This is a genomic window from Bacillus sp. CZDM1 (assembly GCF_055502545.1).
On the sequence record NZ_JBUESO010000023.1, the window covers coordinates 1 to 51,335 of the forward strand.

Sequence of the window (51,335 nt, forward strand, 5' to 3'; positions counted from 1 at the left end):
GTGGAGCTGACTGATACTAATCGTTCGAGGACTTAACCAATTTTTAAAAGCGAACTCGTTTTACACACTTCTTCTGATTATCTAGTTTTGAGGGAGCAAAACCTCAACTCTATTTGAGTCTGGTAATAATGGCGAGAAGGTCACACCCGTTCCCATACCGAACACGGAAGTTAAGCTTCTCAGCGCCGATGGTAGTTGGGACTTTGTCCCTGTGAGAGTAGGACATTGCCAGGCAAACGAAGCACAACCTGATTAGGGTTGTGCTTTTTTGTGTTGTCCGAAAGGACAATAGGTTGTAAATAAAATGTGTGGATCGAGAATCGTGCCCGCGCGGCGACACTTTTAGAGAAAACGGTAACGATACTCGAAGAATCGTGCCCGTGCGGCAGCACTTCTAGAGAAAACGGTAACGAATAGAAGCTAAAGCCCAGATCCCCCCACACTCCCCAACCCTAATAGCCAACCATCCAAATCACACCCTACAAAAAAGTACGAAGTGTTTTACAATAAATCGTTACTAGACATACACCCAAATGCGATTACCAACATAAGATATACCGAGGGATGCCCTGATGAGGATAATTCTAAATTTTGTATACAATTCCAAAATATCGGGAAGAATAGGTGTATGGAGGTGGTGTGGTTGAGTTCATTAGCACATAGTCATTACCAGGAGACGTGCGTAATTTGCGAAAATCAAAAACAAAAAGGGATACATCTATATACTTCATTTATATGTACAGACTGCGAAGAAGACCTGATTCAAACAGAAACACATGATCCAAAATATAAATACTATCTAAAACAACTAAAAAAAATAACAACACCTGAAATTTTTTCATAAGGCTGTTTTCGTAAAGAGTGTTGTTAAAATCTTAAAGCCGATTTTAACGTGGAATAAACTGTTTTGAGCTTTAGAACTAAGTTTGTAGGCTCTTTTCTCTTTAATTTAGGCTATACTTAATGTAAATAATGCACAATCAATGGTGTTTACTTTCAAAAGGAAATACTATTTGAGAAAAAAGCCTTTCATAAAAAGTCCATCTGGGCTTTATTTTTTTGCCTAAAAGGGGGTAGCTGATGTCGTTTTTTGTTAAAATGAATGAGACTTATAAGGAGTATGACGATGAATAAACAAAATCGAATTCCATTATACGAAGCACTTCATAAACACAAAAGCAATAATCCCATTTCATTTCATGTTCCTGGGCATAAATCGGGGACTATTCTTCACCAGCACTCAGAAAATTTATTTCAGGAAATATTAAAAATCGATGCCACGGAATTATCTGGCTTGGATGATTTGCACTCCCCTGAAGGTGCAATAAAAGATGCGCAAGAGCTCTTAGCAGCACTTTATCAGGTCAAGGAAAGCTTTTTCTTAGTCAATGGATCAACCGTGGGCAATCTAGCCATGATTTTATCACTTTGTAAGAAGGATGATGTTATCCTGGTACAAAGAAATTGTCATAAGTCAGTCCTAAATGCCCTAAAACTAGCAAAGGCACGCCCGGTATTTTTAGAACCAGAATATAATCAGGACTGGAAGACGGCAGCAGGTGTCTCCACAGCAGTAGTTGAAAGAGCTATTTCCCTCTATCCAAAAGCAAAAGGGATTGTTTTAACATATCCGAACTACTATGGAATGGTGTATGATTTAAAAAATGTTATTGACCTTGCACATCTTCATAACATCCCTGTATTAGTAGATGAGGCACATGGGCCTCATTTTATTATTGGAGAGCCATTTCCGGCATCTGCCATTCAATTAGGAGCTGATATGGTCGTCCAATCAGCACATAAAACTCTTCCAGCCATGACAATGGGTTCATATTTACATATAAACAGCAATCTCGTTAACAGCGACACAGTCAAAGAGTACCTGCAATTGCTGCAGTCAAGCAGTCCATCTTACGTTATCATGGCTTCACTTGATCTAGCGAGGAATTATTTAGCAACCTACCAACGCAGCGATGTGGAATACTTACAAAAAGAAATAGCACGTTTTAAAAATGAGCTGTCTACTATTCCTAGTATTAAGGTATTGGACTATCCTGACTCACAAGGGGACATATTAAAGGTAACCATACAGTCAAGATCAAGGTTAAGCGGATTTGAACTTCAAAAGAAGTTCGAAGAGACAGGTATTTATACAGAGTTGGCAGATCCTTATAATGTGTTATTGATTCTTCCATTATTGAAGGAAAATCAAGTCTACCCACTAGTAGAAGCGGGCAGGAATATTAAGAAGCTGCTAGCGGAGTTGCCCTGTTTTTCCATAAAAGAAGAATTTCAAAGTAGCTGTGCTAAAATTTCTGAGTTAGCGATACCCTATGAAAAATGGTCGTTTTATGAAAAGATGGTAGTGGATATAGGGGGAGCAGCAGGAAAGGTAAGTGCGGAAACCATCATTCCTTATCCGCCAGGCAGCCCTCTTTTGCTGACGGGTGAGCTAATTACAGAGGGAAAAGTAAACCTTCTTACCCAGTTAATGAATGCAGGTGCCAGATTTCAAGGGGGCGCCTTCCTAGATAAAAAGCAAATTGACATATATAGGACAAGTTAAGATTTTGGAGGTTTATTCTTGATGAAGAACGGTTATTTTATTACATTTGAGGGCCCTGAAGGTGCAGGGAAGACAACAATCATCAGTATGGTAGCAAAGGAACTAAAAGAAGCATTATTAACGAGAGAACCCGGCGGTATTGATATTGCAGAACAAATAAGAATGGTAATATTAGATAAAGACAATACAGCAATGGACCCTCGGACGGAGGCACTGCTTTATGCTGCAGCCAGAAGGCAGCACCTTGTGGAGAAGGTTAAGCCAGCCATAGAGGATGGCAAGGTGGTCCTATGTGACCGTTTTGTCGATAGTTCATTAGCGTATCAAGGTCATGCCCGCGGATTAGGGATTGATGAAGTATTTTCTATTAATCAGTTTGCGATTGAAAAAATGATGCCTGACCTCACCATCTATTTTGATATTGAACCTGAGCTTGGATTAGAGCGGATTAACAAAAATAAAGGGCGGGAAGTGAACCGTCTTGATCTAGAAAAACTAGATTTCCATCATAAGGTCAGAGAAGGATATCATCTAGTAATGGAAAGATTTCCGGATAGAATCGTGAAAATCGATGCTTCTGGCGACGTAAATGACGTCTTTATAAAAACGATGGAAATACTAACAAGCAAATTATTAGAACGAGGAGCCTTCTGAATAAGGCTTTTTTATTTTTGGAGACAATTTTCAATTGGAGCCTCTTTCGAATATCAATGTGAGAAGGACAAATACCTGTTATAATATAGGAAAGACAAATGAAATGTGGATGAAGGGGTTGGTTTGAGATGAAACTTATCATTGCTGTTGTTCAGGATCAGGATAGCAACCGGTTATCAAAAGCACTGGTTGATAACAATTTTAGAGCAACTAAACTGGCAACGACAGGTGGCTTTTTGAAATCTGGCAATACCACCTTTATGATTGGAACAGAGGATATACGTGTAGATCGTGCCTTGCAAATCATTAAAGATAACTGTAAATCACGCGATCAATTAGTGGCACCTGTTTCTCCTATGGGTGGAAATGCAGACTCCTTTGTACCGTATCCTGTCGAAGTTGAGGTTGGCGGCGCTACAGTTTTCGTACTGCCAATTGAACAATATATGCATTTTTAATACGATACTATTTTGTAAGTGAGTGATAAACTTGGTAAAAACATGGGATCAATTAGAAGAGCTGCAGCCGGCCGTGCTAAAAATGGTAAAGAACAGTTTGTTGAAGAATCGTGTAGCCCATGCCTATTTACTTGAGGGAATCAGAGGGACTGGGAAAAAAGAAATCGCTTTATTAATCACAAAATCATTATTTTGTGATTCCTTAATGGAGGGCTATAAACCATGTGAGACTTGTCATAATTGCCGGCGAATTAACAGCGGTAATCATCCTGATGTCCATAAGGTCGAGCCTGATGGGTTATCGATAAAAAAACAGCAAATCCAAACTCTTCAGGAGGAGTTCTCCAAAAAAGGGGTAGAATCGTCTAGAAAAGTTTATATGATTAGCGATGCTGACAAAATGAGTGTGAGTGCAGCAAATAGTCTGCTTAAGTTTTTGGAAGAACCAAACTCACAAACAACTGCCTTTTTATTAACAGAGCAGCTGCAGCAGCTGTTACCAACCATTCTTTCACGGTGCCAAATTTTATCATTTAAACCATTATCTCCACAATCAATGATTAATCAGTTGACTGAGAATGGCGTAAATCCAATGAAGGCGCCATTATTAGCACAGTTGACGAATAGTCTTGATGAAGCATATGAATTAAATGTCGATGATTGGTTTGCACAAGCTCAAAAAATAGTGTTAAAATTATATGAGGTGTTGAAAAAAAATCCTTTAGAAGCAATGGTAACCCTTCAAGGAGATTGGTTCTCACACTTTAAAGAGAAAGAACAGATTAATCGTGGTTTAGATCTTTTACTTCTTATTTTTAAGGATTTATTATATATACAATTAGATAAACAGGAGCAAATCGTCTTTAAAGCTGAAAGTGAAGTGTTAAGGCAGTATGCTCTTGAAACATCCGGACGGCGGTTATCGGATCAAATGTCGGCTATTCTCGAGGCAAAAAGGAAGCTGCAGGCCAATATGAACCCACAGCTAATGATGGAAGAGCTTGTGTTAAATTTGCAGGAGGGATCTTCATTTGTATGATGTTGTAGGAGTACGCTTTAAAAAGGCGGGTAAAATCTATTATTTTGATCCAGGAGATCTCTCAATTCAAAAGGACGACTTTGTGATAGTCGAAACCGTTCGCGGGGTTGAATACGGTAAGGCTGTTGTTCCACGTAAACAGGTTGAGGAGCATGATGTCGTTCTGCCTTTAAAAAAGGTAGTTAGAATTGCAGATCATAAGGATCGAATGATTGTAGAAGAAAATAAACAAGCTGCCCAGGAAGCATATGATGTTTGTAATGAAAAAGTAAATGGACATCAACTAGATATGAAACTAGTCGATGTTGAATATACATTTGACCGAAATAAAGTGATTTTCTATTTTACAGCTGACGGGAGAGTTGATTTTCGTGAGTTGGTAAAAGATTTAGCAGCTATTTTTCGGACAAGAATTGAATTGCGCCAAATCGGTGTCCGAGATGAAGCAAAAATGCTTGGAGGAATTGGCCCTTGTGGAAGAATGTTATGCTGTTCCACATTTTTAGGCGATTTTGACCCTGTCTCCATTAAAATGGCAAAGGATCAAAATCTTTCATTGAATCCTACTAAAATATCCGGTTTATGCGGCAGGCTTATGTGCTGTTTGAAATATGAAAATGATGAATATGAAGCAGCAAAAGCACAGCTGCCTGATTTAGGGGAAATGATTGAAACTCCTCAAGGCCGAGGAAAAGTGGTAGGATTAAATATATTAGAGCGGGTACTTCAGGTGGAACTTAAGGAACAGGATCGAGTTCTGGAGTATACATTGGAGGAAATCATTAAAGAGGGTGCCTTTTCTATACAATCCACAGATTAAGAGGTGTGAGACGTGGATAAAAAAGAGATATTTGAATCAGTAAGCAATATGGAAACACAAATTGGCCATCTTTACCAACAGCTCGGGGAATTAAAGCAGCATTTAGCCGAAATACTAGAAGAGAATCATTACTTAAAGCTTGAAAATGAACATCTAAGACGCCGTTTAGATGTAACCACGGAAAAAGACAAGAAGAATGAGCAAGTTAAAAAAGGGACAACTTCCCGCGTGTCTGCTGGCGATCAGACATTGGACATCGGTGAAGGCTATGATAACCTTGCTCGTCTGTACCAAGAAGGATTCCACATTTGTAATCTGCATTTTGGGAGTTTGCGTAAGGAAGGCGATTGCTTATTTTGTCTCTCCTTTCTTAATAAGAAATAACTTAGAAGAGGGTGACCCAGGTCAGCCTCATTTTTTTACATATAATTTCGAGGTGGATAGCAGTGGTTAATTTAAAAGATGATGAGCGGCTTGATTATTTGCTTGCAGAAAATTTAAGGATCATTCAAAGTCCATCCGTTTTTGCCTTCTCTCTTGATGCCGTCTTATTGGCTCGATTTGTCTATGTTCCCATTCAAAAGGGAAATATAATTGATTTATGCAGTGGGAATGGAGTGATCCCATTGTTTCTAAGTGCGCGTACAAAAGGGAAGATTACTGGTGTGGAGATACAAGAGCGCTTATATGATATGGCCGTAAGAAGTATTGAATATAACAGTCTCGGGGACCGCCTTCAGATGATTCATGGTGATATAAAAGAGGTGCCCAGGCAGCTGGGACATGGGAAGTTTGAAGTTGTTACCTGTAATCCGCCTTATTTTCCAACTCCTTCAAAAGAAGAAATGAATCCGAATGAGCACCTAGCTATTGCTCGTCATGAGATACTATGTACATTAGAGGATGCTGTAAAGGCTTCTAGTCAATTAGTGAGGCAGGGCGGCAAGGTGGCGTTTGTCCATCGTCCAGGACGGTTAATGGATATTATTTCGGTCATGCGTCAGTATCGCCTTGAACCAAAGCGTATTCAGTTTGTATACCCAAAGCCAGGGAAAGAGGCCAATACCCTGCTAGTTGAAGCAATAAAGGATGGCAGTCCTGATTTAAAAATACTTCCTCCCTTATTTGTCTATAATGAAGAAGGGGAGTACACAGCAGATATCAGGAGAATTTTATATGGAGAATAAAAGAAACGGGTGGTTATAGTGTGGCAGCAAAAGAGTTTTGAGAACGAAACGCAAAAGGGAATACTTTATCTTGTCCCAACACCAATCGGCAATCTTGAAGATATGAGCTTTCGTGCTGTAAGGATATTGAAAGAGGCAGACCTGATTGCAGCTGAGGATACAAGAAACACAAAAAAACTATGTAACTACTTTGAAATTCAAACGCCTGTTGTCAGCTATCATGAACATAATAAAGAATCGAGTGGTGAGAAGCTCATTCACAAGATTAAGGATGGTATGAAGATTGCTTTAGTCAGTGACGCGGGTATGCCGGCTATATCAGACCCAGGATATGAGCTTGTAGAGGCTGCAATAAGTGAGAAGGTAACTGTAGTACCATTACCAGGAGCTAATGCAGCATTGCCAGCATTAATTGCCTCAGGGCTTACATGTCAGCCCTTCTATTTCTATGGTTTCTTAAACCGAAGTAAAAAGGAAAAGAAAACGGAGTTAGAGAACTTAAAAAAACAAACAGGAACTCTTGTTTTCTATGAATCGCCGCATCGACTCAAAGAAACCTTAACGAGTATGTATGATGTCCTTGGTAATCGAAAAGTAGCTATTTGCCGGGAGTTAACAAAAAAGTTTGAGGAATTTATCAGGGGAACCTTAGAGGAAATAATAAAGTGGGCTAATCAGGATGAAATTCGTGGTGAATTTTGTTTAATTGTTGAAGGTGCGGATGAGAGTAAATTAAAGGAAGAGGAAATGAACTGGTGGGAAACCTTGTCGATAGAAGAACATGTAAATCACTACATTAGTGTAAAAGGGATCCACTCAAAAGAAGCTATCAAACAAACCGCAATGGACCGAGGAATAAGCAAACGTGAAGTGTATCAGGCCTACCATATCGACTAATATCCAAAAAAAAGCTTCTCCCTCTTGGGAGAAGCTTGCTGTTTATTATTTTACTAATTCAAATTGGCTTTTGATTTCATTTACTAATTGCTCAGCGCCTTCACGGCTAAGGATTAGTTTTCCGCCAGCAAGTGCTAAGTTATCATCGGAAACTTCACCAGTTACTTGGCAAGTCATATTTGGCTTGTACTTCTTTAAGATGATGCGCTCATCATCAACATAAATTTCAAGTGCATCTTTTTCAGCAATACCAAGTGTTCTTCTTAATTCGATTGGAATAACCACACGGCCTAATTCATCAACTTTACGGACAATACCTGTAGATTTCATTTTTACTAGCTCCTCTCAATATAAACCTATTAATTTATTTTTCTATCTATTCGTCATTATTCGACATTATTTTTATAAATTAATAATACCAGCCATTCCCATTTCCGTCAATTATTTTATAGTAAAAAGTAATGGCAAATTTTATCAGTTTATTAGAATGTTGATATATCAATGAATAATGAATAATCATTCATCTGAAATAGATTTTTAATACTATTGTTGGATTATTATAGTGTTTTTAGTGTAGTTGTAACATTCGACAAAAAACTACAATATTCATTTGTTCTATTAGTATAATTTTCGACAGGAATATATATTTTTATGGGGGGAGCAAAGAAAAAAATAAAATAAATCTTTTGATTTTAGTTGGGTTTGTTGCACATTTATTGATTTTTAGTATATTTTGATGATATAAGAGGGTGAAAAAAGGCTATAATGATTTAGTAGAAAAGTCAATGTACCTATATTAGGAGGGTCCCATATGCAAGGAAAATTAAAAACGTTTTATCTTACTACTCCGATTTATTATCCAAGTGGAAATTTACATATTGGCCATGCGTATACAACAGTAGCCGGAGACGCGATGGCACGCTATAAAAGGATGCGCGGCTTTGATGTTATGTATTTAACGGGAACAGATGAGCATGGACAAAAAATTCAGCGTAAAGCTGAGGAAAAGGGAATTTCCCCGCAGCAGTATGTTGATGAAATTGTGGACGGGATTAAGGATTTATGGAAAAAGCTCGATATCTCCTATAATGACTTTATTCGGACAACGGATGAGAGACATAAACAAATTGTCGAAAAGATTTTCGCTAGACTGCTTGAACAGGGAGATATTTACCTGGACAAGTATGAAGGATGGTATTGTACACCGTGTGAATCCTTTTATACTGACCGCCAGTTAGTTGATGGAAATTGTCCTGATTGCGGCAGGGGAGTAGAAATTGTTAAAGAGGAATCTTACTTTTTCAAAATGAGTAAGTATGTTGATCGACTATTGCAATACTATGAGGAAAATCCAGAGTTTATCCAGCCGGAGTCACGTAAAAATGAAATGATTAATAATTTTATTAAGCCAGGTTTAGAGGATTTAGCTGTTTCCAGAACAACCTTTGATTGGGGAGTAAAGGTACCAGGCGATCCAAAACACGTTATTTATGTGTGGATTGATGCTTTATCGAACTATATAACTGCCCTCGGCTATGGTACAGATAATGATAGTAAATACTTGAATTATTGGCCAGCTGATGTTCATCTTGTAGGTAAAGAAATTGTACGTTTCCATACCATCTATTGGCCAATCATGTTGATGGCGCTTGATCTTCCACTTCCTAAAAAGGTTTTTGCTCATGGCTGGCTTTTAATGAAGGATGGGAAAATGTCCAAATCAAAAGGAAATGTAGTAGATCCTGTTACATTAATTGATCGCTACGGCCTTGACGCTCTTCGGTATTACTTATTAAGAGAAGTGCCATTTGGGGCTGACGGTGTCTTTACACCAGAAGGGTTTGTTGAAAGAATTAATTTCGATTTAGCAAATGACCTTGGCAACCTATTAAACCGTACAGTGGCGATGATTGAGAAATATTTTGATGGAGTCATTCCTGCTTATTCGGATTCAACAGGTGAATTTGATGAAGCACTGCTTCAAGTCAATCGTGAAACAGTTGCTAAATATGAGGAAGCCATGGAGAAAATGGAGTTTTCAGTTGCGCTAACATCCATTTGGCAATTAGTAAGCAGAAGTAATAAATATATAGATGAAACAAAGCCATGGACATTGGCAAAGTCAGAAGAAAATAAAGATGAACTGGCAAGTGTAATGGTCCATTTAGCTGAATCCTTAAGAAGAACAGCGATTCTTCTCCAGCCTTTCTTAACCGTGACACCTAATGGTATTTTTCAACAGCTTGGTGTTAACGATGAGGAACTTAAATCTTGGGAAAGCTTAGACACCTTTGGGGCTATTCCGAATGGAACAAAGGTTTCGAAAGGAAATCCGTTGTTCCCGCGCCTTGAAATTGCAGAAGAAGTTGAATTTATCCGTGCTAAAATGGGAGGTTCAGCTCCAATTGTTGAGGAGAAGCAAGAAGTAAAACAAGAAGAAAAGCCTGAGGAAATCGATGAAATTGCTATAGACGACTTTATGAAAATCGATTTGAGAGTGGCGGAAGTCATTCAGGCTGAACCAATTAAAAAAGCAGATAAGCTTCTAAAGCTTCAGTTGGATTTAGGCTATGAAAAACGTCAAGTAGTCTCAGGTATTGCCCAATATTATAAGCCTGAGGATTTAGTGGGCAGAAAAGTCATTTGCATAACGAACTTGAAACCAGTAAAGCTGCGTGGAGAACTGTCACAAGGAATGATTCTAGCAGGTTCAAAGGACGGAGAACTCTCACTGGCAACAGTTGATCAGTCTCTTCCAAATGGTTCAAAGGTAAAATAATCTAACGATAGAAATGTCCCTTAATGTTTCACGTGAAACAATTTTCGAGACATTTCTATTTTTTTCTCATAATCATTCGACACCACCATAGTTTATAAACAAAGGAGAAGTAGTCATGTTATTTGATACACATGTCCATTTAAACGCAGAACAATTTGATGAGGATTTGCAGGAAGTTATCGAGAGGGCAAAAGCTGCAGGTGTTTCCTATATGACAGTGGTTGGGTTCGACCGGCCAACGATTGAGAGGGCAATGGAACTGGCAGAAGAGTATGAATTTATCTATGCCTGTGTTGGCTGGCATCCTGTAGATGCCATTGATATGACAGATGAAGATCTGCTTTGGATAGAAGAGTTAGCAGCCCATCCAAAAGTAGTGGCAATAGGGGAAATGGGACTGGATTATCATTGGGACAAGTCTCCAAAAGACATCCAAAAGGAAGTATTTCGAAAGCAAATCAGATTGGCTAAGAAAGTAAAACTTCCGATTGTGATTCATAACCGAGAAGCAACAGCGGATATTGTTGAAATTTTACAAGAGGAGGGTGCTGCTGAAGTTGGAGGAATCATGCATTGCTTCAGTGGGAGCCCTGAAGTTGCCTTAGAATGTCTAAAAATGAATTTTCTTATCTCACTAGGAGGTCCGGTTACGTTCAAAAATGCCAAAAAACCCAAAGAAGTGGCAGCGGTCGTTCCGTTAGAAAAACTGTTGATTGAAACAGACTGCCCATATTTAGCGCCGCATCCTTACCGTGGAAAACGCAATGAACCGGGTTATGTAAAGCTAGTAGCAGAGCAAATTGCTGAAATTAAAGGCATATCATTGGAAGAAGTTGCTGAAGTGACGACTGCTAATGCAAAAAAATTATTCGACATAAACTGATAGACAAGCTTGTCGAAGTTCCTAGAAGCTTGTCCGAATTTTTTAATATAACTTAAAGTTCTACACGTCTCCTTTTCCTCATAGGATAACCGTGTCGATAAGTTTCCCTTTGCAAATTTCCCAATTATATGCATAATAGGAAATACGTTCACAACAAATGCAAGGGTTGACAGCCGACAACATGTTTCTCAATAATCTCTCCGAGAGAAGGAGGCGTTTTTCATCGTATTCAAAAACATGAAAAACCTGTTTTCCAAGTCTTTGAGTAAAAAGAGGTTGGCAATCACTTTTGCTAGTTTTGTAGTTTTAGCAGCACTTCTTGGTTTTTCATACTATGAAGGATCTAAGTATACCGTTGCATTGACTCTTAACGGACAGCAAAAAGTTATAAAAACACATGCCGATAAGGTTAAGGATATATTCGCTCAACAGGGTATATCATTAAACTCAAAAGACTACTTGTCACCTTCAGCTGATGCAAAGGTGAAAGACAATCAAAAAATTGTCTGGAAGCAAGCCAAACAGGTTCAAATGGTCCAAGACAACGAGAAAAAAACGATATGGACAACAGCAGGTACAGTCGCTGAGCTCCTAAAAGAGCAGAAAATTGTATTGAACGACCAGGATGAAATTTCACCTAGACCGCAGGAATCGATTAAAAATAAGATGGAAATCAGTATTAAATTAGCTCTTCATCTTACACTAGTTGACGGCGGAAAAGAGAAGCAAGTATGGTCCACTTCGGCTACGGTCGCTGACTTTTTAACACAACAGGGAATTAAACTTAATGAATTTGACCGAGTTGAACCGTCATTATCAGAGACAGTGAAAAAGGATGACGTCATTAACGTCATACGCGTAGAAAAAGTCACCGATGTAGTGGAAGAACCAGTTCACTTTGCCGTGATCACCAAGAAAGATGTGAGTTTAGAAAAAGGAAAAGAAGTAACTGTTAAAGATGGCAGACAGGGGCTAATTTCCAGAGAATATGAAGTCATCTTGGAAAACGGTAAAGAAGTTTCAAGAAAATTAATTAGTGAGCAGAGTCTTAGAGAGAAACTCGATAAAGTTGTGGCTGTTGGAACGAAGGAATTAGATATTCAAGTTTCCCGTGGAGCAGAAACTGGAACTGAGTTTTATGTTAATACTACTGCCTATACAGCCTATTGTAATGGCTGTTCAGGGGTAACTGCAACAGGATTTGATTTACGTGCCAATCCAAATGCAAAGATAATTGCTGTCGATCCTCGTGTGATTCCACTGGGGACAAAGGTTTATGTAGAAGGCTATGGCTATGCTGTAGCAGCTGATACAGGCGGCGCAATAAAAGGACACAAAATTGATGTTTTCTTTCCAACAAAAGCGGAGGCTTTCCGCTGGGGAGTTAGAAAGGTAAAAATCAAAATATTACAATAAGCTTAGCATTGCAGAGGTTTAATCAGCCTCTGCATTTTGCTTTTTCTCTAATATTCATTATACTTACAACGAGTAGATTAAGGTATTTACTTCATAATATGAAGGCATTTGTTAATATAGACGAAGGACATTACAAAAATGTTTCATTTATTTTTCAAATTTTTAATTTTTTATTAATCATGTACGGAGGAAATAATGAAGATTAAGGAATTCATTGTGGTGGAGGGAAAAGACGATACCACCACGATTAAACGAGCCGTTGATGCAGATACGATTGAAACCAATGGTTCTGCCATTAATGAAGAAACCATCGAAAAAATCAAAAGAGCACAAGAAACGAGAGGGGTAATCATCTTTACAGACCCCGACTACCCAGGTGAAAAAATCAGGAAAACGATTGCTGAAAAAGTACCTGGCGCGAAACATGCATTTTTACCAAAAGAAGTCGCAATCGCTAAAAATGGAAAAGGCCTGGGTGTTGAACATGCCTCTTTAGAAGCAATAAGAAACGCATTACGAGACGCACAAATCATGTCAGATACGATCAAAGAGGAAATCACACAAGAGGACTTACTTACAGCAGGACTCATTGGGGGAACAGGCTCAAAAGAGCGAAGGATCCTATTGGGAAAACTTTTGAAAATCGGTTATACCAATGGGAAGCAGCTTTATAAAAGATTGATGATGTTTCAAATTAGCAGGCAGGAATTTGCAGAGGCACTCGCAGTTGTGATACAGGAGGAAAAAAATGAATAAAGACATCGCTACACCGATTCGAACACGAGCCATCCTTGAGAAATATGGATTTTCTTTCAAGAAAAGTTTGGGCCAAAACTTTTTAATTGATACAAATATCTTACATAGAATTGTTGACTTTGCAGAGATAGGTGAAAATTCAGGGGCGATTGAAATTGGCCCTGGTATTGGTGCGCTGACAGAACAGCTTGCCCGCAGGAGTAAAAAGGTGGTTGCTTTTGAAATCGACCAAAGACTACTGCCGATATTATCGGACACTCTTTCACCGTATGAAAATGTAAAGGTTATCCATAAGGATATACTAGAAGCAGACGTTCAGGAGGTCATAGATACAGAATTTAAAGATTTTGTTGATCTTATGGTTGTTGCCAATCTCCCATACTACGTGACGACTCCGATTATTATGAAGCTGCTAGAGGAACAGATTCCAATACGAGGTATCGTGTGTATGCTTCAAAAAGAGGTCGCAGACCGCATTTCAGCCAAGCCAGGGACAAAGGAATACGGATCGCTTTCCATCGCTGTACAGTACTACACAAAGGCGGAGACGGTTATGATTGTCCCTAAAACAGTTTTCGTCCCTCAGCCAAATGTAGATTCGGCTGTAATCCGCTTAACAAGAAGAGAAAAGCCAGCAGTAATCGTAAAAGATGAGAAATTCTTTTTCCAAGTAACACGAGCGAGCTTTGCACAAAGAAGAAAAACACTACTAAATAATTTAACTAGTCAACTTCAGGATGGTAAACAAAAGAAGGAAGAAATCATAAGTGCATTAAATGCAGCTGGAATTGACCCAACGAGAAGAGGGGAAACTCTTTCCGTTGAGGAATTTGGAAAATTGAGTGATGAATTATATACCTATTTTCAATAGACCTTTTTAGGTCTATTTTTTTTCGATTAACAACTCGTCATTCACATTAACTTGTGTAGTTGCATAGCCTATCAAATAGAAACTTTATTTGGAAGGCCTATATGCTGGTCTAATTGGAGTGACAGCAGTGAATATAAAGATGATGGATATTGTCGGCAGACGGTCCTATAACTGTGATATTCTATTCCGGGTTATTGATATTCAAATACTAAATGGCCAGAAATTTGCAGTCCTATACGGTGAAGATATTCGCTTAGTGGCAGATGCTCCTTACGAGGATTTAGTGATCATTAACAAAAATGTAAGGTATAAAATGATACAGGAATACAAAACCCTAGAAGAGCAGTCCTTTCGCCTCTTTGCACAGGATGTTGATTTAATCAAGCAAAGGCAGGATTATGAAGCGACAGGCGGCTATGTACAGCCTGCCAATTATTTTCAAATCCCCGGAAAAGTTCTTCACTTAGATGGAGACCAAGATTACTTACAAAAGTGTATGACTTTATATGAGAAAATTGGTATTCCTGTCTATGGGGTACATTGTAACGAAAAGGAGATGCCGAAGAAAATTGGCGGCTTAATTGATCAATTTCGTCCAGATATTTTAGTCATTACTGGTCATGATGCCTATTCTAAGTCAAAAGGGAAAATATCTGACATTAATGCATACCGCCACTCAAAGCATTTTGTCCAAACCGTCAAGGAAGCACGAAGAAAGATTCCTCATTTAGATCAACTCGTTATCTTTGCTGGTGCCTGCCAATCTCACTTTGAATCTTTGATACATGCAGGTGCAAATTTTGCCAGTTCACCATCACGAATTAATATACATGCATTAGATCCCGTTTATATTGTTGCGAAAATCGGTTTCACGCCATTTATGGAGAGTATCAATGTTTGGGATGTTTTACGAAATACGCTAACTGGAGAAAAGGGACTGGGAGGCATTGAAACAAAAGGAGTCTTACGAACAGGAATGCCTTACAATCCTGTCCAGGAAGAAGAATCATAAGTCCTTCGGAGAAAAAGTGAGGGCTTATTTTTTTTAGTGCACATAATCCTCCCATTTTAAGGTAAACATAATGATTGTTGAAAATTGGGAGAAAAAGTAGAAGAAAAGATATTGACAATCTTTTTGTCGGACTGATATAATTTTATGTTTTTATTTGACAAGGACTATGTCAGTGTGATATACTTTACACAGTGAGGTGGACCGAATGCCAAAAACCTTAGCCGATATTAAAAAGGCTCTTGATTCAAATTTAGGGAAAAGATTGTTGCTGAAGGCAAACGGAGGACGTAGAAAGACAATCGAACGATCCGGTGTATTAGCCGAAACGTACCCTTCGGTTTTTGTAATCGAGTTAGATCAAGAAGAGAATTCATTTGAACGAGTTTCGTACAGCTACGCTGATGTACTTACCGAAACAGTTCAAATAACCTTCTATGAAGACGCAGCAGGAAACATAGCTTTAAGTTAGAATATAGGGCAATTTTTTAGGCAGAAAATCATCTGATTTTCTGCCTTTTGCTATTTATAAAATATAAATTAATGAAATACTTTCTAAATAACATACTAATAATGCCGTGAGTGGATAAAAGGGGTTGTTTAGATGGCAAGAAGAAGAAGAGGTGTTATGTCTACTCAGTTTAAAGAAGAACTTGCGAAAGAACTTGGATTTTATGATGTCGTCCAAAAAGAGGGCTGGGGCGGCATTCGAGCAAAGGACGCTGGAAATATGGTGAAAAGAGCAGTCGAACTTGCATCAGAGCAGCTAATGAAAAACAACAGGAATACGTAAAAGAAGTAGTTCACACTGTTACAATTTCTTAAGCCGCACTTGCTTCTCAATGTTTAAACAAATCAGACACCACGGTAAGGCCAGGGGGAAGAAAGCCCCTGGCCTTTAAATATTATCGCTTGACTTTTTTCCTATTTGAAGTTTTGTGGTAAAATAGGAAAAAATATATGATCGATATAGAAGTGTAGGTGGGCGTAGTGAAGCTTTTAGTAAAAGCACCAGCCAAAATTAATTTATCCTTGGATGTTTTGTATAAGCGTCCTGATGGTTTTCATGAGGTTGAAATGATCATGACGACGATTGATTTGGCGGACCGAGTTGAGTTGACATTGTTAGAGCAGGACAAAATACATATTCTTTCCCATAACCGCTATGTTCCTGACGACCAACGGAACCTAGCCTTTCAAGCGGCTCAATTATTGAAGGACCGATATCAAGTGAAAAAAGGTGTACAAATAACCATTGAAAAAACAATCCCTGTAGCAGCTGGTCTGGCTGGAGGCAGCAGTGATGCAGCTGCAACTCTAAGGGGACTTAATAAACTTTGGGAACTCGGATTAACGTTGGACGAGTTAGCCAATCTTGGTTCTGAAATAGGCTCGGACGTATCATTTTGTGTGTATGGCGGGACTGCTTTAGCCAAAGGCAGAGGGGAAATGATTACAGATCTTCCTGCTCCGCCAACATGCTGGGTCATTTTAGCAAAACCTTTTATTGGTGTTTCGACCGCAGAAGTTTACCGACGATTAGATTTAAACGGTATGGAGCATCCAAATATAAACGAAATGGTCAAGGCAATTGAAAACAATGATTATCAGAGCGTATGTGATAATGTCGGAAATGTCCTAGAGGATGTAACGTTAAAGCTTCATCCAGAGGTAGCACAAATCAAGGAGCAAATGAAGCGTTTTGGTGCGGATGCTGTTTTAATGAGCGGAAGCGGTCCAACAGTCTTTGGAATTGTTCAGCACGATTCGAGAATGCACCGGATATATAATGGTCTACGTGGTTTTTGTGATCAAGTATTTGCTGTAAGGATGCTCGGTGAACGACATACTCTTGATTAAAAACGTACATTAGTGATATCCTATTAGTAGAATATTCGTCTTTTTGGAGGATTGTTATGAAGTTTCGCCGCAGTGAACGATTGATAGATATGACTAGCTATTTACTTGACCATCCGCGCCAGCTTGTACCGCTCACCTTCTTTGCTGAACGTTACTCTTCTGCGAAATCTTCTATCAGTGAAGACTTAGCAATCGTGAAGGAAACCTTCGAACAAAGAGGTATTGGGACCTTACAAACGGTACCTGGTGCAGCGGGTGGAGTTAAATTTTTTGTAAATGTCAGTGATGAAGAGGCAAGACCATTTGTAAATGAATTATGTTCGTTAATTGCACATCCAGACCGCCTTTTGCCTGGGGGCTATTTATATTTAACTGATATATTAGGGGATCCAGCCATTGTTCAAAAAGCCGGTCGAATCATTGCATCAGCGTATGTAAATACGAAGATTGATGTGGTTATGACCGTAGCAACAAAGGGAATTCCTCTTGCTTATGCTGTCGCGAGTCAGTTAAATACACCTGTTGTCATGGTAAGGAGAGATAGTAAGGTTACCGAAGGCCCAACTGTTAGTATCAACTATGTTTCTGGATCGGCAAAGAGAATTCAAACAATGGTGCTCTCAAAAAGGAGCTTGGCACAAGGGTCGAAGGTCTTAGTTGTCGATGACTTTATGAAGGCTGGCGGAACCGTAATGGGAATGATAAGCTTACTAGAGGAATTTAATGCTCAAGTAGCTGGAATTGCTGTTTTGGTTGAAGCTGAAAAAATTGAAGAACGTCTTGTCGAGGAATACAAATCACTTGTTAAACTGACTGATGTTGATGTAAAAGAAAAAAGAATTCAGGTTACAGAAGGAAACTACTTTAAACGCAGAACGGAGGAATAAATATGCAAGTTGTTCAAACCAACCAAGCGCCTGCCGCGATTGGACCCTATTCCCAAGGAATCATTGTAAACAATCTTTTTTATAGCTCTGGCCAAATCCCGTTAACAGCTGAGGGAGTAATGATTGAAGGCGGTATAAAGGAACAGACTCACCAAGTTTTTAAAAATTTGGCTGCCGTGCTTTCTGCAGCAGGTGCATCCTTTGATACCGTTGTTAAGGCGACAGTCTTTATTAAAAGTATGGATGACTTTGCTTCCATAAACGAAGTATATGGTGAATATTTTTCAACGAATAAGCCAGCACGTTCTTGTGTAGAGGTAGCGCGGTTACCAAAAGATGCTTTGGTTGAAATTGAAGTAATTGCGCTCGTGAAATAATCACGAGCGTTTTTTTTGTCATATTTCCACTATGGATAATATTAATATATCTGACTTTTAAAAATGTTCATTATTTTACCTAAAATATTTTTAAAAAATTTAATATAAAAGAAGGATTTACTAGATTCCCTGTTGAATTAATAACACTAGCTTTTTAACATAAGAAAAGGGTGTGAGCACATGGAAGTAACAGACGTAAGATTACGCCGTGTTAACACGGATGGCCGTATGAGAGCGATTGCATCAATTACATTAGACAATGAATTTGTTGTTCATGACATCCGCGTTATTGACGGAAACAATGGTTTATTTGTCGCAATGCCAAGTAAACGTACTCCAGATGGAGAATTTCGTGATATTGCGCATCCTATTAATTCTGGAACGCGTGGTAAAATTCAAGAAGCTGTTTTGGCTGAGTATCATCGTTTAGGTGAATTAGAAGTAGAATTTGAAGAAGCCGGAGCTTCCTAGAAAGAACTATTCAACTAGAGCCTACTTCATAAGTAGTGCTCTTTTTTTATTCCTCACTAATCTCCTCTATAATCCCTTCACTAATTTTTTTCAAAATAACAAATTTGGACACTTTTCTTACATTCCTTGAAATGACTGACTAATTACGTTAATATTTTTAATGGATAAAGCTGTTTTAAAAATTGTTGTTAAAATCCAAATGCCGATTTTAACGCGAAATAAACTATTTATGTACTTGAATTAAGTTTGCAAGCTCTTTTCTTAGAAAAGAGCCATGGATAAAAAGGTAAATTGGAGGACTGTTCATGCATAATCGTTATGCTGTGATTTTGGCCGCAGGACAAGGTACCCGGATGAAGTCAAAGCTTTATAAAGTGTTACACCCTGTATGCGGTAAGCCGATGGTTCAACATGTAGTGGACCAAGTGAAGATGCTAAATATTCAAGAAATGGTTACTGTAATTGGTCATGGAGCTGAAAAGGTAAAAGGACAATTAGGGGAAGAAAGCCATTATGCCCTTCAAGAAGAGCAGCTCGGGACTGCACATGCAGTCATGCAGGCACATGAGATGCTCGAGGGAAAAGAAGGGATTACCATTGTAGTCTGTGGTGACACTCCTCTAATTAAAGCAGAAACGATGGAGTCATTATTTAAGCATCATAGTGAATTATCAGCGAAGGCAACCATTCTGACAGCAAGAATTGATGACCCGACAGGATATGGCCGAATCATCCGAAATGAAGAGGGTCTTGTTGAAAAAATCGTTGAACATAAAGACGCAACAGAGGCAGAGCGAGAAATAAATGAAATCAATACAGGAACCTATTGCTTTGATAATGCTGCCTTATTTGAAGCATTAAAGAAGGTTTCAAATGATAATGTTCAAGGTGAGTATTATTTGCCGGATGTCGTAGAAATCCTGAAGAATCAGGGAGAAGTGGTTACGGCCTTCCAAACGAAAGATTTAGAAGAGACTCTCGGTGTAAACGACAGAGTTGCTTTGGCTGAAGCAGAAAGAATTATGCGCAGCCGTATAAATGAAAGTCATATGCGAAATGGAGTCACCATTATTGACCCTGCGAATACCTACATCGAAGCAGATGTTGTTATTGGTCAGGATACGGTAATCCTTCCAGGAACGATCCTAAAAGGCAGGACCGTGATAGGAACAGAATGCCAAATCGGACCAAACTCAGAGATTGATACTTGTGAGGTTGGAAATGAAACGGTAATCCGTCAATCTGCGGCCTATAATAGCAGTATTGGATCGCTAGTTAATATTGGTCCCTTTGCACATATTAGACCAGATTCAGCTATTAATGATGAAGTGAAAATTGGAAACTTTGTTGAAATCAAGAAGGCCGTTTTTGGTAAGGGAAGTAAGGCTTCGCATCTAAGCTATATCGGTGATGCTGAGGTTGGAAGTGATGTAAATATCGGCTGTGGCTCAATAACCGTTAACTATGATGGTAAAAATAAATTCTTAACAAAGATTGAGGATGGAGTCTTTATTGGCTGTAATTCAAACTTAGTTGCTCCTGTTACCGTTGGAAAAGGAGCTTATGTAGCTGCCGGTTCAACCATAACAAAGGATGTACCTGGAAATGCATTATCCATAGCACGTTCACAGCAGGTAAACAAAGAAAATTATGTCGATAAACTTAATCTGAAAAAATAGCTAGAATATTGGAGGGCATTATGTCGAATCAATACTTAGATCCAAACTTAAAGGTATTCAGTCTAAATTCAAATCTCCCGCTTGCGAGAGAGATTGCCAAAGTGATTGGTGTAGAACTAGGAAAAACCTCTGTAACAAGATTTAGTGATGGAGAAATCCAAATTAATATCGAAGAAAGTATCCGCGGCTGTGATGTGTATGTTATTCAATCGACTAGTTCTCCAGTTAATGAAAATCTTATGGAAGTACTAATTATGATTGATGCTCTAAAAAGGGCCTCTGCAAAGACAATTAATATTGTTATGCCATACTATGGTTATGCTCGTCAGGACCGTAAAGCGCGTGCACGTGAGCCGATTACAGCTAAATTAGTGGCAAACCTACTTGAAACAGCAGGTGCAACTCGTATTATCTGCTTAGACTTACACGCACCGCAGATACAAGGCTTCTTTGAAATTCCAACGGATCACTTAATGGGTGTTCCGATATTAGCTGATTATTTCCAAAAGAGAAATTTCGAAGGTGACATTGTCATTGTTTCTCCTGACCATGGCGGTGTAACAAGAGCTAGAAAATTAGCAGAGCGCCTAAAAGCACCGATTGCGATTATTGATAAACGTCGTCCACGCCCAAATGTGGCGGAGGTTATGAATATTGTCGGTAATATTGAAGGAAAAATTGCTATCTTAATTGATGATATTATTGACACTGCAGGAACCATTACTCTTGCTGCCAATGCATTAGTCGAGAATGGTGCCCGAGAGGTGTATGCTTGCTGTACACATCCAGTATTGTCTGGACCGGCGATTGAAAGGATTCAAAATTCAAAAATTAAAGAATTAGTGATCACGAATTCTATTGCGCTCCCAGAAGAGAAAAAAACCGATAAAATTATAAATCTTTCAGTGGCACCATTACTTGGTGAAGCGATTATCCGTGTTCACGAAGAACAATCTGTAAGTACTTTGTTCGATTAATCTCTGCTTTTGATCAAAAAATTGTTTAGACCTTCCTGTTTTGGGGAATTTTTATAGAGACAGTTAAGAACAAAACTAGGAAGGTGACTAAACACATGAGTACGGTTTTACAAGCAAAGGAACGTAAGGAACTTCGCAGTTCAGAATTAAGGAAAATTAGAGAAACGGGAAACATCCCTGCTGTCATTTATGGGAGAAAGGTTGAAAGTAAACCGGTTTCCGTCAGCTCAGCCGATTTAACAAAAACAATCCGGTTAGTAGGCAGGAATGGCGTTATTTCACTTGATATTGACGGCAGCAGGCATGATGTTGTTTTATCTGATTACCAAGAGGATTTTATTAAAAAGGAAATCATTCATGTAGATTTTCTCGCCGTGGATAAATCCTCAAAGATAAATGTAACAGTAAGACTCTTCCTAGCTGGTGAGGCAGCTGGTGTAAAGGACGGCGGTGTTCTGCAGCAGCCTGTTCATGAATTATCGATAACTTCCACTCCAGATGAAATACCACAGCAAATTGAAGTGGATGTAACGAACCTCCAGGTTGGTGAAACCATGAAGGTTTCCGATATCCTTTATCAAGGGTCGTTTACGATCAATCATGAGGAAGATGAAGTAATCGCAAGTATCCTTCCTCCTCGACAGGAAGAGGAAATAAACGCAGGTGAGCAGCAAGAAGGCGGCCATCCTGATAACGAAGAAGGCAGAGAAACTGCTCCGGCGGGAGAATAATAATGTAGACGTAACCTCGAAAAGGTTACGTCTTTTGTCGCATTTGTCACAAAAAAGACGTATTATTAAGTGGGAGAGAATCGGATGCTCCGAAAATTATTTAACAGGTGGACTGGGCCGAAAGAGAGGGAAAGAATGAAATTAATTGTTGGTTTAGGAAACCCTGGGAAACAATATGAAAAAACGAGACATAATATTGGGTTTGAAGTCATTGACGAGCTTGCAGATAAATTATCCATTCCTTTAAATCAATCCAAATTTAAAGGGCTGTATGGAATGGGTTTTCATAATGGTGAAAAGGTTATTTTACTAAAACCACTGACTTATATGAATCTGTCTGGAGAATCCATTAGAGCGGTAATGGACTATTATGAAATTGATCTAGAAGATTTAGTTATTATCTATGATGATCTTGATTTGCCTGTCGGAAAAATCAGGCTCCGTCAAAAAGGAAGTGCTGGCGGTCATAATGGGATCAAGTCCACAGTAGCACATCTTGGAACGCAAGAGTTTAACAGAATCAGAATCGGTATTGATCGGCCGAAGAATGGGATGAAGGTTCCAGATTATGTGTTGGGGCGCTTTCATGAAGAGGAAAGAGGATTAACAAAAGAGTCCGTACAAAAGAGTGCGGAAGCATGTAAAACATGGTTAGAAAAACCCTTTTTACAGGTGATGAACGAATTTAATCAGTAAAAGGTTCATGGGATAACCTTTCCTTTCATAAAATAAACCAATTCTCTTTTTGTCGTAATGAAATCATATGAATAACTTCCCCTTCCAACGTAAATACTATTAACAATAGTAAAATAGGGAGGGTACCTAAGTGGCTATTCATTACCATTGCCGGCATTGCGGGACAAATTTAGGTTCCATTGAACAGTCATCGATACACAGTGAAGCTCTTGGTCTTCATAAATTAACGGAGCAGGAAAGACAAGAGATGGTCGCGTACGATGTGACTGGGAATATTCATATTACAGCCATTTGTGAGGATTGTCAGGAGGCATTAGAAAGAAATCCAGATTATCACCAATATGATTTCCTCATTCATTAATTAGCTTTGGAAAGCCCTCCAAAGCATTTTTCTATTTTTAATAAACACCAAAAATAAGGTTAATATAGTCAGAATACGAAAAAAAGATTCAAAGAGAGGAGGAACGAGCTTTTGAAAGGCTTAAAATCATTATTTCTAGATCAGGAAGATGTCCACTCCATCATATCTGGAGTTCAGGAAGGCTTGAAAGAGCAGCTAATTGCTGGATTATCAGGTTCATCAAGGACGGTACTAACGGCTGCTATTTATGAGCAGATGAAACGACCGATTCTCTTTATCACCCATAATCTATTGCAAGCACAAAAACTCTATGACGATATTGTAAATCTATTAAGTGAGGATGAAGTATTTCTATTTCCAGCCAATGAATTAATTGCAGCTGAGATGAGTATTGCCAGTCCAGAGTTAAAGGCACAAAGAATCGAAGCCTTAAATCATTTGAGTAAAAAGGACAAAGGAATTATTATTGTCCCTGCTGCTGGACTTAGGAAGGTCATTCCACCAAAATCTTTGTGGAAACAGTACCAGCTGTCGTTTAAAGTAGGCGATGATTTAGATGTTACGAAGTTACTTAATACTTTTGTTAAGATGGGATATGTTCGGTCTGAAATGGTGTCAACACCAGGTGAGTTTAGTATAAGGGGCGGGATCATTGATATTTATCCGCTTACCGTTAGCGATCCTATAAGAATTGAACTATTTGATACTGAGATTGATTCAATCCGCTACTTTTCCTTAGAAGACCAGCGTTCTATCGAAAAAACAAATGAAGTTTTGATTGGCCCTGCAACGGAGGTCCTTTTTGAGGCAGAGGATTATAGCAGGTTAATTGGAAAGCTTGAGGATGGGTTAGGTAAAAGTCTTAGAAAATTAAAGGACGATAAAGCAAAGATACAGCTCTCGCAAAATATTAGTTTTGAGCTCGAACAGCTTAAAAATGGTCATAAACCAGACCAAGTATTTAAATATCTTTCGCTGGCATATGAAGGCGATAGTAGTTTACTAGACTATCTCCCGCGTAATGGGATGGTATTTATTGATGAAATTAGCCGGGTTCAAGAGATGAATGATTCCTTAATTAAAGAGGAGGCGGAATGGTATACTTCTCTCTTAAGTGAGGGCCAAATTATTCATGATTTGACTATTTCCCATGACATACCAAATTTGCTTCATAAAAAAGAGTTTCCGATTCTTTATATGAGTTTGTTTTTACGCCATGTTGCAAATACAAGTCCGCAAAATATCATAAATGTTTCTTGTAAACAAATGCAGAATTTCCATGGGCAAATGCATTTACTGAAAGCAGAAGTTGACAGGTGGAAAAAAGCGAATTACTCCATTCTCTTTTTAGGTCCAGATGATGAAAGAGTAAAAAAGTTAGAACGAGTATTAGAGGATTATGAAATAGAAGCTTCTATTACACGCAGCAATCAGCAGCTTTTACCTGGAAAAGTGCAGATCATGACGGGGAACCTGCAAACTGGATTTGAGCTTTCCATTCAGAAGATTGCGGTCATTACGGAGGAGGAGCTTTTTACTAAACGTGTCAAAAAGTCTGCCAACAGACAAAAACTCTCAAATGCCGAAAGGATTAAGAGTTATTCGGAGCTTAAAATTGGCGATTTTGTCGTCCATGTTAATCACGGAATAGGAAAATACTTAGGAATTGAAACTCTCGTTATTAACGGTGTTCATAAGGATTATCTCCACCTCCGCTATCATGGAACAGATAAGCTGTATGTTCCAGTTGAACAAATAGATCTTGTTCAGAAGTATGTGGCTTCCGAAGGAAAAGAGCCAAAAATTTATAAACTTGGCGGCAGTGATTGGAAAAAGGTAAAAAAGAAAGTTGAATCCTCGGTCCAAGACATTGCTGATGATTTAATCAAGCTTTATGCAGAACGTGAAGCAGCTGTTGGTTATGCCTTTTCTCCGGATGGTGACATGCAAAGGGAGTTTGAAACCGCCTTTGCCTACCAGGAAACAGAAGACCAGCTTCGCTCCATCCATGAAATTAAGCTGGATATGGAAAGAGCTAGACCCATGGACCGCTTGCTTTGTGGCGACGTGGGTTATGGAAAAACGGAGGTAGCCATTCGAGCCGCCTTTAAAGCGATAGCTGATGGCAAGCAAGTTGCACTCCTTGTCCCAACAACGATTTTAGCACAGCAGCATTATGAAACGATGAGAGAAAGATTTCAAGACTACCCAATTAATATTGGTCTGTTAAGTCGCTTCCGTTCGAAAAAGCAACAAACTGAAACCATCAAAGGCTTAAAAGCTGGTACAGTCGATGTAGTCGTTGGAACACACCGTATTCTTTCAAAAGATATCGTATATCGTGATTTAGGTTTATTAATAATCGATGAAGAGCAAAGATTTGGGGTTACCCATAAAGAAAAGATTAAAAGATTGAAAACAAATATTGATGTTTTAACATTGACAGCAACTCCAATACCGAGGACACTGCATATGTCCATGCTTGGCGTTCGTGATTTATCGGTAATTGAGACACCGCCGGAGAACCGTTTCCCCGTACAAACATATGTAATGGAGTACAATGGATCGCTTGTCAGAGAGGCGATTGAAAGGGAGCTGGCTCGTGCGGGACAAGTATACTTTTTATATAACAGAGTAGAGGATATTGAGCGTAAGGCAGAAGAAATATCGATGCTTGTTCCAGATGCACGAGTCACTTTCGCACATGGGCAAATGTCAGAAAATGAGTTAGAATCAGTCATGCTTAGCTTTCTATCGGGAGAGTTTGATGTGTTGGTCAGCACAACCATCATCGAAACAGGGGTAGATATTCCGAATGTAAACACACTGATTGTCTATGATGCCGATAGAATGGGACTTTCCCAGCTTTATCAGCTGCGCGGCCGTGTTGGAAGGTCAAATCGTGTTGCGTATGCCTATTTCACGCACCGAAAGGATAAAGTATTAACAGAAGTGGCAGAAAAGCGTCTTCAGGCTATTAAAGAATTTACTGAACTAGGTTCTGGCTTTAAAATTGCCATGCGTGACTTATCCATTAGGGGGGCAGGAAATTTATTAGGTGCACAGCAGCATGGGTTTATTGACTCTGTAGGATTTGACCTTTATTCACAAATGCTGAAAGAAGCGATTGAAGAAAGAAAAGGTGATTTAAAAGCAGAGCAAAAAGCTACTGTGGAGATTGATTTAGAAATTGATGCGTACATTCCTGATACCTATATTAAAGATGGCCATCAAAAGATTGAAATGTATAAGCGTTTTAGAGGAGTGCAAACATTAGAGGATATTGAGGAACTTCAGGCGGAAATGCTCGATCGTTTTGGTGAATATCCCGAAGAAGTTGATTATCTATTCCAAGTGGCAGAAATGAAAGTTTATGCATTGCTTGCGGGTATCGAAATGATAAAACAAGCGAAACAGGAAGTAAGCATTATTGTAAATGAGCGAGCGAGCAGTGCGATTGACGGACAAAAGGTATTTGCTATCAGCAGTAAGTATCCAAGAATGATTGGGCTGGGAATGGAAGGTCAGAAGCTTAAAATGACCCTTCAGATTAAAGGGCAAGAACCGGCATATTGGCTGAATATAGCATTTGAAATGATTAAAGGTCTTCAAGAGGCGAAAAAAGGACAAAAGAATCCTGTTTAACCATTATAAAAATTGGATAATTTTACTGTTTGTGAAAAAATAATGCGAATGTGTATAGAACTTTCCAGATGAAAGATACTAAGTTCAAAGTTGGTGATGATTCCTACAAAAGGAAAAATTCTCATTACCAAGTTAGTAAAATCATCAGATGAAAGTGAGGCAACATTGGATGAAAGCAACTGGAATAGTTCGTCGAATCGATGATTTGGGTCGTGTTGTCATTCCCAAAGAAATACGCAGAACACTGCGTATCCGTGAGGGGGATCCGTTAGAGATCTTTGTAGATCGTGATGGAGAAGTCATTTTAAAGAAGTATTCACCAATCAGCGAGTTAAGCGATTTTGCCAAAGAATATGCAGAAGCCCTTTTTGACAGCCTCGGAAACCCGGTATTAATTTGTGATAGAGACAGTTATATTGCACTAGCAGGAAGTTCTAAAAAAGATTATTTAAATAAAAATATAAGCGATTTAGTGGAAAAGACAATGGAAGACCGTAATTCCGTTTTAGTTACACAGCAAGGTGATATTGCATTAGCGGATGGGAATGATGAAGCCATCTCATCTTATACAATTGGACCGATCATTGCAAATGGCGACCCAATTGGAGCTGTTATTATTTATGCAAAAGAAGGTACACTTGGTGAAGTCGAGAAAAAGGCTGTTGAAACCGCTGCTGGATTTTTAGCAAGACAAATGGAATCCTAGAATTAATACTATACACAAAAATAAAAGAGGCAGCCTTCGCTGTCTTTTTTATTTGCTTCATATGCTATAATCAACACGAGTTTAGGTTAGTTAGGAGATAGGAAATGAAGCCCGTGAATCAATCGAAGGCTCTTTTTAGAGGGGCTTTTATTTTAGCACTTGCAGCACTGATAACAAAAATCCTAAGTGCTGTTTATCGGATCCCGTTTCAAAATATTGTCGGGGACGTTGGCTTTTACATATATCAGCAGGTTTACCCATTTTATGGTCTCGCCATGGTGCTCGCGACAACAGGCTTTCCGGTTGTCATCTCTAAGCTGTACGCTGAGCAAAGGGAAAAAAGGGATCCTGAGAAAACAAGAAGACTTTTATTTGTCTCATTTATTATCCTGCAGCTATTTGGACTTTTATGTTTCCTTATCCTTTACTTTGGTGCTGGTTATATTGCCAGCTGGATGAACGATGAGAAGTTAGCCATCTTACTAAGGGTTGTTTCCATTGTCTTTTTGTTATTTCCGATTGTTTCAATCTTGAGAGGCTACTATCAGGGAAAAGGGGATATGCTGCCCACTGCACTTTCACAGGTTGGTGAACAATTAATAAGAGCCTTTACGATTCTCTTTTTGGCCTATATGCTCACGCAGTTAGGATATCCCCTGTATCTTATCGGGGGCGGTGCCATGTTTGGGTCAATTACAGGCAGTATGGTATCAGCGCTTATTTTGTTTACATTCCTATGGATACGTAAAGAATGGAGGATAATTGCTCCAAGAAAAGGGATGCTTAACGGTTATTATCAAGAGGTGAGTGTTATTTTTAAAACTCTCACCTTTCAAGGACTAACAATCTGTATAAGTGGAATGCTAATGATTTTTATACAGATGGCAGATGCTCTGAACCTATACGCATTACTAACAGAAAACGGATATGAAAAGGGTATGGCAAAGGCAGTAAAAGGAGTATTCGACCGCGGACAGCCATTAATTCAATTAGGAACGATTGTTGCTGCTTCGATGTCTTTATCTCTTGTACCATTAATAACAAGTGCAAGAATTAAAAAGGATATTTCATTCTTACAGGATAAAATTCAATTGGCCATAAGGATAAGTATCGTCATTGGAGTCGGAGCCTCTGTTGGTCTTTGGGCCATTATTGAACCAGCCAATATCATGTTATTTGAGGATAACTCAGGCACGTCAGTATTAGGAATTTTAAGTTTTGTGATTCTGCTTAGCTCCATTATTACAACGATTATTGCGATTATGCAGGGGCTGGGGTCATTACTTTTTCCAGCAGCTGCTGTACTAGCAAGCTTTCCTTTAAAATATATTCTTAATGCTCTATTCGTTCCGCTATTTGGGACAATGGGGGCGGCTTTCGCTACCTTAATCACGTTAGCATTGGTTTGTTTGCTTTTATATGTAAAATTTAAAAATATGCAGTCTAGTACGCTGCTGACACTTCACTTTCTAGGAACACTTTTGACAGCAGCATTATTGATGGTTTTACTATTAAAAGGCTGCTTGGCCTTAACCAATATGATTACAATACCGGCTGGTACCGAAAGATTAATGGCAGCCGTCCAGGCTTTAGGCGGTGCCTTTTCTGGAGGCTTCCTTTTCTTATTTATTATTATTAGAGGAGGAGTATTTTTAGAAAAGGAACTATCACTATTTCCTTTCGGCAGCAAATTAAGTCTTTTATTACCTAAGAAGAATAGGAGTTAAATAATTATGGGCAAATCAATTGAAATACTCGGTTTGGGGGCGGGCGACCTTGAACAGCTCCCCTTTGGTGTTTACAAAAAATTAAAGAGTGCAAAACATGTTTATTTAAGGACGAAAGAACATCCTGTTGTCGATGAATTAGTTCATGAGGGACTGAACTATACATCCTTTGATTCCATCTATGAAAAGCATGACCAATTTGAGGAAGTATATCAGGAGATTGTCCAAACCTTACTTCAAAAAGCAAACGGAGAACAGGTGACGTATGCAGTGCCTGGTCATCCACTTGTTGCCGAGCGGACCGTCCAGTTACTTTTGGAGTATGGACCTAAAGACGATATTGATATCATCATAGGCGGGGGTCAAAGCTTTGTTGATGCTCTCTTTCAATCGCTAAAAATAGATCCAGTGGACGGTTTTCAACTTCTTGATGGAACCTCTCTTCATTCCAGCCAGCTGCAAATCGATCAGCATATGTTTATCAGTCAGGTTTATGATCAGTTTGTAGCCTCTAATATTAAGCTGACGCTTATGGAACGACTTCCTGATGATTATGAAGTGGTCATTGTTTCTGCAGCAGGAAGCAGCAATGAAAGACTTGAGCGGGTGCCTTTGTATGAATTGGATCGAAAAGTAACTCTTGATAACCTTACTTCTGTCTATGTTCCTCCAGTTCAAGATGAGCAAATCTTGCTGAAAAATTTTTCTAAGCTGCGAGAAATCATAGCAGTATTAAGAGGTCCAAATGGCTGCCCTTGGGATAAGGAACAAACCCATGAATCCTTGAAGAAATATCTGATTGAAGAGACGTATGAGGTAATTGAGGCAATCGACAGCGGGGATATTGATCATTTAGTCGAAGAGCTTGGGGACGTCTTGCTTCAAGTGATGCTTCACGCCCAGATTGGGGAGGATGAAGGCTATTTTGCAATCGAAGATGTAATAGAGGTGCTCTCTACAAAAATGATTCGCAGACATCCACATGTCTTTGGAAATAGAGTAGTTGAAGACTCAGAAGAAGTCCTTCGAAACTGGCAGGAAATAAAGAAGCAGGAAAAAGGTGAGACAGAAACCTCTCTTCTTGATGGGATATCCATGTCAATGCCCAATTTATTAAGAGCATACGAAATCCAGAAGAAAGCCGCGAAAGTTGGCTTTGATTGGCAGGAAATAACACCAGCTTTAGAGAAAGTGAAAGAAGAGCTTGAGGAATTTGAGAATGAGATAAAGACAGCAAGTCTTGATAATGCTAAAAAAGAATTTGGCGATATCCTGTTTGCTTTTGTTAACGTAGCAAGGTTTTTGAAAATCCATCCTGAAGAAGCATTATTTGAAACCAATGAAAAGTTTATTAGAAGGTTTGGTTATATTGAAGAAAAGGTAAAGAATAGCGAAAAGCCGATAGAGGATCATTCCTTAGAGGAGCTCGACCGGTTTTGGGATGAAGCAAAATCAAAGGGATTATAGAATTGGGGGATTATTAAATGAGACTAGATAAGTATTTAAAGGTATCGAGATTAATCAAAAGAAGAACATTGGCAAAAGAAGTATCCGATCAGGGGAGAATTCTCATAAACGGAAAAGAGGCAAAAGCCAGTTCAACGGTTAAAGTTGGTGATGAACTGACCATTCGTCTTGGTCAAAGAATGGTTACAGCAAGAATCGATCAGATCCAAGATACCACTCGAAAAGAAGCTGCTGCTGAAATGTACACGATTATCAAAGAAGAAAGAATCGGAGAATCACAGTTCTAATGGTAACAACTATAAAGGCTTGTTCTAATTCATTTACCCTTTACATAAAAATGTAATAAAGGTTGTACAAATGATTGTGAGGGATGAATAATGAGCCAATATTATGAAACAAACCCTGTTAAAAGCACTGTTCCAGAGCATGATGTCATCATGAGAGGAAGAAAACTTCTCGATATAACAGGTGTTAAACAAGTAGAAAGCTTTGATAATGAGGAGTTCTTATTAGAAACCTCTATGGGTTTTTTAGCAATCAAAGGGCAAAATCTTCAAATGAAAAACTTGGATGTTGAAAAAGGAATTGTCTCCATTAAGGGAAAGGTATTTGATTTAGTTTACTTAGATGAACAGCATGGGGAGAAAGCTAAAGGGTTCTTTAGTAAGTTATTCCGATGACCCTCTCCACTCAATTCCTCACCATGCTTTCGATGATTGGGATGGGTTCACTGTTTGGTGTAATGTTTGATACCTACCAGCGCTTCTTAAATCGCCCTAATCGAAAGTCATGGATTGTTTTTTTTAATGACCTGTTATTTTGGGTCATTCAAGCACTGATTATCTTTTATATTTTATTCCTTGTGAACAATGGAGAATTACGTTTTTACACTTTTGTTGCCCTTCTTTGTGGTTTTGCTGCCTATCAAAGTTTAATTAAAGCTACTTATCTGAGACTGCTTGAAGTCATAATCAACACAGTAATTTCTATTTATAGATTTATGAGAAGAGCGTTTCAACTACTTATCTATAAACCTGTCCTTGGTCTCATCCAGTTGGTTATTTCGATTATCATCTTACTTGGCAGGGGGCTCTTTTCCCTTGTCAAATTTGTTTTAAAGATCTTACTGGTTGTTCTAAAGGTAATTTGGGTACCAATTGTAAAAATAATGTTACTTCTATGGAAACTTTTGCCGAAAACTATTAAAAAATCCGTCGAGAAGTTATATAATAAAATGGCAGGGATTTTTATGGAAATCAAGAATTATTTACTAAAGTTAATTAAAAAATGGAAAAAACCAAAAAAATAAGGGGGGAAGGGAAATGAGTTCAGTAGGAGATAAGAATATAGCGAAAATGCAAACCACTTATGTACACCAGCAAGAAATTGCAGAAATTGCATCAGCTAGAAAAAGAAAGCTGCTTTTCAGAAGACTTTCCTTGTTCTTAGTTTTTGCTGCTTTGATGTCCTATTTAATGATTACTAGCTTTATTTCCCAGTCCTCCACATTAGATAAAAAAGTGGCACAAAAGAAACAGCTGGAACAACAGATGACTCAATTAAAAAAACAACAGGAAATCTTGAAAGAAGATATCGTTAAGTTAAATGATGATGATTACCTTGCTAAGCTTGCCAGAAAAGAATATTTCTTCTCAGAAAACGGTGAGATCATCTTTAACATTCCGGAAGAAAATAAAGGTAAAAACAACCAATAACTAGTCTTATTGACACTTATTTTTCCCATTTTGTATAATATAAAGTAAGTATGATTTTTTTATTTTCTTAAGGAGGAAAATTCTTTTTATGTCAATCGAAGTAGGCAGCAAGTTACAAGGAAAGGTCACAGGGATTACAAATTTCGGAGCTTTTGTGGAGCTGCCTGATGGCTCAACTGGACTCGTACACATCAGTGAGGTTGCTGACAGTTATGTGAAAGATATCAATGACCATCTTAAAGTTGGTGACCAAGTAGAAGTTAAAGTCATGAATGTTGAAAAAGATGGGAAAATTGGACTTTCTATAAAAAAAGCAATAGATAAACCAGAGGCGCCGCAAAGATCCCGCTCACAATCGAGCTCACATTCACAACGCCCTCGTCAGAACAGGTCAAACGATCGAAATGCTCCTAAAGTAGAGACTTTTGAGTCAAAAATGGCGAAGTTTTTAAAAGATAGTGAGGATCGTTTAACTTCTTTAAAACGTCATACTGAATCTAAGCGTGGCGGAAGAGGAGCTAAAAGGGGTTAACTTGCTGCTTATATTAAAATATTAATTATCAAAGACAGGTCTAGCGGCTTGTCTTTTTTGTTGTTTATAAATAAAAAAAAGCATTGAAATAATCAATGCTTCCTTTCGTTATAGCGGCGGAGGGGATCGAACCCCCGACCTTACGGGTATGAACCGTACGCTCTAGCCAGCTGAGCTACACCGCCAAGTATTTAAGACACAAGTTATATAATACATAGGATAAAACAAGGTGTCAATGAATTTTTATTTAAATGGAAATACCTATTTAATTGCTCCAATATTCCGACATCATTTCAATTTGTCAACATTAATTGAATAAATATAGTGGAAACCGTCGAACGAAACTTTGCATACGTTCACTAATCTGACAAAATTTTGAATCTATTAATTCTATAATAGTCTTTAACAAGAATTAGTAGAGGAGTGTGAGTTATGGAAAAGCTAGAACGGAGTTTACTAGAACCGGTCGGAGAGGTTAACTTTAAATCCTCTAAATGGTCTTGGGACAGCGTCTTGAAAAAATTCCAGTTAAAAATTGAATCCTTCTTCCTAGTAAAGGGTTACCTTTTACTTATAGTAGGTTTCTTACTAGGAAGAGCTTTGATATTGTCCACGCTTGCTCCCTTTAGTCTGCCGTTTTTCGCAGCAGTCTTTCTGATAAAAAGAGATCGGTCTCCACTTGCCTTAGTAGGGTTGGTTGCGGGTGCTGCAACTGTCTCCTTAAAGAATGCCGCTTTTACCTTTTTGGTGTCCATCCTTTTTTTAATCATTTACCGAATTAGTGAAAGATGGATTAAGAATGAGATGAGAATGATTCCCTTTTTTGTGGCCATTATTTTAGGAACAGGAAAATTAGCCGAAGCTTTTATTATCTCTAAGCAGCTTGCATTATATGACGCTATGATGGTTGGAGTTCAGGCTAGTCTTGCCTTTATCCTAACGCTTATCTTTTTACAGAGCATCCCCTTATTAATTTTAAATAAGCGCAGGCAGTTGTTAAAAACAGAGGAGATTGTTTGCTTAATTATTATGCTTGCTTCTATTATGACAGGAACCATCGGCTGGAAGATTTACGATTTATCACTTGAGCATATTCTGTCACGCTACCTTGTTTTAGTATTTTCTTTTATTGCCGGAGCAACGGTTGGTTCGACGGTTGGGGTCGTTACCGGTTTAATCTTTAGCCTTGCAAGTGTTTCAAGTTTCTATCATATGAGTTTACTTGCCTTTTCAGGGGTATTAGGCGGCTTGTTAAAAGAAGGAAAAAAAATAGGGGTTGCAATTGGCTTGTTTATTTCAACACTCTTAATTGGAATGTATGGTCAGGAGGGCGGTACCGGTTCCTTAACCATTACACTTTTAGAGTCCGGAGCAGCTATTTTACTTTTCCTATTAACGCCCCAGATATTTACCTCTAAGCTAGCCAAATATATACCAGGTACCCCAGAATACACAACCGAACAACAAAAATATATGAGGAAAATGCGTGATGTGACAGCACAGCGGGTTGCTCAGTTCTCTAATGTCTTCCATGCACTTTCAAAAAGTTTTTCACAAATGGAAGTAAAGCCTAGTGTTGACGAAGATGCACGTGAAATGGATTTTTTTATGAGTCATGTAACGGAAAAAACATGTAACACCTGCTTTAAGAAGGAGCAGTGTTGGGCGAAAAATTTTAATACCACTTATGGATACTTGGAAGAAATTATTCATGAAATGGACCAAAATGATGGCGTCATTTCACCCAAATTATCTCGTGAGTGGGATAAGCACTGTACTCGGTCAAAAAGAGTGTATGAAGCAGTCGGGCAAGAGTTGACCTTTTACCAAGCAAACCAAAAGTTAAAGAAACAGGTTCAGGAAAGTAGAAAGCTTGTTGCCGATCAACTACTAGGGGTGTCAGAGGTAATGGATAACTTCGCAAAGGAGATTCAGCGCGAAAGAGAAAACCATCACAAACAAGAGGAACAAATTATGGAGGCGATTCAAGCGTTTGGTGTTCATGTTGAACATGTCGAGATTTATAGTCTAGAGTCGGGAAATGTGGATATCGAAATGTCCGTTCCTTTCTGTAATGGACATGGTGAGTGTGAGAAATTAATTGCACCTATGCTTTCTGATATCCTCGGTGAGCAGATTATCGTCAGCTCTGAGGAATGCGCCGCATACCCGAACGGTTTCTGCCATGTAATCTTTCGTTCCTCAAAAGCTTATACGGTGGAAACAGGAATGGCTCACGCTGCCATGGATGGTGGTTTTGTATCAGGTGACAGCTTTTCAACTATGGAATTAGGGCTTGGGAAGTTTGCAATCGCGATAAGTGATGGCATGGGGAATGGGGAAAGAGCTCATTATGAAAGCAAAGAGACACTGCAGCTTTTACAAAAAATACTGCAATCCGGAATTGAAGAAAGAGTTGCCATTAAGTCAGTAAATTCAATCCTTTCCCTTCGAACGACAGATGAAATTTTTTCGACATTAGACTTAGCCATGATTGACCTGCAAAATGCTTCAGCGAAATTCTTAAAAATTGGCTCCACTCCTAGTTTTATAAAAAGGGGAAATAAGGTAATTAAAATCCAAGCTAGTAATCTGCCAATTGGTATACTAGAAGAATTTGAAGTAGATGTGGTTAGTGAGCAATTAAAGGCAGGCGATTTGCTCATTATGATGAGTGATGGAATATTTGAGGGTCCTAAACATGTAGAAAACTACGACTTATGGATGAAACGAAAAATACAAGAATTACAAACAAATGACCCACAGGAAATTTCCGACTTAATACTAGAAGAAGTAATTCGCTCTCGGGATAACTTAATTGGAGATGATATGACTATTGCAGTGGCAAAAATAAAACACAATACACCTAAATGGGCTAGTATTCCTGTTACGAAAATGAAGAAACAAGCGTAATCAATTATTTTATGCTGTTTATCCTTTGATTATGTATAAATCCCATCCACCGTGTCGAAAATGAAGGTAACTCGAAAAGTGGAGGGAGAATGAGTATGTATACAGGAAAAATTCGTCAGATTCTATTAATAACGGACGGCTGTTCAAATCAAGGGGAAGATCCTATTGCGATGGCGGCGCTTGCTAAAGAACAAGGTATTTCCGTAAATGTTATCGGTGTTATGGAGCAGGATGTAATTGATGAAAAGGGAATGACGGAAATTGAAGGAATAGCCATGTCTGGCGGCGGAGTCAGTCAAATCGTTTATGCTCAAGCCCTCTCACAAACGGTCCAAATGGTTACAAGGAAAGCAATGACCCAGACAATCCAAGGTGTAGTAAACCGGGAATTACAGCAAATTCTTGGCCGCTCACAGACCATTGAAGATCTTCCTCCTGAGAAAAGAGGAGAAGTAATGGAAGTGGTCGATGAACTTGGAGAAACTGTCGAATTAGAGGTGTTGATTCTTGTCGATACTAGCGCAAGTATGAAACACAAGCTTCCTACCGTAAAAGAGGCTCTACTTGACCTTTCATTAAGCTTGAACGCACGTACAGGTGATAATCAGTTTGCAGTTTTTGTATTTCCCGGGAAAAAGAATGATGTCGAAAAAATTCTAGACTGGACTCCAAAGCTACAATCTTTGACAAGTATCTTCTCCCAGCTTACTACAGGAGGAATTACTCCAACAGGTCCTGCAATTCGTACAGCACTAACGTCATTTAATTCAAAACGTTCATTAAGGAGTCTTTTGACCGGTGATGATGAATCATTCATTGAAGAGTCGATGTAAGGTATCACCTGGCACTATAATCACTGGAAAGTGGCATTCAAACAAATATACAGTTCTAAAGGAACTCGGATTTGGAGCAAACGGCATCGTCTACCTTGCAAAGTTTAAGAACACGCAAGTAGCGTTAAAGATGAGTGATAACGGGATGTCTATTACCTCTGAGGTAAATGTATTAAGGTCGTTTGCGAAGGTCCAAGGGTCAACCCTCGGACCTTCTTTGCTTGATGTAGATGATTGGAATAGTAACCGAGGGCAGATTTCATTCTATGCCATGGAATATATTCAAGGACCTGATTTGCTGACCTTTCTTCAAAGAAAAGGAAAATCGTGGACCCATGTTCTCTTACTGCAATTGTTAAATGACTTAAATAAATTGCATGAAAATGGCTGGGTATTCGGGGATTTAAAGCCAGAAAACCTAATTGTTACTGGACCAACCCCTAGAATTAGGTGCATTGATGTCGGTGGAACAACACTTCAAGGAAGAGCCATTAAAGAGTTTACTGAGTTTTATGATAGAGGTTACTGGGGATTAGGAACAAGAAAAGCCGATCACGCTTATGATTTATTTGCTGTCGCAATGATTATGATTAATACTGCGTACCCAAAACGTTTTAATAAAACAACGGGTGGAATTTCCCAGCTTAGAGAAGCCATTCGAAAACAGAAGGACCTGCTTCCACTAGAAAAGGTCATTGTAAAAGCACTTCATGGACAATACTCGAATGCGATCCAAATGAGAGCAGAGTTATTATCACTGGTAATGGATAACAAAAATATGCATCCTGGAGCTAAACAACCAGTGACTAGTACCACTAGTACCCATCAAAAACAAAAGGTAAACCAGCCAGTAAGCCAACCTAAAAGCAGGCAGACTTACCGTAGAAAGAAGAAAAAAAGCCGCTGGTTCGAAACCATCAGTATTACAATTTTCATTGCACTTTTATACTTATTGTATATTTTTCAAAAACTTTTATAAATTTTTGAAACCAAAGGTTCAATATTTCGTATAAAAGGGAAGGAAAAAAAGACCTAATCAATTAGGTCTTTGTTTTTGATACTTTTGTCATAAAAGTGGTAAGCTAGTGATATTCAAAATAATTTTCAAAGAATCTTTATAAGGAAGAATGCAAAATGTTAGAAGAAAAAGTAGCTGCCTTTTTAGATCGCCTTTCATTTCAAATAGAAAATAAAAAGTTGGTGGTTGGAGTTTCTGGCGGCCCAGATTCATTGGCATTGCTTCATTTCCTTTGGATGCAAAAGGAAAGGAAAAACCTTTCCATTGTAGCGGCACACGTAGATCATATGTTCCGTGGTCAAGAATCTTTTGAAGATGCTTTATTCGTGAAAGATTATTGTGAACAAAGGGAAATCCCTTTTGAAATGGCACGAATAAATGTTCCTGAAATCATTCAGAGAACAAAGAAAAACTCGCAACTGGCATCAAGGCAGGCAAGATATGAGTTTTTTGAAGGAATAATGGAAAAATATGATTATGACTTTTTAGCCGTGGGTCACCATGGTGACGACCAAGTTGAGACAATTTTAATGCGATTGACTAGGGGGAGTTCTGGTGCTGCGAGAGCAGGGATTCCGTTCACGAGACCCTTTGGGAATGGATTTATTATTCGCCCTTTCCTATCTTTAACGAAGGCGGAGCTTGCAGAATATTGTCAGCAGCAAAACTTAGTACCTAGAATAGACCCAAGTAATAAAAAAAGTATTTATAGCAGGAATCGTTTTAGAAATGAAGTTCTTCCCTTTTTAAAAGCAGAAAATCAAAATGTCCATGAACATTTTCAACGTTTTAGTGAAGATATTCAGAATGATGAAATACTTCTTCAGGAATTAACTGTCCAAAGAATGAATAAAGTAATGAAAATGGGAGATGGAAATAAAATTACCATTGACATTATCCCTTTTCTAGAAATGCCAATTCCTTTACAAAGAAGAGGTATTCAACTAATATTAAACTATCTTTACAAAGTAATACCAGTGTCACTTTCTGCTTTACATATTGATGATATTCTATCTTTAATTCGAAATCGCCATCCTTCTGGAGCACTTGACCTTCCCAATGGATTAAAAGTGATTCGTTCTTATTCACAGCTTTCCTTCCAATTTGATGTGAAAGCGAGTACACCGTATTCCTTTGAATTATCAGGACCTGGTGTGATTAAATTACCTAATGGGGCAAGTATTAGAATGGATGTAATGGATGATAAAGAAAACATGGAAACAAAGGGATATTATGCACTATTTCCTGCTGACAAGATTAAGCTACCCATCGAGATTCGAAACAGAAAAATAGGGGACCGCATGAACCCGAAAGGAATGACTGGAACTAAAAAACTAAAAGATATTTTTATCGATAGTAAAGTTCCTATTCAGGATCGAGATTCATGGCCTGTTATAACTGACAAAAATGGGTGGATTCTATGGCTTCCTGGATTGAAAAAATCGGCTATCGAAGGCATTAATGATTCAACAAGTCAGTATATACTACTCACATATAATAAGTAATGATCTTCTAGGAGGCACAATTTATGATGAATCAGGATATTGAAAAGGTGTTAGTTTCTGAAGAAGAAATTCAGGAAAAAATTAAGGTATTAGCGGCTGAATTAACGGAGGAATATAAAAACACTGTTCCTCTTGCTATCTGTGTTCTAAAGGGTGCAATGCCATTTATGGCTGATTTACTAAAACGAATGGATTGTTATCTAGAAATGGATTTTATGGATGTTTCAAGCTATGGTTCTGGTTTGGTTTCTTCTGGAGAAGTGAAAATCCTAAAGGATTTAGATACTTCAGTAGAGGGAAGAGACATCTTAATTATTGAGGATATCATCGATAGCGGCTTAACATTAAGTTATCTCGTTGATTTATTCCGATACCGAAAGGCAAAATCAATCAAAATTGTTACCCTGCTTGACAAACCAACAGGAAGGAAGAGTGCAATAAAAGCAGATTATGTAGGTTTTATTGTTCCAGATGAATTTGTGGTTGGATACGGTTTAGATTATATCGAAAAATACCGGAATCTTCCATATATTGGTGTTTTAAAACCGGAAGTATATAGCGATAATCTTTAAGTGAAACTAAAAACAGAGTAATTTAAGAATTGGAATGATTTTCTATGATACTATCTAAAAAAGTTTTTATCGCGGGAGGAGGTAAGAGATGAATCGGATTTTCCGTAATACCATCTTTTATTTATTGATATTTTTAGTCATAATTGGCGTGGTAAGCTTCTTCAATGGCAGCAACGAACCTACGGATAACATTTCCTACAATGAGTTTGTAGAACATTTAGAAAACAATCAAGTGGATTCATTTTCTATGCAGCCTGAACGTGGTGTATTTGAAGTTCGGGGGCAGTTTGAAAAAGGGGTAAAAGACGGTAAGAACTTCTTAACATATGTACCAAACAGTGAGAAAATTCTAGAACGAATTGATGAAGCAGGTTCGAAAGTAGAAGTTATGCCTGCTAAAGAAACTAGTGGGTGGGTAACATTCTTTACCTCCATTATTCCATTTGTGATTATCTTTATCTTATTCTTCTTCTTATTAAATCAAGCTCAAGGCGGCGGAAGTCGTGTCATGAACTTTGGTAAGAGTAAAGCCAAGCTTTACAACGATGACAAGAAGAAAGCTCGATTTAAGGATGTCGCTGGAGCAGATGAAGAAAAACAAGAATTAGTCGAAGTAGTAGAATTCCTCAAGGATCCTAGAAAATTTGCGGAACTTGGTGCCCGTATACCAAAAGGAGTACTTCTTGTAGGTCCTCCAGGTACAGGTAAAACATTACTTGCGCGTGCAGTAGCAGGTGAAGCTGGTGTTCCTTTCTTCTCTATTAGTGGTTCTGATTTCGTTGAAATGTTCGTTGGGGTCGGTGCATCACGTGTACGTGATTTATTCGAAAATGCCAAGAAAAATGCTCCATGTATCATTTTTATCGATGAAATTGACGCAGTCGGCCGTCAACGTGGTGCTGGTTTAGGCGGGGGTCACGATGAGCGTGAGCAAACCTTGAACCAATTACTAGTTGAAATGGATGGATTCGGGGCAAATGAAGGAATTATCATTATTGCTGCTACAAACCGTCCAGATATCCTTGACCCTGCATTATTACGTCCAGGACGTTTTGACCGTCAGATTACCGTTGATCGTCCAGATGTAAATGGCCGTGAAGCAGTCCTTAAAGTGCATGCAAGGAATAAACCGCTTGATGAATCAGTTAATTTAAAAAATATCGCGATGCGTACACCAGGTTTTTCTGGAGCAGACTTAGAAAACTTATTAAATGAAGCAGCTTTAGTTGCTGCTCGTCAGAATAAGAAGAAGGTTGACATGGAAGATATTGATGAAGCAACGGACAGGGTAATTGCGGGTCCTGCTAAAAAGACTCGGGTTATCTCAAAGAAAGAACGCAATATTGTTGCTTTCCATGAAGGCGGGCATACAGTAATAGGTTTAATCCTTAATGAGGCAGATATGGTTCATAAGGTTACAATCGTACCTCGAGGTCAAGCTGGTGGATACGCAGTGATGCTTCCAAGGGAAGATCGTTACTTTATGACGAAGCCTGAATTACTCGATAAAATTGTTGGATTATTGGGTGGTCGTGTTGCAGAAGAGATTGTCTTTGGTGAGGTAAGTACTGGAGCTCACAATGACTTCCAACGTGCGACAGGAATTGCTCGTAAAATGGTTACTGAATTTGGTATGAGTGATAAGCTTGGAGTAGGACAATTCGGTCAAGCTTCAGGCGGTCAGGTATTCTTAGGACGTGACATTCATAATGAGCAAAACTATTCCGATGCCATTGCCTTTGAAATTGACCTAGAAATTCAACGCATTCTTAAAGAATGTTATGAAAGAGCTAAAACAATTCTTACTGAGAATCGTGATAAACTTGACCTGATTGCTAAGACTCTTCTAGAAGTCGAAACGCTTAATGCAGAACAAATCGATTATTTAATTAAAAATGGCCGTATGCCAGAATCTGCTTCTGAACTAGAAAGTGTGCAAGTTGATACGAAAAAATCAGATGACGTGAAGGTAACGATCAATACAAAGAAGGATGAAGATACAGCCAGTCAGCCTTCTGAAACAGAGGATAAGTAATGTTTTAAAAAGAGTGCTTACAAAAAAGCACTCTTTTTTTTTCACGATAAAAGTAATTATGATATGATGTTTGCAGAATAGTTAAAAAGGTTATTTTCGTAAAGATTGTTGTTAAAATCCTAAAGCCGATTTTAACGCGAGACAAACTACTTTGTGCTTGAAATTAAGTTTGCAAGCTCTTTTCTTACAAAAAGAGCCCTAAAGAAAAATCAGAAAAGTGAGTGATTCTGTTGATTTTCGTATTTGACGTAGGTAATACAAATACTGTTTTAGGTGTATATAATGGGGAAGAACTTAAGTATCATTGGCGCGTTGAAACAAACCGAAACCGAACAGAGGATGAATTTGGGATGATTATTAAATCCCTATTTGATGCTTCTGGTCTTTCGTTTTCCCAAATAGATGGAATTATCATTTCTTCAGTTGTTCCGCCTATTATGTTTGCTCTAGAAAGAATGTGTAAAAAGTACTTCCAAATCAGTCCGTTAGTGGTAGGTCCAGGGATGAAAACAGGTCTTAATATAAAATATGAAAATCCTAGAGAAGTAGGGGCTGACCGTATCGTTAATGCGGTTGCTGCTATTCATGAATATGGGAGCCCGTTGATTATTGTTGATTTTGGTACGGCAACAACTTATTGCTATATCAATGAACAACGTCAATATATGGGCGGTGCTATTGCGCCAGGGATTGGCATCTCAACGGAGGCTCTATATTCGAAGGCAGCCAAACTGCCAAGAATTGATATAGCCCGTCCTGAAGGTGTAATTGGGAAAAATACAGTAGCGGCCATGCAGGCTGGAATTGTCTATGGTTATGTAGGTCAGGTTGAAGGTATTGTAAAAAGAATGATGGATCAGAGTGAACAAAAACCGACTGTCATTGCTACAGGAGGCTTATCTTCATTAATTGCACAGGAATCAAAGATTATTGACATCGTTGACCCATTTTTAACATTAAAAGGATTACAGCTTATCTATAAAAGAAATATGGAGAACATAAGAACTAGCAACTAGAAAGGAGTTACATAATGACTGATTATTTAGTAAAAGCTTTGGCTTATAATGGCCAAATCAGAGCGTATGCAGTACGTACAACGGGGGTAGTTTCTGAAGCACAGCGCCGGCATCAAACATGGCGGACTGCCTCAGCGGCCCTAGGACGATCCCTAACAGCTGGAGTTATGATGGGGGCAATGCTAAAGGGTGAAGACAAATTAACCATCAAAATTGACGGAGGCGGACCGATTGGTGTCATCTTAGTCGATAGTAATGCAAAAGGGGATGTCCGGGGCTATGTTTCAAACCCCGAAGTGGACTTTGAAGCAAATGAGCATGGGAAGTTAGATGTTCGCCGCGCGGTTGGCACTGACGGTACACTATCGGTTGTAAAGGATACGGGCCTTCGTGATTTCTTCTCAGGTTTAGTACCCATCGTCTCTGGAGAATTAGGGGAAGACTTCACCTATTACTTTGCCACTTCGGAACAGGTGCCTTCCTCTGTTGGGGTAGGTGTTTTGGTAAATCCGGATGATACCATCCTAGCAGCGGGCGGGTTTATTTTTCAGTTAATGCCGGGAATACAGGATGAAACCATTACCAAGGTAGAAGAGCGTTTAAAAACGATACCTCCAATTTCTAAATTAGTAAAACAAGGTCTTACTCCAGAAGAAATTTTGGAGGAGCTGTTCGGAAAGCAGCAAGTAAATGTACTAGAAACAATGCCTGTTCAATTTCGGTGTGTGTGTTCAAAGAACCGATTTGCAGATGCAATTGTCGGCCTGGGAAAAGCTGAAATTGAGGATATGATTGTAGAAGATGGACAGGCAGAGGCTCATTGTCACTTTTGCAATGAAAAATATCTCTTCACGAAAGAAGAACTAGAAGAACTAAAAAGCCAGGCAAAATAACAACGCGGGGGGAGGAGTTTTTGAGACGAAAGAAGCTTTGGATCGTTATTGCAGCGCTTATATTATTGAACTGTCTAACGAATGTCTTTCTCCTTTCAAAAGGGAAAGAAACAAATAATGATGAAGTGGTTGCTACCGTGGGGAAAGGTGAAATTACAAGGCAAGAGTGGCTTAATGAGTTAGAGTCTCGATACGGAAAAGATGTACTAAAAGACATGATTGATCAAAAGGTTATTAAAGAAATGGCAGCCAAGTATAATATTAAGGTCTCAGAGAATGATGTAGATCGTGAGTATAGAATCCTTCAAACTACATACAGTTCGCCAGCTGAAAACAAAAAGACTACGGAGAAAAAGTGGAAAGAGCATATTCGTAATAGTCTGCTTCAGGAAGAAATCTTAACCAGAGATGTAAAGGTTTCTGAAAAAGAAATGAAGGCTTATTTTGAAGCGAATAAGGAACTATTTGCAATTCCCACCGCCTATCATTTATCACATATTATTGTGAAATCAAGTAATGAAGCAGAAAAGGCAATCAAAGAATTGTCCCAAGGGTCAAGTTTTGCTGCTCTAGCGATGGAAAGGTCCATTGAAGAATTTTCTGCCAATGAAGGCGGAGACATCGGTTATATTATGGATGGGGATGAAAGGTATCCTTCTGAATACCTTGATGCAGCAAAGAAGTTAAAAAAGGGTGCTTGGAGTGAGCCAATTAAAGTGGAACAAGGCTATGCTATTGTTAAGCTTGAAGGGGAAATGAAGGGGAAAAAGTACGCTTATAAGGATGTTAAACAGCAAATACGCAGAGAAATCGCGCTTGAACAAATGAAAACATCAGCCTCTGCCACAACCTTTTGGGAAGAAACAAAAGTAGATTGGTTTTACGGAAATGAGGACTAACTCAAGAGAAGCACAGAAATATTTTTCTGTGTTTTCATTTAATAATTTTGGAATTTTTACACAGTATAACGGTTGACAAAACCAGTAGAAAACTGATAGATTTACTATAATACCAATAAAAATACTCGGAATAAGGAAGAGGTGCTCTAATGGTACGTGTAGCGAATTCAATTGCAGATTTAGTTGGTCAAACTCCTATTGTGAAATTAAACAGATTAGTAGATGAAAACAGTGCAGAGGTATATTTAAAGCTTGAATATTTTAACCCTGGAAGCAGTGTAAAAGACCGTATTGGGTTAGCAATGATTGAAGCTGCAGAAGAGAAGGGTTTAATTAAACCTGGAGTCGACACAATTATTGAACCTACAAGTGGAAATACTGGTATCGGTTTAGCAATGATTGCAGCTGCTAAAGGGTACAAAGCAATTTTTGTAATGCCTGAAACAATGAGCTTAGAAAGAAGAAACTTGCTGCGTGCATACGGAGCCGAGCTTATACTTACACCAGGACCTGAAGGAATGAAAGGTGCGATTGCTAAGGCAAATGCAATTGCTGCTGAGAATGGGTACTTTGTGCCGCAGCAATTCGAAAACGAGGCCAATCCTGAGGTTCATAGAAGAACAACAGGTAAGGAAATTGTTGAGCAAATGCCAGATTTAGACGCATTTGTATCAGGTATCGGTACAGGCGGTACTATTTCAGGAGCAGGAAGTGTTCTTAAAGAACAAATCCCTAATGTTAAAATTTATGCGGTTGAACCAACTGATTCAGCAGTATTGTCAGGAGGAAAACCGGGTCCGCACAAACTTCAAGGGCTTGGAGCAGGATTTATTCCAGCTACTTTAAATACAGATATCTATGATGAAGTTATTCAAATTACTGCAGATGAAGCATTTGAAGCATCACGACGTGCAGCTAGAGAGGAAGGGATTCTTGGAGGGATTTCTTCAGGTGCAGCTATCTCTGCAGCATTAAAAGTGGCGAAAGAATTAGGAAAAGGTAAAAAAGTACTTGCGATTATTCCTGATAATGGAGAACGTTATTTAAGTACACCTCTTTACCAATATGAAGGCTAGGCTAATTAGTAACTTAGGAGAGGTTTTAGCATAGAGCTAAGCCTCTTTTTTTTGCTTTGGCTGTTTAAAGCTGAATGTTGATCTTACTGTGTTTGGAAAATAAGCGGAGAATTTCCGTTTAAATTGAGAAATAGCCATTTTTACCTTCATAATAAGCGGAGTTTTTCCGGTTATTGGATCCAAATCATTGGGTTTTGTCATAATTAAAGCAGTTAACCGGAATATTTCCGCTTATATATGCTTAGTAAGGATCCTTTATATACAATAGGCGGAAATTCTCCGCCTATGAATCATCAACCCTACACGAAAATCAACAATGAATCATAACACAGCCTTTGCTTTAAAAAACATTTTTCTTGTATGATGTAAGAAGTATAAAATTAGTGGAGGTTTTAAGGGTGCAGACATCTGGGAATTACAGTATTAAATGCGGACCATATCAGTTAGACTTCGGTAAAAAAACCTATATTATGGGGATTTTAAATGCAACCCCTGATTCATTCTCAGATGGGGGAAAATACAATAGTTTAGAACAGGCCATTGAGCATGCCCAAGAAATGGTTGAAAATGGAGCTGATATCATTGATATTGGCGGTGAATCTACCCGTCCAGGATATACTGTTATTTCTGAGGAAGAAGAGATTGAGCGTATAGTTCCAGTCATAGAAGCCATATCTAAACATGTGAAGGTTCCTATTTCGATCGATACATATAAAGCGAAGGTTGCCCAAAGCGCGATTGAAGCGGGTGCCCATATTATTAATGATATCTGGGGTGCAAAGGCAGATGAAGGAATGGCAGCGGTGGCTGCAAAATATAATGTCCCTATTATCCTCATGCACAATCGAAATGACCGAGACTACTCCCTTTTCATAAGAGACGTGTTAAATGACCTTTACGAGAGTATCAATATCGTCAAACAAGCAGGAGTACGAGATGATCAGATTATTTTAGACCCGGGAATCGGTTTTGCTAAAGACTTGAATGAGAATATTATGATGATGCAAAATCTGGATACGCTAACGGCTCTTGGCTACCCTGTCCTTTTAGGAACATCAAAAAAATCAATGATTGGACAAGCGCTTGATCTTCCAGTAAAGGAAAGAATGGAAGGGACTGGAGCAACGGTTTGTTATGGAATTCAAAAGGGGTGCCAGATCATTCGTATCCATGATGTTAAGGAAATGAGCAGAATGGCAAAAATGATGGATGTTCTATTGGGGAAGGGAGTCAGCCTTGGATAAAATATTTGTAAACCAAATGGAATTCTATGGGTATCATGGTGTTTTTCCTGAGGAAACAAAACTTGGCCAGCGCTTTATTGTAGATTTAATGGTGGCAGTAGATTTAAAAAAAGCCGGTGAAAGTGATGAACTAGAGTATTCGGTAAACTATGGCGAGTTATTTCAGGTGTGTAAAGAAATCGTAGAGGGAAAACCGTATAAACTTGTTGAAGCAGTAGCAGAAAAAATTGCAGAAACCGTTTTGAGGCAATTTACTCTTGTTTCTGAAGCAACTGTAACGGTTATCAAACCAGATCCGCCAATACCTGGGCATTATCGGTCTGTTGCAGTTGAAATTACAAGGAGAAGATAAAAATGGAAAATACAGCATTTATTGCCCTTGGATCAAACATCGGAAACAGGTATGATTATTTGACAGAAGCAATAAAACAACTTGCAAATCATTCTGAAATTAGAATGGTAAATATCTCCTCCGTCTATGAAACGGAACCTGTGGGATACGAGGATCAAGATTTATTTTTAAATATGGTGATTGAGGTAATGACTTCGCTCAGTGCCCATGAATTACTAGATATTTGTTTGAAACTCGAGCTAGAACTTGGAAGGAAAAGGGAATTTGTATGGGGGCCAAGAACAATTGACCTTGACATTCTCCTTTATAACCAAGAAAATATTGAAACAGAGAAACTAATTATTCCGCATCCACGGATGCTAGAGCGGAATTTTGTCATGATTCCTTTGTCAGAGATAAAACCTGACATAATCATTCCAAATACAGATAAACCACTTGAAGCATGGATCAAAGAATTACCTAACAAAGAAGGAGTCCGAATATGGAAGCGGAAAAATGGGGAAGACGTATTCGAGCCTATCGGAAGCTAAAGGGCTACACACAAGAAAGCTTCGCGAAGGAACTTGGTGTATCAGTATCAATTATAGGAGAAATCGAAAGAGGGAACCGCCTGCCTACTGGTGAGTTACTAAATAAAATCGGTCAAACCTTAAATATTACCATAGAGGAACTATCGCCAAACGAATAGAATGGGAGGGATGATCGTATGTTGAAAATCGGCAATATCGAAATGAAAAATCAAGTCGTTTTAGCACCAATGGCTGGTGTCTGTAACTATGCCTTCCGTCTAACGGTTAAAGAGTTCGGCGCTGGTTTAGTTTGTGCGGAAATGGTCAGTGATAAAGGAATCGTACTTAAAAATGAAAAGACGATGAATATGCTTTACATCGATGAACGTGAAAAACCATTAAGCCTGCAGATTTTTGGCGGCGAAAAGAAAACTCTTGTTGAAGCAGCGCAATTTGTAGATAAAAATACGAATGCGGATATTATCGATATCAATATGGGTTGTCCTGTCCCAAAAATCACAAAATGTGACGCTGGAGCGAAATGGCTGTTAGACCCAGATAAAATTTATGAGATGGTATCTGCGGTTGTAGATGCAGTAGAAAAACCTGTAACTGTTAAAATGCGTATGGGTTGGGACGAAGAACATATTTTTGCTGTTAAAAATGCACAAGCGGTAGAAAGAGCCGGCGGCCAAGCTATTGCACTTCATGGGCGAACGCGCGTTCAAATGTATGAAGGAACAGCAAACTGGGACATTATTCGAGAAGTTAAGCAGTCCGTAAATATCCCGATTATTGGGAATGGAGATGTGCAAACCCCACAAGATGCCAAAAGAATGCTCGATGAAACTGGTGTGGATGGTGTAATGATAGGGAGAGCAGCTCTAGGAAATCCATGGATGATCTACCGTACTGTTCAATTCCTTGAAACGGGTAAACTTATGGGCGAGCCTTCCGTTCGAGAAAAAATGGATGTATGTATTTTACACCTAGACCGTTTAATTGCTTTGAAAAGTGAGTATGTAGCGGTAAGAGAAATGCGTAAACATGCAGCATGGTATTTAAAAGGTGTAAAAGGCAATGCAAAAGTAAGAAGTGCGATTAATGAGTGTAATACCCGTAATCAATTGGTTACCTTATTAAATGATATGGTCGCAGACGTAGAAGAGAAGGAAAGCCAAGTAACCGTTGGCTAAAGTTGACATATTACGGCTCTTTTTCTATAATAGCTTTGTTTAAACACATGACTGCCAGTGAAATACTGGCAGTTTTTATTTATAAAGAACTTTTTTGATGTCTGAATTCTCAAGTTTGTGTAAAATAATAAAGTATGTAGAAAAACTGATTGTGCGTCTCATGTAACCAAGGTTTACATAAAAAGAAAGTAATTGGAGTTGATTAGGTATGAGTCAAGAAGAATTAAATGACCAGCTGCAGGTCAGACGTGATAAAATGAACGCCATGCGTGAAAGAGGGCTTGATCCTTTTGGGAAGCGGTATGATCGTTCTCATAATATTAAAGAATTAGTAGAGCAATATGCTGAATTAGAAAAAGGAGACCTTGAAGCGAAAGATGTTTCCGTTACTCTTGCGGGTAGAATAATGACGAAACGCGGTAAGGGTAAAGCGGGATTTGCTAATATCCAAGACCTCACAGGGCAAATTCAAGTATACGTAAGAGTTGATGCGATTGGTGCGGAGGCTTATGAAGTATTTGATTCATCGGATCTAGGAGATATCATTGGTGTAAAGGGTACGTTATTTAAAACAAAGGTCGGTGAACTTTCTGTAAAAGTTCAAGAGTTTGAGTTTTTGACAAAGGCTCTTCGTCCCCTGCCAGATAAATTTCACGGGCTTAAGGATGTAGAACAGCGCTATCGTCAACGTTACCTAGATCTCATTATGAGCCAAGAAAGCAGATTTACTTTTATTACACGAAGCAAGATTATTCAATCGATGCGTCGTTACTTAGATAATCATGGCTATTTAGAGGTGGAAACACCAATGATGCATTCTATTGCAGGTGGTGCTTCAGCAAGACCCTTCATTACTCACCATAATGCACTAGATATGGAACTTTACATGCGGATTGCCATTGAACTGCACTTAAAGCGTCTGATCGTTGGAGGCCTTGAAAAAGTATACGAAATTGGCCGTGTTTTCCGTAACGAAGGTGTTTCTACTCGCCACAATCCAGAGTTTACGATGATTGAGTTATACGAGGCATATGCGGATTACCAGGACATTATGAGTCTGACTGAAAATTTAATTGCCCACATTGCTAAAGAAGTATTAGGAACAACTACTGTCCAGTACGGAGAGTATGAAGTGAACCTCGAACCAGAGTGGAAAAGATTACACATGGTTGATGCAATAAAAGAATTCACAGGTGTAGACTTCTGGAAAGAGATGAGTGTAGAAGAAGCCCGTGCGATTGCGAAGGAACATGGGGTAGAAATTACCGAACATATGCTATATGGTCATATTGTTAATGAATTCTTTGAGCAAAAGGTTGAGGAAAAGTTAATCCAGCCAACTTTCATTTATGGCCATCCGGTTGAAATCTCACCACTTGCTAAGAAAAATGAAGAAGACCCAAGATTTACGGATCGGTTCGAATTATTTATCGTTGCTCGTGAACATGCTAATGCATTTACTGAGTTAAATGACCCGATTGATCAAAGAGAACGTTTTGAAGCGCAATTAAAAGAGCGTGAACAGGGTAATGATGAAGCACATGAAATGGACGAGGACTTTGTAGAGGCTTTGGAATATGGAATGCCTCCTACGGGTGGATTAGGAATCGGTATCGATCGGATTGTTATGTTATTAACTAATTCTCCATCCATTCGTGACGTACTACTATTCCCATTAATGCGTCATCGATAATATTAGTATGGAAAGCACTGGGCAACTGGTGCTTTTTTGTTTTCTTGCTAAAAGAAAATTGAAAATTGTTATTTTAGTATATTGGACAAATAAGTTCAAAAAGGTATTGCACTGAAGAATCAATGGTGGTATATTAATATCTGTTGTTGCGAAACAAACAACATTTTAAAAAAAGAAGTTAAAAAGTTGTTGACATTAAGTTAATAACTTGATAAGATGATTAAGTCGCTTTTGGGCGATATGATTAATTGCTCATTGAAAACTAAACAAACAAGAACGTCAACAAACATTTTTTTAGCTTTTTATAAAAGCTAAGCCAACGTAACATTTTTGAGCTAATCAACTTTCTTGGAGAGTTTGATCCTGGCTCAGGACGAACGCTGGCGGCGTGCCTAATACATGCAAGTCGAGCGAA

The 51,335-nt window shown here is 38.6% G+C and carries 52 protein-coding genes, 1 tRNA gene and 2 rRNA genes; 53 read left to right on the forward strand and 2 right to left on the reverse strand.

The genetic code is table 11. The features are described from left to right. Positions 1-118: 118 nt before the first annotated feature. The 10 genes from rrf to rsmI all read left to right on the forward strand — a co-directional run bounded on the left by rrf (position 119) and on the right by rsmI (position 7,621). A 5S ribosomal RNA gene (rrf, locus tag ACY3XC_RS27180) occupies positions 119-234 on the forward strand. A 394-nt stretch (positions 235-628) separates the two neighbouring features. Beyond that, the gene (locus ACY3XC_RS27185) at positions 629-844 is read left to right on the forward strand and encodes a sigma factor G inhibitor Gin (RefSeq protein WP_179161490.1); all 216 of its coding nucleotides are present in this window, start codon (positions 629-631) and stop codon (positions 842-844) included. A gap of 282 nt (positions 845-1,126) precedes the next feature. After that, the gene (locus tag ACY3XC_RS27190; RefSeq protein ID WP_464871349.1) at positions 1,127-2,566 is read left to right on the forward strand and encodes an aminotransferase class I/II-fold pyridoxal phosphate-dependent enzyme; all 1,440 of its coding nucleotides are present in this window, start codon (positions 1,127-1,129) and stop codon (positions 2,564-2,566) included. A gap of 21 nt (positions 2,567-2,587) precedes the next feature. After that, entirely contained in the window at positions 2,588-3,220 is a 633-nt protein-coding gene (gene tmk / locus ACY3XC_RS27195) for a dTMP kinase (RefSeq protein ID WP_464871377.1), read from the forward strand. Between the two features lie 128 nt (positions 3,221-3,348). Beyond that, complete coding sequence (locus ACY3XC_RS27200; protein ID WP_045515592.1) at positions 3,349-3,678, forward strand: cyclic-di-AMP receptor; 330 nt, start codon at positions 3,349-3,351, stop codon at positions 3,676-3,678. A gap of 31 nt (positions 3,679-3,709) precedes the next feature. Next, a complete protein-coding gene (gene holB / locus ACY3XC_RS27205) occupies positions 3,710-4,717 on the forward strand; it encodes a DNA polymerase III subunit delta' (RefSeq protein WP_464871350.1) in 1,008 nt (335 codons plus the stop codon). Beyond that, positions 4,710-5,537, forward strand: coding sequence for a PSP1 domain-containing protein (locus tag ACY3XC_RS27210; protein WP_179161494.1), 828 nt, complete (start codon positions 4,710-4,712; stop codon positions 5,535-5,537). The genes holB and ACY3XC_RS27210 overlap by 8 nt, the downstream gene beginning before the upstream one ends. Positions 5,538-5,549: 12 nt before the next feature. Beyond that, positions 5,550-5,921, forward strand: a complete 372-nt coding sequence (gene yabA / locus ACY3XC_RS27215; RefSeq protein WP_464871351.1) for a DNA replication initiation control protein YabA — start codon at positions 5,550-5,552, stop codon at positions 5,919-5,921. Positions 5,922-5,983: 62 nt separating this feature from the next. Continuing rightward, positions 5,984-6,724: a tRNA1(Val) (adenine(37)-N6)-methyltransferase gene (locus ACY3XC_RS27220; RefSeq protein ID WP_464871352.1), complete on the forward strand. Its 741-nt coding sequence runs from the start codon at positions 5,984-5,986 to the stop codon at positions 6,722-6,724. Between the two features lie 18 nt (positions 6,725-6,742). Next, a complete protein-coding gene (gene rsmI / locus ACY3XC_RS27225) occupies positions 6,743-7,621 on the forward strand; it encodes a 16S rRNA (cytidine(1402)-2'-O)-methyltransferase (protein ID WP_464871353.1) in 879 nt (292 codons plus the stop codon). Between the two features lie 45 nt (positions 7,622-7,666). Here the strand turns inward: rsmI and ACY3XC_RS27230 are convergent, their stop codons facing one another. Then, positions 7,667-7,951 carry an AbrB/MazE/SpoVT family DNA-binding domain-containing protein gene (locus ACY3XC_RS27230; protein ID WP_045515586.1) on the reverse strand — a complete coding sequence of 95 codons (285 nt, stop codon included), beginning with the start codon at positions 7,949-7,951 and terminating at the stop codon, positions 7,667-7,669. A 481-nt stretch (positions 7,952-8,432) separates the two neighbouring features. Between ACY3XC_RS27230 and metG the strand changes: the two genes are divergently transcribed. From metG to ACY3XC_RS27360, 26 genes are all read left to right on the forward strand, one after another. Then, positions 8,433-10,400 carry a methionine--tRNA ligase gene (gene metG / locus ACY3XC_RS27235; RefSeq protein WP_464871354.1) on the forward strand — a complete coding sequence of 656 codons (1,968 nt, stop codon included), beginning with the start codon at positions 8,433-8,435 and terminating at the stop codon, positions 10,398-10,400. A gap of 115 nt (positions 10,401-10,515) precedes the next feature. Next, positions 10,516-11,283, forward strand: a complete 768-nt coding sequence (locus tag ACY3XC_RS27240; protein ID WP_464871355.1) for a TatD family hydrolase — start codon at positions 10,516-10,518, stop codon at positions 11,281-11,283. Positions 11,284-11,520: 237 nt separating this feature from the next. Continuing rightward, positions 11,521-12,699, forward strand: coding sequence for a ubiquitin-like domain-containing protein (locus ACY3XC_RS27245; RefSeq protein WP_464871356.1), 1,179 nt, complete (start codon positions 11,521-11,523; stop codon positions 12,697-12,699). A gap of 195 nt (positions 12,700-12,894) precedes the next feature. Next, positions 12,895-13,455 (forward strand): ribonuclease M5, encoded by a 561-nt coding sequence (gene rnmV / locus ACY3XC_RS27250; RefSeq protein WP_464871357.1) that lies wholly within the window; start codon positions 12,895-12,897, stop codon positions 13,453-13,455. Then, a complete protein-coding gene (gene rsmA / locus ACY3XC_RS27255; protein ID WP_464871358.1) occupies positions 13,448-14,326 on the forward strand; it encodes a 16S rRNA (adenine(1518)-N(6)/adenine(1519)-N(6))-dimethyltransferase RsmA in 879 nt (292 codons plus the stop codon). The genes rnmV and rsmA overlap by 8 nt, the downstream gene beginning before the upstream one ends. Positions 14,327-14,453: 127 nt before the next feature. Further along, positions 14,454-15,338 (forward strand): sporulation peptidase YabG, encoded by an 885-nt coding sequence (gene yabG / locus ACY3XC_RS27260; RefSeq protein ID WP_179161532.1) that lies wholly within the window; start codon positions 14,454-14,456, stop codon positions 15,336-15,338. 205 nt (positions 15,339-15,543) lie between these two features. After that, a complete protein-coding gene (gene veg / locus ACY3XC_RS27265; RefSeq protein ID WP_132097037.1) occupies positions 15,544-15,807 on the forward strand; it encodes a biofilm formation stimulator Veg in 264 nt (87 codons plus the stop codon). Positions 15,808-15,963: 156 nt separating this feature from the next. Further along, positions 15,964-16,128: a small, acid-soluble spore protein, alpha/beta type gene (locus ACY3XC_RS27270; protein WP_133372061.1), complete on the forward strand. Its 165-nt coding sequence runs from the start codon at positions 15,964-15,966 to the stop codon at positions 16,126-16,128. A 197-nt stretch (positions 16,129-16,325) separates the two neighbouring features. Beyond that, complete coding sequence (ispE, locus tag ACY3XC_RS27275) at positions 16,326-17,195, forward strand: 4-(cytidine 5'-diphospho)-2-C-methyl-D-erythritol kinase (RefSeq protein ID WP_179161503.1); 870 nt, start codon at positions 16,326-16,328, stop codon at positions 17,193-17,195. Positions 17,196-17,251: 56 nt separating this feature from the next. Beyond that, positions 17,252-18,082: a pur operon repressor gene (gene purR / locus ACY3XC_RS27280; RefSeq protein WP_179161504.1), complete on the forward strand. Its 831-nt coding sequence runs from the start codon at positions 17,252-17,254 to the stop codon at positions 18,080-18,082. 2 nt (positions 18,083-18,084) lie between these two features. Next, the gene (locus ACY3XC_RS27285; protein ID WP_464871359.1) at positions 18,085-18,459 is read left to right on the forward strand and encodes a RidA family protein; all 375 of its coding nucleotides are present in this window, start codon (positions 18,085-18,087) and stop codon (positions 18,457-18,459) included. A gap of 180 nt (positions 18,460-18,639) precedes the next feature. Beyond that, on the forward strand, positions 18,640-18,930 hold the full coding sequence (spoVG, locus tag ACY3XC_RS27290) for a septation regulator SpoVG (protein WP_003347151.1): 291 nt from the start codon (positions 18,640-18,642) through the stop codon (positions 18,928-18,930). Between the two features lie 305 nt (positions 18,931-19,235). Beyond that, the gene (glmU, locus tag ACY3XC_RS27295; protein WP_464871361.1) at positions 19,236-20,609 is read left to right on the forward strand and encodes a bifunctional UDP-N-acetylglucosamine diphosphorylase/glucosamine-1-phosphate N-acetyltransferase GlmU; all 1,374 of its coding nucleotides are present in this window, start codon (positions 19,236-19,238) and stop codon (positions 20,607-20,609) included. A gap of 20 nt (positions 20,610-20,629) precedes the next feature. Continuing rightward, positions 20,630-21,586 (forward strand): ribose-phosphate diphosphokinase, encoded by a 957-nt coding sequence (locus tag ACY3XC_RS27300; RefSeq protein WP_179161507.1) that lies wholly within the window; start codon positions 20,630-20,632, stop codon positions 21,584-21,586. Between the two features lie 95 nt (positions 21,587-21,681). After that, positions 21,682-22,317: a 50S ribosomal protein L25/general stress protein Ctc gene (locus ACY3XC_RS27305; protein WP_464871362.1), complete on the forward strand. Its 636-nt coding sequence runs from the start codon at positions 21,682-21,684 to the stop codon at positions 22,315-22,317. 135 nt (positions 22,318-22,452) lie between these two features. Beyond that, entirely contained in the window at positions 22,453-23,013 is a 561-nt protein-coding gene (gene pth / locus ACY3XC_RS27310; protein WP_464871378.1) for an aminoacyl-tRNA hydrolase, read from the forward strand. Between the two features lie 130 nt (positions 23,014-23,143). After that, on the forward strand, positions 23,144-23,374 hold the full coding sequence (locus ACY3XC_RS27315; protein WP_095250675.1) for an anti-sigma-F factor Fin family protein: 231 nt from the start codon (positions 23,144-23,146) through the stop codon (positions 23,372-23,374). Positions 23,375-23,485: 111 nt separating this feature from the next. Then, positions 23,486-27,019, forward strand: a complete 3,534-nt coding sequence (gene mfd, locus ACY3XC_RS27320; protein WP_179161509.1) for a transcription-repair coupling factor — start codon at positions 23,486-23,488, stop codon at positions 27,017-27,019. 169 nt (positions 27,020-27,188) lie between these two features. Continuing rightward, positions 27,189-27,725, forward strand: a complete 537-nt coding sequence (gene spoVT / locus ACY3XC_RS27325; RefSeq protein WP_179161510.1) for a stage V sporulation protein T — start codon at positions 27,189-27,191, stop codon at positions 27,723-27,725. A gap of 104 nt (positions 27,726-27,829) precedes the next feature. Continuing rightward, entirely contained in the window at positions 27,830-29,452 is a 1,623-nt protein-coding gene (locus ACY3XC_RS27330; protein WP_464871363.1) for a putative polysaccharide biosynthesis protein, read from the forward strand. A gap of 6 nt (positions 29,453-29,458) precedes the next feature. Continuing rightward, the gene (gene yabN / locus ACY3XC_RS27335) at positions 29,459-30,919 is read left to right on the forward strand and encodes a bifunctional methyltransferase/pyrophosphohydrolase YabN (protein ID WP_464871364.1); all 1,461 of its coding nucleotides are present in this window, start codon (positions 29,459-29,461) and stop codon (positions 30,917-30,919) included. Positions 30,920-30,936: 17 nt separating this feature from the next. Continuing rightward, positions 30,937-31,206, forward strand: coding sequence for an RNA-binding S4 domain-containing protein (locus ACY3XC_RS27340; RefSeq protein ID WP_179161513.1), 270 nt, complete (start codon positions 30,937-30,939; stop codon positions 31,204-31,206). 90 nt (positions 31,207-31,296) lie between these two features. Next, positions 31,297-31,599 (forward strand): sporulation protein YabP, encoded by a 303-nt coding sequence (gene yabP / locus ACY3XC_RS27345; RefSeq protein WP_179161514.1) that lies wholly within the window; start codon positions 31,297-31,299, stop codon positions 31,597-31,599. Next, the gene (gene yabQ, locus ACY3XC_RS27350; protein ID WP_464871365.1) at positions 31,596-32,228 is read left to right on the forward strand and encodes a spore cortex biosynthesis protein YabQ; all 633 of its coding nucleotides are present in this window, start codon (positions 31,596-31,598) and stop codon (positions 32,226-32,228) included. Before yabP ends, yabQ begins: the two co-directional genes overlap by 4 nt. Positions 32,229-32,241: 13 nt before the next feature. Beyond that, positions 32,242-32,634, forward strand: a complete 393-nt coding sequence (locus ACY3XC_RS27355) for an FtsB family cell division protein (protein WP_179161516.1) — start codon at positions 32,242-32,244, stop codon at positions 32,632-32,634. Between the two features lie 88 nt (positions 32,635-32,722). Then, positions 32,723-33,166, forward strand: coding sequence for a S1 domain-containing RNA-binding protein (locus ACY3XC_RS27360; protein ID WP_179161517.1), 444 nt, complete (start codon positions 32,723-32,725; stop codon positions 33,164-33,166). Between the two features lie 111 nt (positions 33,167-33,277). On the opposite strand, the gene ACY3XC_RS27365 is transcribed toward ACY3XC_RS27360, so the two are convergent. Further along, positions 33,278-33,351: transfer RNA gene (locus tag ACY3XC_RS27365), tRNA-Met, on the reverse strand. Between the two features lie 247 nt (positions 33,352-33,598). Here ACY3XC_RS27365 and spoIIE point away from each other — a divergent pair. From spoIIE to ACY3XC_RS27450, 17 genes are all read left to right on the forward strand, one after another. Then, on the forward strand, positions 33,599-36,079 hold the full coding sequence (gene spoIIE, locus ACY3XC_RS27370) for a stage II sporulation protein E (RefSeq protein WP_179161518.1): 2,481 nt from the start codon (positions 33,599-33,601) through the stop codon (positions 36,077-36,079). 95 nt (positions 36,080-36,174) lie between these two features. After that, positions 36,175-36,912, forward strand: coding sequence for a vWA domain-containing protein (locus tag ACY3XC_RS27375; protein ID WP_179161519.1), 738 nt, complete (start codon positions 36,175-36,177; stop codon positions 36,910-36,912). Next, positions 36,881-37,891, forward strand: coding sequence for a protein kinase domain-containing protein (locus ACY3XC_RS27380; RefSeq protein WP_464871379.1), 1,011 nt, complete (start codon positions 36,881-36,883; stop codon positions 37,889-37,891). Before ACY3XC_RS27375 ends, ACY3XC_RS27380 begins: the two co-directional genes overlap by 32 nt. 155 nt (positions 37,892-38,046) lie before the next feature. Further along, on the forward strand, positions 38,047-39,435 hold the full coding sequence (gene tilS / locus ACY3XC_RS27385) for a tRNA lysidine(34) synthetase TilS (RefSeq protein WP_464871366.1): 1,389 nt from the start codon (positions 38,047-38,049) through the stop codon (positions 39,433-39,435). A 23-nt stretch (positions 39,436-39,458) separates the two neighbouring features. Further along, entirely contained in the window at positions 39,459-40,007 is a 549-nt protein-coding gene (hpt, locus tag ACY3XC_RS27390) for a hypoxanthine phosphoribosyltransferase (protein WP_464871367.1), read from the forward strand. A gap of 88 nt (positions 40,008-40,095) precedes the next feature. Then, positions 40,096-42,042, forward strand: a complete 1,947-nt coding sequence (gene ftsH / locus ACY3XC_RS27395; protein WP_464871368.1) for an ATP-dependent zinc metalloprotease FtsH — start codon at positions 40,096-40,098, stop codon at positions 42,040-42,042. Positions 42,043-42,272: 230 nt separating this feature from the next. Next, positions 42,273-43,058 carry a type III pantothenate kinase gene (locus ACY3XC_RS27400; RefSeq protein ID WP_464871369.1) on the forward strand — a complete coding sequence of 262 codons (786 nt, stop codon included), beginning with the start codon at positions 42,273-42,275 and terminating at the stop codon, positions 43,056-43,058. A gap of 14 nt (positions 43,059-43,072) precedes the next feature. Beyond that, positions 43,073-43,951 carry an Hsp33 family molecular chaperone HslO gene (gene hslO, locus ACY3XC_RS27405; RefSeq protein WP_464871370.1) on the forward strand — a complete coding sequence of 293 codons (879 nt, stop codon included), beginning with the start codon at positions 43,073-43,075 and terminating at the stop codon, positions 43,949-43,951. 20 nt (positions 43,952-43,971) lie between these two features. After that, positions 43,972-44,850 (forward strand): peptidyl-prolyl cis-trans isomerase, encoded by an 879-nt coding sequence (locus ACY3XC_RS27410; RefSeq protein WP_464871371.1) that lies wholly within the window; start codon positions 43,972-43,974, stop codon positions 44,848-44,850. A gap of 149 nt (positions 44,851-44,999) precedes the next feature. After that, positions 45,000-45,926: a cysteine synthase A gene (gene cysK / locus ACY3XC_RS27415; protein WP_179161526.1), complete on the forward strand. Its 927-nt coding sequence runs from the start codon at positions 45,000-45,002 to the stop codon at positions 45,924-45,926. 470 nt (positions 45,927-46,396) lie between these two features. Continuing rightward, on the forward strand, positions 46,397-47,170 hold the full coding sequence (folP, locus tag ACY3XC_RS27420; RefSeq protein ID WP_464871380.1) for a dihydropteroate synthase: 774 nt from the start codon (positions 46,397-46,399) through the stop codon (positions 47,168-47,170). Then, positions 47,163-47,522: a dihydroneopterin aldolase gene (gene folB / locus ACY3XC_RS27425; RefSeq protein WP_464871372.1), complete on the forward strand. Its 360-nt coding sequence runs from the start codon at positions 47,163-47,165 to the stop codon at positions 47,520-47,522. Before folP ends, folB begins: the two co-directional genes overlap by 8 nt. Positions 47,523-47,524: 2 nt before the next feature. Next, on the forward strand, positions 47,525-48,052 hold the full coding sequence (folK, locus tag ACY3XC_RS27430; RefSeq protein ID WP_464871373.1) for a 2-amino-4-hydroxy-6-hydroxymethyldihydropteridine diphosphokinase: 528 nt from the start codon (positions 47,525-47,527) through the stop codon (positions 48,050-48,052). Next, positions 48,004-48,210, forward strand: a complete 207-nt coding sequence (locus ACY3XC_RS27435) for a helix-turn-helix domain-containing protein (protein WP_179161529.1) — start codon at positions 48,004-48,006, stop codon at positions 48,208-48,210. Before folK ends, ACY3XC_RS27435 begins: the two co-directional genes overlap by 49 nt. Positions 48,211-48,228: 18 nt before the next feature. Continuing rightward, positions 48,229-49,227, forward strand: coding sequence for a tRNA dihydrouridine synthase DusB (gene dusB, locus ACY3XC_RS27440; protein WP_464871375.1), 999 nt, complete (start codon positions 48,229-48,231; stop codon positions 49,225-49,227). A gap of 208 nt (positions 49,228-49,435) precedes the next feature. Continuing rightward, a complete protein-coding gene (gene lysS / locus ACY3XC_RS27445) occupies positions 49,436-50,920 on the forward strand; it encodes a lysine--tRNA ligase (RefSeq protein WP_464871376.1) in 1,485 nt (494 codons plus the stop codon). Between the two features lie 345 nt (positions 50,921-51,265). Then, positions 51,266-51,335 (forward strand): 16S ribosomal RNA (locus tag ACY3XC_RS27450); the annotation flags it as partial.

Bases quoted from the DNA above. Each gene is read 5' to 3' on its own strand.
- ACY3XC_RS27185 (WP_179161490.1), top strand. From the start codon at position 629: ATGGAGGTGGTGTGGTTGAGTTCATTAGCACATAGTCATTACCAGGAG.
- ACY3XC_RS27190 (WP_464871349.1), top strand. From the start codon at position 1,127: ATGAATAAACAAAATCGAATTCCATTATACGAAGCACTTCATAAACAC.
- tmk (WP_464871377.1), top strand. From the start codon at position 2,588: ATGAAGAACGGTTATTTTATTACATTTGAGGGCCCTGAAGGTGCAGGG.
- ACY3XC_RS27200 (WP_045515592.1), top strand. From the start codon at position 3,349: ATGAAACTTATCATTGCTGTTGTTCAGGATCAGGATAGCAACCGGTTA.
- ACY3XC_RS27230 (WP_045515586.1), bottom strand. From the start codon at position 7,951: ATGAAATCTACAGGTATTGTCCGTAAAGTTGATGAATTAGGCCGTGTG.
- metG (WP_464871354.1), top strand. From the start codon at position 8,433: ATGCAAGGAAAATTAAAAACGTTTTATCTTACTACTCCGATTTATTAT.
- ACY3XC_RS27240 (WP_464871355.1), top strand. From the start codon at position 10,516: ATGTTATTTGATACACATGTCCATTTAAACGCAGAACAATTTGATGAG.
- ACY3XC_RS27245 (WP_464871356.1), top strand. From the start codon at position 11,521: ATGAAAAACCTGTTTTCCAAGTCTTTGAGTAAAAAGAGGTTGGCAATC.
- rnmV (WP_464871357.1), top strand. From the start codon at position 12,895: ATGAAGATTAAGGAATTCATTGTGGTGGAGGGAAAAGACGATACCACC.
- rsmA (WP_464871358.1), top strand. From the start codon at position 13,448: ATGAATAAAGACATCGCTACACCGATTCGAACACGAGCCATCCTTGAG.
- veg (WP_132097037.1), top strand. From the start codon at position 15,544: ATGCCAAAAACCTTAGCCGATATTAAAAAGGCTCTTGATTCAAATTTA.
- ACY3XC_RS27270 (WP_133372061.1), top strand. From the start codon at position 15,964: ATGTCTACTCAGTTTAAAGAAGAACTTGCGAAAGAACTTGGATTTTAT.
- purR (WP_179161504.1), top strand. From the start codon at position 17,252: ATGAAGTTTCGCCGCAGTGAACGATTGATAGATATGACTAGCTATTTA.
- ACY3XC_RS27285 (WP_464871359.1), top strand. From the start codon at position 18,085: ATGCAAGTTGTTCAAACCAACCAAGCGCCTGCCGCGATTGGACCCTAT.
- spoVG (WP_003347151.1), top strand. From the start codon at position 18,640: ATGGAAGTAACAGACGTAAGATTACGCCGTGTTAACACGGATGGCCGT.
- glmU (WP_464871361.1), top strand. From the start codon at position 19,236: ATGCATAATCGTTATGCTGTGATTTTGGCCGCAGGACAAGGTACCCGG.
- ACY3XC_RS27300 (WP_179161507.1), top strand. From the start codon at position 20,630: ATGTCGAATCAATACTTAGATCCAAACTTAAAGGTATTCAGTCTAAAT.
- ACY3XC_RS27305 (WP_464871362.1), top strand. From the start codon at position 21,682: ATGAGTACGGTTTTACAAGCAAAGGAACGTAAGGAACTTCGCAGTTCA.
- pth (WP_464871378.1), top strand. From the start codon at position 22,453: ATGAAATTAATTGTTGGTTTAGGAAACCCTGGGAAACAATATGAAAAA.
- spoVT (WP_179161510.1), top strand. From the start codon at position 27,189: ATGAAAGCAACTGGAATAGTTCGTCGAATCGATGATTTGGGTCGTGTT.
- ACY3XC_RS27330 (WP_464871363.1), top strand. From the start codon at position 27,830: ATGAAGCCCGTGAATCAATCGAAGGCTCTTTTTAGAGGGGCTTTTATT.
- yabN (WP_464871364.1), top strand. From the start codon at position 29,459: ATGGGCAAATCAATTGAAATACTCGGTTTGGGGGCGGGCGACCTTGAA.
- ACY3XC_RS27340 (WP_179161513.1), top strand. From the start codon at position 30,937: ATGAGACTAGATAAGTATTTAAAGGTATCGAGATTAATCAAAAGAAGA.
- yabP (WP_179161514.1), top strand. From the start codon at position 31,297: ATGAGCCAATATTATGAAACAAACCCTGTTAAAAGCACTGTTCCAGAG.
- yabQ (WP_464871365.1), top strand. From the start codon at position 31,596: ATGACCCTCTCCACTCAATTCCTCACCATGCTTTCGATGATTGGGATG.
- ACY3XC_RS27355 (WP_179161516.1), top strand. From the start codon at position 32,242: ATGAGTTCAGTAGGAGATAAGAATATAGCGAAAATGCAAACCACTTAT.
- ACY3XC_RS27360 (WP_179161517.1), top strand. From the start codon at position 32,723: ATGTCAATCGAAGTAGGCAGCAAGTTACAAGGAAAGGTCACAGGGATT.
- spoIIE (WP_179161518.1), top strand. From the start codon at position 33,599: ATGGAAAAGCTAGAACGGAGTTTACTAGAACCGGTCGGAGAGGTTAAC.
- ACY3XC_RS27375 (WP_179161519.1), top strand. From the start codon at position 36,175: ATGTATACAGGAAAAATTCGTCAGATTCTATTAATAACGGACGGCTGT.
- ACY3XC_RS27380 (WP_464871379.1), top strand. From the start codon at position 36,881: ATGATGAATCATTCATTGAAGAGTCGATGTAAGGTATCACCTGGCACT.
- tilS (WP_464871366.1), top strand. From the start codon at position 38,047: ATGTTAGAAGAAAAAGTAGCTGCCTTTTTAGATCGCCTTTCATTTCAA.
- hpt (WP_464871367.1), top strand. From the start codon at position 39,459: ATGATGAATCAGGATATTGAAAAGGTGTTAGTTTCTGAAGAAGAAATT.
- ftsH (WP_464871368.1), top strand. From the start codon at position 40,096: ATGAATCGGATTTTCCGTAATACCATCTTTTATTTATTGATATTTTTA.
- hslO (WP_464871370.1), top strand. From the start codon at position 43,073: ATGACTGATTATTTAGTAAAAGCTTTGGCTTATAATGGCCAAATCAGA.
- cysK (WP_179161526.1), top strand. From the start codon at position 45,000: ATGGTACGTGTAGCGAATTCAATTGCAGATTTAGTTGGTCAAACTCCT.
- folP (WP_464871380.1), top strand. From the start codon at position 46,397: ATGGGGATTTTAAATGCAACCCCTGATTCATTCTCAGATGGGGGAAAA.
- folK (WP_464871373.1), top strand. From the start codon at position 47,525: ATGGAAAATACAGCATTTATTGCCCTTGGATCAAACATCGGAAACAGG.
- ACY3XC_RS27435 (WP_179161529.1), top strand. From the start codon at position 48,004: ATGGAAGCGGAAAAATGGGGAAGACGTATTCGAGCCTATCGGAAGCTA.
- dusB (WP_464871375.1), top strand. From the start codon at position 48,229: ATGTTGAAAATCGGCAATATCGAAATGAAAAATCAAGTCGTTTTAGCA.
- lysS (WP_464871376.1), top strand. From the start codon at position 49,436: ATGAGTCAAGAAGAATTAAATGACCAGCTGCAGGTCAGACGTGATAAA.